The sequence below is a fragment of the Rhizobium sp. BK602 genome (assembly GCF_014195095.1).
Classification (GTDB): domain Bacteria; phylum Pseudomonadota; class Alphaproteobacteria; order Rhizobiales; family Rhizobiaceae; genus Rhizobium.
On sequence record NZ_JACIBC010000002.1, the window covers coordinates 225090 to 279156 of the forward strand.

Sequence of the window (54067 nt, forward strand, 5' to 3'; positions counted from 1 at the left end):
GGCCACCACCGCATAGTTCGGATGGTTGAGGAAACGGTATGGCCCTTTCGTCACCAGCGGCGCTCCCGGCAGTACGAGGATGCGCGTCGTCCAGCGTTCTTTCAGCGTCACGAGCACCCAGACACGCAGGCCCTGCAGCAGCATGAAGACGATGAGCCAGAAAGGATTGATTGATCGGCCGGCCGCCAGAAGCCAGAGGCCGATAAGCCACGCGGCGTGCATCGCCACCATATAGGGATAATGCCTCGGCGAAATCTCCCGGCCGCCGCGCGCCAGCAGGGCAGCGGTATTGCGCCTGGCATGGGCAAGTTCGGCGAGCCGCTGCAGGGTGACGAAGGCGAGAAGCGCGATCGACGGCCAAAGCATCAGGCGGCCCTCCTCAGCGTGACGCAGCTTGCCGAAAAGCCCGGACCCATGGCGATCAGCGCCGAGCGGTCCGGCAGGCCGCGAGCGATGGCGCGTTCCAGCACGAAAAGCACCGTCGGCGACGACATGTTGCCGTAGTCGGCGATCACCCCGCGCTCGATATCGAGCGAGCCCGGATCGAGGCCGAAGGCGGTCTCCAGTGCTTGCAGCACCTTGGCGCCGCCGGGATGGCAGATGAAGCGGTCGATATCCGATACGCTCAGTCCCGCACGCTCAAGAATGCCGGCGACAGCAGGCCTGATATTGGCTTCGGCGAAGGGCGGCAGCGATTGTTCCAGGATGATGCCGAAACCGGTGTCGTCGATCTTCCAGCCCATGATGCCGAGGCTCTCGGGAAAGAGATGTTCGCCCGTCGACTCGATCTCGGCCACTCCAGCTTGGCCTGCCCGCAGGACGCAGGCGGCCGCGCCGTCGCCGAACAGGGCGGTGGCGATGATGTTCGGCCGCGTCAGCTCGTCCAGCCGGAAGGCCAGCGAGCAGAGTTCGATGGCGATGAAAAGGATGACGGCGCCGGGACGGCTCTTGGCCATGCGCGCGGCGATGGCGAGACCGGAGACGCCAGCCGCACAGCCCAGCCCGAACAGCGGCACGCGCTCGATATCCGCGCGAAAGCCCATCTCGCCCGCCAGCCGCGCCTCGAGGCTCGGCGTCGTCATGCCTGTCGACGACGCGGTGACGATGCAGTCCACATCCGCCGCCGTGAGGCCGGCGCGTTGCAAGGCGTTGCTTGCGGTCGTCGTGAAGAGGCGGCTTGCAACCTCGGCATAGGCCTCCATGCGATCCTGCCAGCCATGCGGCTCCTCGAACCAGGACAGCGGACGGGCGACATGGCGCTTGCGGATGCCGGCGCTTTCGAAGACGCGGGCAAGATGGCTGAAATCGCGGAAGCGGTCGGAAAACAGGCGAGCTGCGGTTTCGGCGGCTTCCGCTTGATGGATGATGGTGTCGGGCGTGGCAACGGCCAGGCTGACAAGCTTGACAGTATCGGTCACTCGTTTCTCCTTGGCGACCCTCGGCGGGCACGCAGGAGGAAACACGCCACCACCGGCCCTTATTCGGACGTCAGCGGTCACGAAAGAGTGACGATGGCGCAGGTTCGGGCCCCAAGAAAAATATCTGGAGGCGCCGAATAAATTGAACGGATGGCGTGTTCTTCCCCTCGCAACGATCATCTTGCCAAGGAGACATCCCATGACGACCACCGCTTTCCGCCTGGCTTCCGTCGCGCTCAGCGCCGGCCTCACCCTCGGCGCTTTCGCCGTTCCCGCCTTTTCGGCCGGCGACGATTCCAGCACGACGCCGACCTGCAAGAAGGGCGAGATCTATGACCAGAAGACGAAGAAATGCGTGAAGCAGCAGGGCGCCAACATCACCGACGAAAACCGCGCCGACTATGCCTATTCGCTGGCCAAGAAGGATCACCGCTATGAAGAGGCGCTGGCCGTTCTCGACACCATGCAGAACCCGAACACCGCCGAAGCGCTGAACTATCGCGGCTATGTCACCCGCAAGCTCGGCCGCACCGACGAGGGCATTTCCTATTATCTGAGGTCCGTCTCCATGGACCCGAAATACTCGCTGGTGCGCGAATATCTCGGCGAAGCCTATGTCATCAAGGGCCGTCTCGACCTCGCCAGGGATCAGCTCGCCACGATCAAGACGCTCTGCGGCAATACGAGCTGCGAGGAATACCAGGACCTGAACGAAGCGATCCAGAACCCGTCGAGCCTCTGATCTCGGGGTGGCCGGCATGAGCCGACGAGCATGGGAAGGAGATCCGCATGCCGGTCGCCCGCTCTGCAAATTCCGCCTATAGTCGGACAGTATCGGAACCGCCGGCGGGGCCGGCGGTTCTGAGGGACGGAAATCTCGCGGAGGGTGCCATAGCGAGTGAAGAGGACATAAGGGCCGGCCTGTCGCAGCACCTGACGCGGCTGTGGCGCTATGCCGTGGTGCTGTCGCATCAGCGCGACGTGGCGGACGATCTGGTGCAGGCGACCTGCGTCCGGGCGCTGGAGCGTGCGCATCAATTCGCGGCCGGCACGCGGCTGGATCGCTGGCTGTTTTCGATCCTGCATTCGATCTGGCTGAACGAGATCCGCTCCCGCCGGGTGCGCATGGGCCAGGGCTTTGTCGATGCCGACGAGACGTTGGTTTTCGATGGTGCGCGTGAGACCGAGACGCATATCCTCGCCGGTCAGGTGCTGCGACAGGTGCAGGCGCTGCCCGAAGCGCAGCGGACCGCGGTGTTCCTCGCCTATGTCGAGGGACTGTCCTATCGCGAGGTAGCTGAGGTTCTGGATGTGCCGATCGGCACGGTGATGAGCCGGCTGGCGGCGGCGCGGGCGAAGCTTGCGGATGGCATGGGGCCGACGGACGGCGCAGGGCTTTCCGGCGGCGGGCGACTGGGGAATGGACATGAGTGAAGCGGATAAAGGATCAATGCCCTCGGACGAACAGCTCACTGCCTTCATCGATGGCGAGCTGGACATGGTCGAGCGCGACAGGATCGAAAGATTGATCGAAAGCGATGCCGGGGTGGCGGAGCGTTTCGATCGCCTGTCGCGCGGCAATCTGCCCTTCCGCGAGGCATTCGAGCCGCTGCTGGCCGCCGCCCCAGCGGCAAAGCTGGAGGCGATGCTGGCCGCCATCCCGTCCACCGAAACGCCGAAGAAAGCCGCGTCCGGCATCGGCCGGCGTGGCCTTCTGGGTGCGATTGCGGCCTGCCTGGTTGCTGGCATTGCCATCGATCGGGCGGTGATCGGCATCGGCCATCGCCTCGCCAAACCGGACGAGGGGAGCGAATGGCGTGCCGTGGTTGCGCAATATCTTTCGCTCTATACGCCGGATACGCTGAGCGGGCCGGCGGGTGACCGCGCGCAGCAGGCCGCACAATTGAGCGAGCTCGGCGCGAAAGTGGGGCTTGCTTTGACACCCGAAGCGGTTGCGCTCCCCGGTATCGATTTCAAGCGCGCCATATTGCTGACCTATGACGACAAGCCCCTGGCGCAGATCGCTTATCTCGATCCCGAGAGCGGGCCGATGGCGCTTTGCATCACCCCCTCCGACACTGGCGCTGCCGCTCCGGGCATGGAAAACCGCCGTGGCATGAATGTCGTCTACTGGTCGGATGCCACGCATGCCTTCATGCTGATCGGCCATTTGCCGATCGACCGGATGAAGGCCCTGGCGGACGACGTGCGGGGCCGGCTGACGGCCTGAGATCGCTATCGGCCCTTTGGCGAAAGCTGTTTATCGGCTCAAATACGCCATGCAGTCGGGATTGGATCAGCGCAACATGAACGCGCTGATCCCGGTGTTTCTTCTGACTATCGATCATCGATCGGAACGATCATGATGCCTATGCCATGCGCTGGCGCGGCAGCACGAGGTCGGAAACCCTGTAGATGTGAAACTCGCTTTGCGAGACGGCATCCAACCTTTTGAATTTTTCGACGAAGGCCGGATCGGAAAAGAATTCACCGACGTTGTTCTCGTCGCGGATAGCCTCGATGTTCACGACGGTCTTGCCATCCGTGCTTTTCGACAGGTTGCTCCAGAGAAACCCTTCCTTCCGTTCCGCGACATAGTGCACGACGTCCTGGATGATTTCGAATGCTTCCTCCTGCTTGCCGGCATGGGCATGGATGACGTTCACGACGAATACGGTGGGTTCGGGCGCGAATTGGAATTCGGCTTTTTGGGAATGGGTCACGCGATCTCCGTTCAAAAATATCCGGCGGAATTTGCCGGCGCCGTGAGAGTTAGGCCGCGACAGAGGCCGAAAAAATGGGCTACTGATCCGAAGATAACGGACATGGATGTCCGCAATGGGGTCTCGGATATGGACAATATCGCCGCGCTGAATGTGTTCGTGATCGCGGCCGAAACCCGCAGCTTCGTCCGCGCAGGCGAGATGCTCGGCGTTTCCTCGTCGGCTGTCGGCAAAACCATGGCACGGCTGGAGAAAAGGCTCGGCGTGCGCCTGTTTCACCGCAACACCCGAAACATCGCCATTACGGCCGAAGGCATCATGTTCCTGGAGCGTTGCAGGCGAATCTTCTCCGAGATCGAAGCGGCGGAACAGGAATTGTCGCAGACCATCGCCGCGCCGCGTGGCTGGCTGCGCGTGAGCCTGCCGCTCGCCGGCATGCTGTTCATGCCCACGATCACCAAATTCATGCGAGCCTTCCCGGACGTGATGATCGACCTCGATTTTACCGACCGGCTGGTCGATGTGATCGAAGAGGGGTTCGACGCGGTGGTGCGGACCGGCGACATGACCGACAGCCGCCTGATGGTCAGAACATTGGGGAAGTTTTCCCATCGTATTGTCGGATCGAAGGAATATTTCGCCCGCTTTGGAATTCCCGGAAAACCGGGAGACCTATCGGCACATCTATGTCTTCACCACAAATACCCGTCGACCGGCAAGCTGGAACGCTGGCCATTGCGGCATGATGCAGGGCCGGGCAAGCTGGAACTGCCTGTATCGTCGATGGCAAGCACGCTCGAACCGCTGATCGGCATGGCCGAGGCCGGGCTCGGCGTGGCTTGCCTGCCGCTCTTCACCATCGACAGGCAAATCACCGATGGCACGCTCGTCTCGGTTCTGGCAGATCATGTCGAGGATGTCGGTGAGTTTCGCATCCTGTGGCCGTCGAGCCGGCAATTGTCTCCAAAAATACAGGCCTTTGTCCAGTTCATGGCGGAGAATCTCTTCCGCCCCTGAAGCGCGCGTCTCCAGCCGGAGAGACGCTGATCCCAGTTGCGGCCGAATGGCGTAAAATCGCGCGATCCAAAAAGAATTTGGCGAAAACTGATCCTGCTGGTATTCTCCGCCCAACGAAAATCAAACGAGCGCCTGCAGCATGCCTTTCGGCCTTGCGCGGTGCGGTGGAAAAGATACGTGAGTGACCCCGACAGCGGCAAAGCGCCGCAGGCAGACGGGGCGTCGGTAGCAGAGCGCAGGAAGGGTAAATCCTCCCGGCGCGCGAAGCGTAAGCGTGGCGGCCACGGCCGCCCAAACGCTTATTCTGCGGAGGCCAGTCAGGCCGGCAAGTCCGGTCCGGCGGCGACACGCCCAGCAGATGATGAGGCCGGTTTTCCGGCCAAGAAGCGCAAGCGCCGCCGTCGTTCCCGCAATGGGGCAGCCGATGGCGTGCAGCAAGGATCCCCGCCACAGCAACCGCAGGCCGCCGCGCCGAATCAGCGTGCGGGGGGCGATCATGCCCATCCTTCATCGAGCAAGAGCGGCAAGAACCGGCGCAAGCATCGCAACAAGCGCGGCCTGCAAGGTCGGCCGCTGGTGCATGAGAAGACGGCGCAGATCGTCGCTCCGGCCGCCGTCAATGCCGCTCCCGACCGCGCGCCGCCGCGCAGAGATCACCATCCGGCAACGCCGCGCCGCGATGGCCCGGCGCCGCATTCGGCCGAGGCCGATTCCCGCCCGATGGACCTCTACGCGGCGCTCGATCTCGGCACCAACAATTGCCGCCTGCTGATCGCGCAGCCGACACGCCCGGGCCAATTCCGCGTCGTCGACGCCTTCTCCCGCATCGTTCGCCTTGGTGAGGGTCTCGGCGCCAGCGGTCGGCTGTCGGGTGATGCCATGGACCGCGCCGTCGAGGCGCTACGCATCTGCGCCGCCAAGTTGAAGACCCGCGAGATCCGCCGGATGCGGCTGATCGCGACCGAGGCTTGCCGCGCGGCCGAAAATGGCGAGTCGTTCCTTTCCCGCGTTACGGAAGAAACCGGCCTGCGGCTCGAAATCATCGACCGCGAGACCGAGGCAAGGCTCGCCGTTTCCGGCTGCTCTTCCCTGGTCGGCCCCGAGGCGCGCTCGGTGGTGCTCTTCGATATCGGCGGCGGTTCCTCGGAAATCGCCGTGATCCGCATCGGCGAGAACCGTTCCAGCCGGCTTGCCAATCACATCACCCATTGGACCTCGCTGCCGGTCGGCGTGGTGACGCTCTCGGAACGCCATGGCGGCCGCGATGTGACGCCGGAGCTGTTCGAAACCATGGTGTGTGAGGTGGCGGGCATGCTCGAGCGCTTCGATTGCCCGCCGGTGCAGCGGGCGGCGCGCGATAGCGGCGATTTCCACCTCATCGGCACATCAGGCACGGTGACGACGCTTGCCGGCGTCCATCTCGACCTGCCGCGCTATGATCGCCGCCGGGTGGATGGCGTCTGGCTGTCCGATGATGAGGTGTCGGCGATGCAGGCCAAGCTGCTGTCCTGGGATTTTGCCGGCCGTGCCGCCAATCCCTGCATCGGGCCGGACCGCGCCGACCTCGTGCTGGCGGGCTGCGCCATTCTGGAGGCGATCCGCCGCCGCTGGCCGAGCCCGCGCATGCGCGTTGCCGATCGCGGCCTGCGCGAGGGATTGTTGACCGATATGATGGCGGATGACGGTGTTTGGCGGCGGGGCCGCTCGCGCCGTGGCCACAGACCGAAGGATATGAAGGGGACGCAGGCATGAGCAAGCCAACGATCGCCGGCAACCGTACCGGCCGCAAGCTCGGCCAGCGCGTGAAGAAAAAGAAGCTGAAGGCCTCTTCGCGGCAATGGCTGCAGCGGCACATCAACGATCCCTATGTGCAGCGCGCGCAGCTTGAGGGCTATCGCGCCCGCGCCGCCTTCAAGCTGCTGGAGATCGATGAGAAACATCACATCCTGAAGGGTGCGCGCCGCATTATCGACCTCGGCGCCGCCCCGGGCAGCTGGTCGCAGATCGCCGCCAAGGTGACCGGCTCGACCGAAGAGGATATCCGCGTCGCCGCCATCGACTTTCTCGAAATGGCGCCGATTCCAGGCGTCGGCATCCTGCAGCTTGATTTCCTTGATCCGGATGCGCCGCAGCGGCTGATCGATGCCGTTGGCGGCACACCGGATCTCGTCATATCCGATATGGCGGCGCCGACGACGGGCCATCACCGCACCGATCACCTGCGGACCATGCATCTCTGCGAAGTCGCAGCCCATTTCGCCGTCGAAGTACTGGCCGAGGGTGGACATTTTCTCGCCAAGACCTTCCAGGGCGGTACCGAGCGCGACCTGCTGGCCCTGCTGAAACAGAATTTCCGCCAGGTGGTCCATGTCAAGCCAGGCGCTTCGCGGGCGGAATCGGTCGAGATGTTCCTGCTTGCAAAAGGCTTCAAGGGTCGCAAGACCGATGGTGATGCAACAGGCAAGACGGATGATGACGCAATAAGTGCTTGATCGGCCGTTGCTTTCGGCCGATGATGCAGCCCCATCGGCACTGCAGGCGGCGCATCTTGTCCATGCTTCTCTACGTCACTCTCGGTTCCAACGACATCCCGCGCGCCCGCGCGTTCTATGACGCGGTCCTGCCCATCCTCGGTTATCGGCGTCAGCGTGAATCGGATGAGGAAATCGGCTATGCCGCCGATGGCGACGTGCGCTGCCGGTTCTGGGTGGTCGTCCCCTACAACCACCGCGCCGCCACCGTCGGCAACGGCTCGATGGTCGCCCTGCATGCGGAAAGCCGCGCCGATGTCGACGCCTTTCATGCCGCCGCTCTCGCGCATGGCGGCACCGACGAGGGCCGGCCCGGACTGCGCTCTTTTCACGCCAATTTCTATGCGGCTTACGTGCGCGATCCCGACGGCAACAAGCTCAGCGCCGTCTGCGAGACGCCGGAATAGGCCCCACCTTCGTCCCGCCCCAACGGAAAGACGGTGAAACCTACTTCACCGCCGACTGCTGCGGCTGTGCCGCTGCCACGCGCTTCAGCCCGGCCTTGTGCCCGGAGACCATGGCGCCGGCGTTGCGATCCATGCGGATGAAGGGAATGGTGGCAAGCACGGTCAGGATCGAGATCGAGAAGAAGGCGATGTGGAAATCGCGGACCTGCAGTTCGGTGCCGCTGAAGAAGGTCGAGGTTTCGAGGATCATGGCGGCGACCGCCACGCCGAGCGCCATGCTGATCTGCTGCATGACCGAACTCATCGATGTCGCCTGGCTCGCCTGCTTGTCGCTGATATCGGCAAAGGCGAGCGCGTTGATGCCGGTGAAGAAGAAGGAGCGCGAGAAGCCGCCGATCAACAATACGCCGACGATGATGAGATGCGATGTCGAAGGCTCGAACAGGCCGGTGCAGATCGTCGTCAGGGTGGTGACGCCGGCGGCCGTCAGCAGGGCGGTCTTGAAGCCGACGGCGGTAAAGACCCTGCGGGCGATGAACTTGGTGGTGATCGCGCCGATGGCGCCGGCAAAGGTGATCAGGCCCGATTGAAACGGATTGAGGCCGAAGCCGAGCTGCAGCATCAGCGGCGTCAGGAACGGCATGGCGCCGATGCAAATGCGAAATAGCGTGCCGCCGGTGACGGAGGCACGGAAGGTGGCATTCTGCAACAGCGACAGGTCGAGGATCGGCGCCGGGTGGCGGCGCTCATGACCGATATAGAGGATGCCGCAGACAAAGCCGACGACGATGGCGGAGATGCCGATGGCCGGCGGCAGCGCCGGCAGGCTGATGACCGACATCCCGAACACGATGCCGGCGGCCGCAAACGAGGTCAGCAGGAAGCCGATGACATCGAGCTTCGGCGGCATGGTCGCCTCGACATCCGGCAGGAAGATCGACGACAGGATGACGCCGAGAATGCCGACCGGAACATTGATCAGGAAGATCCAGTGCCAGGAGGCATAGGTGGTGATGAAGCCGCCGAGCGGCGGACCGGCAAGCGGGCCGACGAGGGCGGGAATGGACAGGAGCGCCATGGCGGAGACGAGATCGCTCTTCTTCGTGGTGCGCACCAGCACCAGACGCCCGACCGGCGTCATCATCGACCCGCCGACGCCTTGCAGGAAGCGGGCGAAGACGAATTCCAGCAAGCCGCTCGAGACGGCACAGAGGATGGAGCCGACGATGAAGACGCAGATGGCGACACGGAAGATGTTCTTGGCGCCGAAACGATCCGCCATCCAGCCGCTGATCGGAATGAAGACGGCGAGCGACACCATGTAGGAGGTCAGCGCCAGTTTCAGCGTGATCGGGCCGACATGCAGATCCGCGGCGATCGCCGGCAGCGCCGTCGCGATCACGGTGGAATCCATCTGTTCCATGAAGAGGGCAACGGCAAGGATCAGCGGAACGATGCGGTTCATAGGCACATGCCTTGGTGGGTCGTCTTCGGGAAAGGGCCGCGACGGCGGCACCCGCTCTGTAGTCCTGCGCGCAGCCTCTGCCAATCGCCGATTCCACCCCGTGGCGGCAAGAGGATCACGTCTTCGTGATGCCGATTGCTGCCAGCCACGGTGCGGCGGGTTTGACATATGCTAAACGCATGTAAATGCTAAGCGCATAAAACATCGCTCGCTCTATTAGCGGATTTGCACCGGCATGTCATGACCAAAATGCCGACAGAAAGAGATTGCGTCCCGGTCCCTTGCCGCCGGTGGCGCCGACAGGCGCAGCTTACGCTGCCATCAGTGGAGACAATAAGATCATGAGTGCCGTTCTGCCGCCCGAAACCCATCGGTTCATGCTGGGCTCCTCTACCGTCACCGTCGTCAAGGACGGAGCGACCGTCCTGGACAATCCATGGGAAACCTTCGGATCGAACCAATCGCCGGACACGGTGCGCAAATTGCTGGAACAGAACTTCCTGCCGACGGAAAAGCTGGTGAACAGCTACGCCCCGGCCATCATCGACACCGGCTCGGATGTCATCGTCGTCGACACCGGGATCGGCGCGGCCGGACGTGCCCGCGGCCTCGGCCGTTTCCGCGAAGGGCTGAAGGCCGCCGGCTATACGCCGGAGCAGGTGACCGTCGTCGCCCTGACCCATCTGCATGGCGACCATGTCGGCGGGCTGCTGGAGGAGGGCGCACAGGCCTTCCCGAATGCCCGCTATGCCGTGGGTGAGATCGAATACGGCTTCTGGACCGACAGGGCCCGCGAGGGAACGCCGGCCGAAGCTGGCCACAAGACGGTGCTTGCCAATGTCGCGCCCTTTGCCGAGAAGATGACCTTCCTCAAGGAGGGCGACCAGATCGTCGGCGGCATGACCGCCATGCTCGCGCCCGGCCACACGCCCGGCCATCTCGTCTTCCATCTCGAATCGAACGGCAAGCAACTGGTCCTGACCGGCGATACCGCCAACCATTACATTCTCTCGCTCGGACGCCCAGACTGGGAGGTGCGCTTCGACTTCGACAAGGCCCAGGCCGCCAGAACCCGCCGCCGCATCTTCGACATGATCGCTGCCGACCGCATCCCCTTCCTCGGCTTCCACATGCCGTTCCCGGCGGTCGGCTTCGTGGAGAAGCAGGCAGAGGGTTTCCGCTATGTGCCGAAGACCTATCAATTCGATCTGTGAGGACGAGCCGGCAGAGGCAGGTCGGGCCTTGAGAAGCCGATCACAGGGCTGACCTTCGGCCAAGAATATACAATGATTTCTGTCGTAAAGGTCCGTGGTTCACGCTGGGTTTTTCGTGAGCGAGTTTTACGACAGAATCGCCTCTTGCATCCAATCGCTGATAACTTGTCGCCGAATTCAGGAACCTCGAGAAAGCGCCGCACCTGGTTGGAAAGCGTCCGGCCGTGCCGCGAGATGCTCGGTCACGAAATCCACAAAAGCCCGGACCTTCGGGGAGAGTTGGCGATTGGACGGCCAGACGAGCGACAATGAGCCAAATGCGACCATGTGTGCGGTCAGCACAGGAACAAGCAATCCCGCGTGGATATGTGCCGCCGCTACATAGATCGGCAGGTGGGCGATCCCCAAGCCGTCCAAGGCAGCCCGCACGCCCGCGTCCGTATTGTTGAAGGCCAGGCTTCTGGGCAACATCAGCTTTTCGTTCGGGGGAGCAAAGGCCCAGGGCGCCAGCCTGCCGCTCGTGGGATATTTGAAATGGATGCAGGCATGTATGGCGAGATCGGCCGGCGTCGCCGGAAAAGCATGGCGATCGAAATAGGCAGGGCTTGCGCAAACAACAAAATGCTGCTCCCCGAGATGTCGGGCAATCAGACGGGTATCGGCGAGTTCGCCGCTGCGAATGGCTATGTCCAAGCCTTCCGTCACCAGATCGGTAACACGATCCTCAAAGTCGATATCCAACTCGATCTCGGGGTAGCGTGCAACGAAGGCCGGCAGCATGGGCATCAAGAGATGATGACCGACGATGTGCGGAACGCTGATGCGCAGGCGCCCTCTCGGGCGCTTCCGGCTTTCTATCAGACTGGCCTCTGCATCTTCGAGGTCGTCGATGATGCGCTTGCAGCGTTCGTAGAAGGCCGAACCTTCCTCCGTCAGGCTGATGTTCCGCGTTGTCCGGTTGAACAACCTGACGCCGAGCCTCGCCTCAAGGCGTGCGATGGCCTTGCCGATGGCCGATGGCGAAAGGCCAGCGACGCGAGCCGCCGCCACATAGCTGCGTTGTTCGGCCGCATGAACGAAGGCGGCAAGACTGCTGAAGCTATCCATAGCGACACCAATTAAAGACATATTGTCCTTAATGAAAGTCCATTTCCCGTAATTGATCAATATTCGGGACCGGATATCGTTTCTCCCGCAGGAAGCCCAGCCCTCATCCTGCTTCCCTTCAGCCGGAGATACACATGAAGTTGGTCAGGAAAGAACCGCGGTCGGCAGGAGCCAATTCATCGCTCGCTGTGCTGCTAACAGGCAATTTTGTCACCATCCTCGATCTTTTCATCGTCAATGTGGCGCTGCCGAATATTCAACGGGACTTGCACGCTACGAACGCCGAGTTGCAGATGATCATGGTGGCTTACAGCGTCTCCTATGGCGCAATGCTGCTCAATGGCGCCCGTTTGGGCGATCTTTATGGCCGGCGGCGGATGTTTCTCTCCGGCATGGCCATCTTTGCGGTGGCATCCCTGTTGTGCGGCATTGCCTCGTCGCCCTGGAGCCTCATTGCCTCGCGTGCATTGCAGGGGATCGGCGCAGCGCTGCTCATGCCGCAGGTCTATGCGTCGCTGCGATTGCTGTTCGATGGGGACAAGCGCCGGTGGGCGTTTGGCGTGATGGGAGGCGTGCAAGGTGCCGCCGGTGTCGCCTCGCAAGTGCTCGGCGGTGGTTTGATGGCACTCGATATTGGCGGCCTCGGCTGGCGCCTGATCTTTTTCGTCAACCTGCCGGTCGCTGCCTACGCCATCATTGCCGGGAAGTGGTTCATCGTTGAAACCAGGGAAACCGTATCGGCGAGGCTCGACATGATGGGAGCATTCCTGGGGGCCGCCGCCCTCACGGCAATCCTCTTGCCGGCGATGATGGGTCGAGAGCAGCACTGGCCATGGTGGACGATCATCGGCCTGTTGTCGTCCGTGCCTTTGCTCACGGCCTTCATCGCGCATGAAAACCGCTTGAGGCAGCGTGGCGGCGCCCCGATTGTCGATCCCTCGCTGTTCAGGAATGACGGTTTCGCCTTCGGTATGGTGGCGTCGTTTCTGTTTTTCTCCGCGATCAGCTCTTTCTCGCTGTCGCTGACGATCTTTTTGCAGGTCGGCCTTGGCTGGGCTCCTTTGCAGGCGGCCATGCTGTTTCTGCCCTCTACGATTGCTTTCTTCGCCGGCTCCCTGGTGTCGGCCTTCCTGGCGAAGCGGACGGGGCATCAGGCGCCGATCTTCGGCATGGGCATCTTCGGCTTAGGCTTGCTGATCGCCGTTGCTGACGGCCTTTTCGGCGGAGAGACATCGGCCTTGACGATCTCGGTGGTGATGCAAGGGTTTGGGCAGGGAATTATCATTCCGCTTTTGCTCAACATGGTTCTGAGCACGGTCGCCAATTCGGAAGCCGGGATGGCGTCCGGCGTCTTCAGCACCATACAGACGGCGGGTTCGGCCTTCGGCCTGACGATCGTCGGCATCATCTTGTTCGGCATGATTGACGAAAGCGGCGTGGCAATAAATTCCGCAGCTCCAGCCGCCGGTGGCTACGGGGCGGCATTCGCAGTCGCGACGCTTTATAATGTGGCCGCCGTCGCTCTGAGCCTTGTTCTCTTCCGCGCATTGCATGGGCGGGAGAGATCGCATGCATAGGCCGAAACTCGCGTTATTTCGAAAACCCCGACCACGGCGTCGATCTCGGCGCCGTGGTCGATCCCGCATCGAAGCCAGGGATTGGCATATCTGCCCCGCGCTTTTTGCTATTCCCTTCCTGTCATAGACGTGTTACCAGCCCTCGCCAACTTCCAAGCAACACTTGCAAGATCGCCCGGTGGATGATTCGTTCCGGAGCCGTCCTGCTTTTCACAGACGAAGGAATTGGCAATGGCACGCATTATTGAAACGTCAACCGGGTTGGATGCCCTAACTTTCGACGACGTGCTCCTGCAGCCGGGACACTCCGAGGTCATGCCCGGCCAGACGAATATCGCCACCCGCATCGCCCAGGATATCGAGCTCAACCTGCCGATCATGTCGGCCGCCATGGACACGGTGACGGAAAGCCGTCTCGCCATCGCCATGGCCCAGGCCGGCGGTCTCGGCGTTATCCACCGCAATCTGACGCCGGTGCAGCAGGCCGAAGAGGTCCGCCAGGTCAAGAAGTTCGAAAGCGGCATGGTGGTCAATCCGGTCACGATCGGCCCCGACGCCACGCTCGCCGAAGCACTGGCCCTGATGAAGGCGCACGGCATTTCCGGCATTCCCGTCGTCGAGAAGTCGCACCGTCTGGTCGGCATCCTCACCAACCGCGATGTCCGCTTCGCCTCCGATCCCCAGCAGAAGATCTACGAGCTGATGACTCGTGAAAATCTGGTCACGGTCAAGGACGGTGTGCAGCAGCAGGAAGCCAAGCGCCTGCTGCATCAGCACCGCATCGAGAAGCTGCTGGTCACCGACGGCGAAGGCCGTCTCGTCGGCCTCATCACCGTCAAGGACATCGAGAAGTCGCAGCTCAACCCGAACGCCTCGAAGGATGCGCAGGGCCGCCTTCGCGCCGCCGCCGCCATCAGCGTCGGCGATGATGGCTTCGAGCGCGCCGAGCGCCTGATCGAGGCCGGCGTCGACCTTCTGGTCGTCGATACCGCCCACGGCCATTCGCAGCGCGTCCTCGATGCCGTCACCCGCGTCAAGAAGCTCACCAACTCGGTTCGCATCATGGCCGGCAACGTCGCCACCTATGACGGCACGCGGGCGCTGATCGATGCCGGCGCCGACGCCGTCAAGGTCGGTATCGGCCCCGGCTCCATCTGCACGACCCGTATCGTCGCCGGTGTCGGCGTGCCGCAGCTCGCCGCCATCATGTCAGCGGTGCAGGCCGCGCAGGACCAGAACATTCCGGTCATCGCCGACGGCGGCATCAAGTTCTCCGGCGATCTGGCCAAGGCAATCGCCGCCGGCGCCTCCGCCGCCATGGTCGGCTCGCTGCTCGCCGGCACGGATGAAAGCCCGGGCGAGGTCTATCTGTACCAGGGCCGCTCCTTCAAGGCCTATCGCGGCATGGGCTCCGTCGGTGCCATGGCGCGCGGCTCGGCCGATCGCTACTTCCAGGCGGAAGTCCGCGACACGCTGAAGCTGGTGCCGGAAGGCATCGAAGGCCAGGTGCCCTACAAGGGTCCCGTCTCGGGCGTGCTGCATCAGCTCGCCGGCGGCCTCAAGGCGGCCATGGGCTATGTCGGCGGCGCCGATCTCAAGGATTTCCAGGAGCGCGCCACCTTCGTACGCATCTCCGGCGCCGGTCTGCGAGAAAGCCATGCCCATGATGTCACCATCACGCGCGAGAGCCCGAACTATCCCGGCGCCGGCGTCTGATCGATGCGCGGCGACGCCAAAGGCGATGTCAGGTCCCTGCAAGGCCTGACGGCGGTTCTCGCCGCCCTGTCCCTGGCGCTCTTCGCCTGGATTTATGCCGGTTTCGTCACGGCCTTCCGCAATGCGGCGGCGGGCCAGGAGATGCTGGATGCGCGCATTGGCGGCTATGAGCGGGACGATGTCGTCGCCATGCTGCGCTATCTCAGGGATCATCCCGATCCGGCCGCAATCCTGCGTGCCATGTATCTCGGGCCGGAGCTGGTCTTCCCGCTGGTTCTTGCCGGCCTGCTGTTCTGCCTGCTCGCGCTGCTCCGGCCGGGCGGCAGCTTTTTCGGCCGGACGATCGGACCGGTGACGGTCGCTGTGATCTTTTTCCTGCCGGTCGTTTACGGCATCATGGATTATGCCGAGAATATCGCCGGCCTGATCCTCTATCCGCCGGCCACACCCTCCGATGCGACCGTGGAGACGCTTGCGGGTCTGCTGCCCATCATCGTGCGGCTGAAATTCCTGTCACTGGTGGTGACCATCATTCTGCTGGCTCGCTTCGCGATTCTTCGCTACCTGTCTCCCGACGGCCCGCGGCCGTCCTGAGCGGGGCGTTTCCGCTCGCAAATCGGAAAGGAATCGGCGGCGTGACCGGCTATGAAATGTTGTGGCCCATGGCGGCCCATGCGGGGCTTGTCTACATCCTCTATGCGTTGCTGGGCTGGCGGCGCAGGACGCTGGTCAAGACGGGCGAAATCCGGCAGTCGCAGTTTCGCGCGAACCATGCCGCCGACGAGCCGGCGGCAAGCCTTGTGGTGCGCAACAGCATCGCCAATCAGTTCGAGCTGCCCGTCCTGTTCTATGCCTGCTCTATCGCGTTGTTCATCACCCAGGCGGATAATCTGCCGGCGGTGATCCTGGCCTGGATTTTCGTCGCCACGCGCTATGCTCATGCTTTCGTACATGTCACCAGCAACAATCTGCGCTACCGCAGCCCGCTCTTTGCGCTCGGCTATATCGTCCTTGCCGGCATGTGGGCATGGCTGGTCATCTGGATGGCGGTCACGCAGGCCATGCCCGCCTAGGACGCCGCGCGTTCATCCGAACAGGCAAAGGGCATTCCGGAATTATCACAAGAAAATTTGGGGTTTCCCCCCATGGGTGCATTCAGTATGTCTATGCGGACTAGCGTACCCGCGCCTCCGGGTGTCGCTTCGAGCATACTGAAACGGTACATGCATGAACCCGGAGAAACCAACCCGCGTCGAGTTCCGCAAGCGGCCCAAACAGGAACGCAGCATCCAGCGCGTCGATGTCATTCTGACCGCCGCCGCGCAGCTCATTGCCGATAAGGGTGTCAGCGGCATGAAGATGACGGAAATCGCCGCCGTGGCCGGCGTGCCGATCGGTTCCGTCTATCAATATTTCCCTGAAAAGGCGGCGATCGTCACGGCCCTGTTCGACCGCCACGCCGTCCTCGTCCAGCAGAAGACGAAAGAGGTCTTCGCCACGGTGACGTCGCTCGACCATGCCCTCGATCTCATCTGCGGCACCATCGACTGGTATTATCGCGAATTCCGTAGCGACCCGACCTATATGGGCGTCTGGCTCGGTACGGAAATGGATACGGACCTGCTGAGGCTCAATATCGAGCACAGCAATCGCGTCGCCGAGATATTCCTCAAGGGTATCGAGCCCTTCCTTCCCCCCGGCACCGCAATCGACCTGCCGGCCCGCGCCCAGCTCTTCAGCCATCTGATCGGCGCATCGGTCCGCCTTGCCATCATGAGCGACAAGGCGCTGGCCACCCGCATGCTGCACGAATGGAAGCTGGTGATCCGTGCGACGCTGTTTGCGGATGGGAGGCAATAGGCAGTAGGCAATAGGAAAGGGGATGGAGAGGCTTGACCGGCCACGCACCCGGAGTTTCCTCTACTGCCTACTGCCTACTGCCTACTGCCTACTGCCTACTGCCTACTGCCTACTGCCTACTGCCTACTGCCTACTGCCTACTGCCTACTGCCTACTATTCTCACCAGCCCGGCAAGATATGCCCGGCGCGCAGGCGCGGCGTGTAGCGGGTGAAGGTTTTCACCTCGCCGTCGAGATCGTCGTCGACGGCCGCCGGGGTGATATTGTCCAGACAGGCGGAGATATGGGCGGTGATGGCGTTCATCAGCGAGGTGGACAGGCCTGGCCGCTTCATGATGCCGATCTGCACCGGCGGCAGCGGCGGGAAGCCGTCGGCCTGGGTCAGCACTTTCATGCCGGTGCGCAGCGCCGATTCCGGCATGACCGAAACCGCCATGCCGGCCAGCACGGCGGCGGCGACAACGGTGCAGGACCAGCTGGTGAACAGGACCTGGTAGTCGCGGCCGCCCGCATCGAGCGCCGAACAGGCGAGCTGCCGCCACGGGCAGTCGCGCCGCCCGACGGCGAGCGGAATGGGAGCGTCGTCGCGCAGCGGATGGTTGGCCGAACCGACCCAGCAGAGCGGTTCGGTCCGCACCACATCCGACATCCGCTCGCGCGGATTATGCGTGACCAGCGCGATATCGAGCTCGCCGCGATGCATGCGTTCGGCAAGATCGACCGAGGGTTCGCAGACGATATAGAGCTCGACATTCGGATGCGTCTTGGCGAAGCGGCCGATGATTTCGGGCATGTAGCGGTCGGCATAATCGTCGGGCGTGCCGATGCGCAGCGTGCCCTCCAGCCTGTTGTCGTCGAAGGCAGCGATCGCCTCGTTGTTGAGGCGGATGATGCGGCGGGCGTAATTCAGCAGCTTGTCGCCTTCCGCCGTCAACCGGTTGCCGCGGCCGTCCTTGATGAAAAGCTGCTTGCCGACGCGCTCTTCCAGCCGGCGCATCTGCATGGAAACCGCCGACTGCGTCTTGAATACGCGATCGGCGGCCTTGGTGAAGCTGCCGGAATCCACGATGGCGATGAAGGTCTGCAACTGATCGATATCAAGCGGCGCGGACATGATCTCACCTATAAAAGAGTTTGATGCTTATCATTAGAAACATTCGTTGGACTGATCAATAGGTGTTTGGCATCTTCCTAATGCAATTCAGCATACCAATGAGACAGAATTCCCTGTCGAACTCCTCCCGGCCTCCACCCCTTTCCCGCACTGCCGGGAAGGGGTTCGGCCAGCGTGTGCCTGAAGGAAAGGACCAAGGAAATGCGCACGACAGATCGGACACTTCAACTCGGCCATGCAATGCCGTCGCTGCCTTTGACGGTACGCCTGACGCTTGCTTTCGAAAAAGTGGCATCCGCCTGGCGCGCAATCCGCAACCGACGCGAAATCAATTATCTGCATGAGCTGAACGACAGCCAATTGATGGATATCGGCCTGACGCGCCAGGAGCTGAGGTCGGCGCTGACCACCTCGACCTTCTTCGAGGACCCGTCCTGCCATCTGACCACCTCCGCCCGTCGGCGCACGCGCTTTCCGAGTTTCAACGCCTTGCGCGGTTGAAACCGGCCTATCGTTTCCCCGCAGGGTGATAGCCAATAAGCCCTGCCTCTTTCCCGGTGTCCGGCCCTGTGCCGACACCGGGTTTTTTCTTTTGGACGGCTATCTTCGGCAAAAAGACGCTCGGCAAATTGCCTTGTGTTTCGAATGCCTTATCTTATGGCTAAGCGAAGATGCGAGGACGATGGTGATGGCGACGGTAATCCTCTTTCATTCCGTTTACGGGTTGCGTTCTCTCGAGAACGAGGCGGTGGAGCGCTTGCAGGCGGCCGGACACAAGGCTTTCGCGCCTGACCTTTATGACGGCTGGACCGCCAGTTCGGTCGAGGAAGGGTTCCGGTTGCGGGACGAGGTCGGCTGGCAGACCATCTGCGAACGGGCCGAATGGGCTATGGCCGGCTTGCCTCCTTCGACCGTCCTTGGCGGGTTCTCCATGGGTGCGGCCGTTGCGGCAAGCGTCTGGCCGAAGCGGCCGCAGACGGCCGGCATCCTCTTCCTGCATGGTATCGCCGGGATTGCCGACAACGCCCGCAAGGGCTTGCCCCTGCAGCTTCATCTCGCCGATCCCGATCCGTTCGAATCGGCGGCGGAGGTTGCCGCCTGGCGCTCGGCCGTCGAGCGATCCGGGATTGCGGCGGATATTTTCACCTATCCGGGCCCCGGCCACCTTTATACCGATGCCAGCCTGCCGGATTACGATGCCAAGGCGGCGGATCTGACATGGAGCCGCGTGCTCGCCTTTCTCGACGCTGTCGAGGCTTGACCTTGAACTGAGGGCGCATGTCGCCTAGTCTACGCGCTATTCGTCATTCCAACAGGATGTGTGCCGCAATGGATTCCAACCCGATCGCAACGCCGTTCAGCCTTGCCACCGGGGACATCCATATCCATGCCTGCATCCATCATCCTTTCCAATCTTTCGTGGTCCACGCCTGACGGCCGGCCGCTTTTTTCCAATCTCGACCTGAGCTTCGGTCCGGAGCGTATCGGCCTTGTCGGCCGTAACGGCGTCGGCAAGACGACGCTCTTGAAGCTGATTGTCGGCGAGATCCAACCCCAGTCCGGCGCCATAGCCTTCGGCGGCAGTTTCGGCATGTTGCGCCAGAGCGTTCAGGTGAAGCCCGGCGAAACGATCGCCGACCTCTTCGATGTCACCGAGGCGCTGGCCGTTCTTCGTCGCGCCGAAGCGGGCGAGGCGACGGCCGAGGAGCTGGCGGCGGCGGATTGGATGCTGGAGGCACGCATCGCCTCCGCTCTTGCCCGCGCCGGTCTGAACGCGGAGTCTCGCACCCGCCTGGCGGCCCTGTCGGGCGGGCAACGCACCCGCGCCGGCCTCTCCGCCTTGATCTTCAGGGAGCCCGATTTTCTCATCCTCGACGAGCCGACCAACAATCTCGACCGCGACGGTCGGCACGCCGTGGGCGAGCTGCTCGCAGGCTGGCGGGGCGGTGCGATCGTCGTCAGCCATGACCGTGAATTGCTGGATAGGATGGACGCCATCGTCGAGCTGACGTCGCTCCGCGCCACGCGCTATGGCGGCAATTGGAGCCATTACCGCGAGCGCAAGGCGCTCGAGCTCGCGGCCGCCGAACACGATCTTGCCGATGCCGAAAAGCGTGTGGCCGAGGTTGCCCGCGCCGCGCAGGCGGCGGTGGAGCGGCAGGCGCGGAAAGATCGAGTGGGCAAGAAGAAGGCCGCCAAGGGTGGCACTCCCCGCATCCTTCTCGGCGGAATGAAGGAACGGAGCGAGATGACGAGCGGCGACAATACCCGTCTGGCCGAACGCCAGCGCGCGGAGGCGCGCGATGATGCTGCAGCCGCGCGCCGCCGGATCGAAATTCTCCAGCCCCTGTCCGTCAAGCTTCCCGCAACCGGATTGCCGGCCAGCAAGACCGTCCTGAAGATCGGCGGCGTGACCGCCGGCTATCGGCCGGAGCAGCCGATCATCCGAGATCTGTCATTCGACATCACGGGTCCGGAGCGGATCGCCGTCACCGGCCCGAACGGCTCGGGCAAGACGACACTGCTGGCGCTGATATCGGGAACTCTGACGCCCTGGACGGGAACGGTGCGCCTCGTGGCAACCTTTTCCATGCTCGACCAGCGGGTAAGCCTTCTCGACCCGGCACTGTCGATCCGCGACAATTTCCGGCGGATCAATCCGCTAGCGGACGAAAACGCCTGCCGCGCCGCTCTTGCCCGCTTCATGTTCCGGGCGGATGCGGCGCTTCAGCGGGTGTCCACCTTGAGCGGCGGACAATTGCTGCGCGCCGGCCTCGCCTGCGTCCTCGGCGGCCCGACGCCGCCTTCGCTGCTGATCCTCGACGAGCCGACCAACCATCTCGACATCGATTCCATCGCGGCCGTCGAGGCCGGCTTGCGCGCCTATGACGGCGCGCTTCTGGTCGTCAGCCATGACGAGGTTTTTCTGGAGGGAATCGGGATTTCACGACGATTGGAATTGCCGGCCTGGCGGACCGCTGACCGTGCAGACGAACGAAGGGACGATCTGGATATAGGAAGGTAAGGCTGCTCAATCGATCTGCCATGACGCAGGCCAATCATCGAAGCTTTCGATCGGCACAGTGTCACACAGCAGCGTATACAGGGGCTCTGCGGGAAAATCGTTCAATCGGATAACCAGCGGCCCCTCGCATTCGCATGGATCGGTGGCCGTATAGACGAATTCCGCATCATCCGTTTTCTTCCAGCGAAGGCTGCGTTGCAGAAAGGACGTTGTGATCATTTCCTTCACCGTGGGAAGGGGCAGGGCGGCGGAGCCGGTCTTCCCGTCTATTTCGGCGCGGGCTTACCGTCGGCCTTCGTATAGCTGTCGAAGATCGCTTCCATGTTCTTCTGATAGTTCTTCTGCACTTCCAACCCACTGTCGAACATGGCGTTGAGCATCTCGGTATAGGCGGCCATGTCCACACCGGGAATGTCCACGCCGGGGATGGCGGGCTTGGCCTTGGGTTCTTCCTTCGGCGGCTCCGGCGTGCCGGGGACGTTGCGCATCATCTCCTGAAACGCCTTGGCGAAGGGATTGTCGAGGAAGGGATTGGAGGCGGCGGTGTTTTTCTTCTGTTCGGCGGGCTGCGCGCCGAACATCAGTTCCATCGCCTGGGTGAAGGGATTGTCGAAAATGCTCGCCTGCGGCGTCGGCTGCTGCTTCGGCGCGAAGCCGATGGTCTGCAGCCAGTTCTGCATCATCTCGCCCATCGCCGTGTTGAGGAAGGGATTGGCCATCGGGGGCATCTGACCGCTGGTCTCCTTGAACAGGCCGCCCATCAGCGTGTTGGCCATCACGGGCAGCATGCGCTTGTAGATCTCCTGGCCGATGCCGGTCATCTGCGCGGCCTGCGCGGCCACGGCACGCGATACCTCCTTGGAGCCGAACAGGCGTTCCAGCACGCTATTGCCATCGGCAATGCCCTGCGGCGTGAAGGCCTTGTTCATGTCCTCGAAATATTTGGCATAGCTGCCGGAGGTGATGTCCTGCATCACGCCCATGAAGTTATAGGGGTCGGTCGCGCTGCGCTTGAAGCCGGAGGAAAAGGCGGGCATCAGCGCCGCCATCGCCTTGGTCGCCTGTTCCTGCGCGAGGTTGAACTGCTTGGCCATCGCTTCGGTGGCTGCGCCGTTCTGCGCCTGCATCATCATCTCGAAGAGTGGCAGCATCGAAGTTCCTTTCCCCGCTATGTGGCCGCCCCGGAATCAGGAGACGACGGTTCTAGCAGTATAGCGGGAAAAAAGAGGGCGCATACCGGTTTCTGCCGGCGGCTGGCCCCGGCAATTCGGCGGCAAACCGGCAAATCAGTATTGATATTCCTCGAAGATCGGCTCGACCGACTGGTTCCAGCGGCCGTGATAGAGCATCAGCAGATCGTCGGAGAGCGTGCCCTTCTTGGCCAGCACCTCATCGAGCGGCGCGAGGAAGACGCTTTCGTCCTGGCCGTCGCCGTTCAGCCGGGCGCGGCTCTTCAAGCCGCTGCGGGAGATGCCGATGACTTCGCGGGCGACATCGAAGAGGCCATGACCCTTGATGGCGGCCTTGAGCCCTTGCACAGGCACGACGTCGCGCAGCGCGTTGACCTCTTCGAAAGTCCAGTCCCTGGTCAGCTCGTCGGCGGCCGCCAATGCGGCATCGTCATAGAGCAGGCCGACCCAGAAGGCCGGCAAGGCACAGATGCGCCGCCAGGGGCCGCCGTCGGCGCCGCGCATTTCCAGGAAGCGCTTGAGGCGCACGTCGGGGAAGAGGGTGGAGAGATGGTTGGTCCAGTCGCCCATGGTCGGTTCCCACTCCGCGATCTCGCCCTTCAGCGCGCCGTTCATGAACTGGCGGAAGGTGACATGGGTGCAATCATGATAGCGACCGTCGCGGACGACGAAATACATCGGAACGTCGAGCGCCCATTTGACATAGTCCTCAAAACCGAAATCGTCGCGGAAGGTGAAGTCGAGCAGGCCGCCGCGCTGGTTGTCGGTATCGCGCCAGATCTCGCCGCGCCAGGAGGAGAGGCCGTTCGGCTTGCCCTCGGTGAAGGGCGAGGAGGCGAAGAGCGCGGTTGCCAGCGACTGCAGCTTCATCGACACCCGCATCTTGCGGCGCATATCCTCTTCCGAGGAAAAGTCGAGGTTCACCTGGATGGTGCAGGTACGGTACATCATGTCGAGGCCCTCGGTGCCGACCTTCGGCATGTAACGGCTCATGATGTCGTAACGCGATTTCGGCATGCGCGGCGTCTCGGCCAGCGTCCATTTCGGGCTGCCGCCGATGCCGAGGAAGCCGATGCCCATCGGCTCGGCGATGTCCCGCAGCGTCGCCAGGTGCTGGTTGGATTCCTTGCAGGTCTGGTGAATGGTTTCGAGCGGCGCGCCCGAAAGTTCGAACTGGCCGCCTGGCTCGATGGAGATCGCGCCCATGCCGGTCGGCTCGGCGAGCCCGATGATGTTGCCGCGGTCCAGGATCGGCTCCCAGCCGCTCTTTTTCTGCAGGCCGTTCAGAAGCGCGGAAATGCTGGCTTCGCCGGCATAGGGCACGGGGCTGTTGTCGGCGCGGAAGAACACGAATTTCTCGTGCTCCGTGCCGATGCGGAATTGCTCCTTCGGCTTGTTGCCGGCGGCCAGATAGGCCGTCATGTCCGAGACCGAGGAGAGCGGAGTCTGGTCGGTGGTATCGCGCGCCATGGTATTACCTTGATCTCGGAAACAAGCCCGCGCAAGCCACGGGCCGATTGGAAGGGTGATTGCAGCGGATTGACGTACGGTGCAAGTGAATTTCTTTCAAGAGCCGTTCAAAAAAATAGGATCTTGTATCTCGGGGGTGCCTCGCGATGGTGCCATCCGGCGGTGCACTTGCACAAGCGTTCAAGACGGCTCGCCATTCCCGTGGATAGTTTTGCTTCGACAGTCAAAAAGCGGAGCATATCAATGTTCGATGAAATGGGTCTTCGTCCCATCTTGACGCTGCTCCTGGCGTCGCTGGTGATCATGGGCACTCCTGGCCCGTCGACGATCAGCGCGACGGCGGTGGGCGCGGCCTATGGTTTCCGACGATCGCTTGGCTACGTGTCCGGCCTCATCGCCGGCACGGTTGCTGTACTCCTGGCCGTGGCGGCGGGCGTCGTCGCTTTTCTGCTGTCCGTGCCACATGGCGCGCTCGTGCTGACAGTGGTTTCGGCAGCCTATATCCTCTATCTCGCTGTCAAGATTGCTAAGGCACCACCGCTGGCGCCCCGTGACGATCAGGTCGTCGCTCCCGCGTTTTTTGGCGGCCTCCTGCTGGCGATCGCCAATCCGAAAGCCTATCTGGCGATTGCGGCCGTCTTCGCCGGTGTCAGCCTGTTTCAGGATCGGCGGCTCGATGCGACGGTCAAGATCGCACTGCTGACGGGAATGATCGTCGCCATCCATATGATATGGCTTCTTGTCGGTGCCGCGCTCTCGCGCTTCCTTCAGTATCCGACCATTTCGCGGGCGGTGAATATCTCTCTGGCCACCCTGCTGATCGTTGCCACGGTATTTGCCGTAGTTGGCTGATGGCCTGCTTATGGCACCTCAGGAGAACGACGGGTCTCTGCCGACCAACTGGGGCCAGCCTGCGATCTGGACCGTTCGTCGCGAGTCCTGGCGCCTCAAGAACCGCTCTTAGAGCGAAGGCCGAAGATGTTCGTCCCTCGCGCTCGGCCCACCCCTTTTATAAACCCGGTCAGCATCGGGCAGGCCAAGCGCTAATCTACATCATAGCGGAAGAGAAAATTGGACAAGTAAATGCGGCTCACTTGTTCATGTCTTCGACCACCCAGCGGAAAAATAAAACGACGATGGCAGCAAACAGTAACAACGGCATTATCTTGGGCAAATCAAGCATATCATGGCTCTCTAATTTTACATCTGCATCATGCAGACGAGTCATAACAATCACAGAAATATTAATGAAATTCTGCCGCCACTTTTAGAAAACTATACAGTTAAAGTGTATCTAATGCATAAATTACTGAAGATGTTTCGTATTGGCGCATGATAATATTAATAGGTTTATCTGGAGGTATCCGAAGGATGAGGAGGGACTGGTCGACAACGCTCTGAAAGATCTGAGGCTGTTCGAGGTGTATGCTTGCTGTATTTGATGTGGCGGCGGTGCGAAGCCATTTCGATTGATAGAATTGCATCGCCGATCGGCCGGTGATCATCGTCGCACAGCTTCAAGCCTGCCCAAAAGGAATATGGCTCGATCCGCGCCATCTGGTATCCGCTCGGCAGAAACAAATCGCTCATCGCAGCCTCTTGTCGGAGGCCGTGAATTACCGTTGATTCAAATGACCAGGAGCCTAGTTCCAATCCCCGATCGCCGCCTGAATGACCGCCATCGCCGCCACCACCGCCGTGTCGGCGCGCAAGATGCGTGGGCCGAGCGGGATGGCGGTGACGAAATCGAGACCGCGCAGCAGCGCGCGCTCTTCCTCCGAGAACCCGCCCTCCGGACCGACCAGCAGCGCCAGCTGCTTTTCTGCGACATCACGCAGCAGCGGCAGCGGGTTCTGTCCGGCATCGCCCTCGTCGCAATAGATGATGCGGCGCTCCCTTGGCCAGCGCGCCAGCAGGTCGGTGAGCTTCACCGGCTCGGCCACCTCTGGAATGCCGAGGATGCCGCATTGTTCGGCCGCCTCGACGACATTGGCTCTCACCTTGTCGAGATTGGTGATCTTGCCCTGCACATGCTGCGTCATGACCGGCTGCAGCAGGCCGGCGCCCATCTCGACCGCTTTCTGCACGAGATAATCGAGCCGCCCGACCTTCAGCGGCGCGAAGAGATAGTGGAGATCGGAAGGGGCGGGCTGTGGCCGCGTCTCTTCGACCGGTGTCATCAGGATGCGCTTGCGCGATGGAAAGGAGAGGCGCGCCTTCCACTCGCCGTCGCGGCCGTTGAAGATCAGCAGCTCCGCGCCGTCCTCCATGCGCAGCACGTTGGCGAGATAGTTGAACTGATCCTGATCGGCCTCGATGCCGGCATCTGCCTTGATATCCGAAACCACGAACAGCCGCTGCATGCGGAAATTGGCGCGCATGGGTACTCCCTTGGAGCAATTCGAGGAAAAGTGCGCAGCGGTTTTCCGTCCGGAATTGCGTAAAAGCAAAGAGATGGAACAGTGCCGCGATCCCATGGAACGCGGAACCGTTCTAGATGAAGAGCGCGACCATAGCCCAATATACGGTGGCCGCAAGCAGGGCTGAGACAGGGACGGTGATGGCCCAGGCGGCGATGATGGTCATGAAATGGGAGCGGCGCACGAGACGGCGGCGATGGACTTCGTCTGGATTGTGCACGTTGGCGTTGGCCGCTTCGCCGTCGGTGATTCCCGCCGCTTCCGCTTTCATTCGCATATAGGCCAGCCGGCGCTTCGAGTGGCTGGTATACCATTCACGGAAGAAGCCGACACCGAAGACCGAACCGACGGCGATATGGGTGGAGCTGACCGGAAAACCGAACCAGGCGGCGACGATGACGGTGAGGGCCGCCGACAGCGCCACGCAATAGGCGCGCATCGGGTTGAGCTTGGTGATCTGCTCGCCGACCAGGCGGATCAGGCGCGGACCGTAGAGCAGGATACCGACGGAAATGCCGCAGCCGCCGATCATCACCACCCAGAAGGGCGCGTTATGGCCCTCGGCACCGGCGACCACGTTCAGCGAACCGCCCAGGCTGACGCTGCGGACGATCGCCGCCAGCGGGCCGATGGCGTTGGCGACATCGTTGGCGCCATGCGCGAAGGACATCAGCGCCGCCGAACAGATCAGCGGCAGGCGGAAAAGCTTGCGCAACGCGCTGTTCTTGTTTTCCAGTCCGACCGACTGGGCCGCCACCAGCGGTCGCGCGGCGGCCCAGGCCAGAAGACCGACCGCGACGCCGATCATGATGTTCAGGGCGGCGGATACCGTGCCTTTCGGCGTGAGCTGCAGGATGAGATAGGCGGCAAAAGCCCCGGCCATCAGGCCGATGAGAATGGGGATCCAGTATCTGGCCGCCGCGATCTTGTCGTCGCGATAGATGATGAAGGTCTTGATGAAGAACAGGATGCTGACGGCGATGATGCCGCCGAGAAAGGGCGTGACGACCCAACCGACGGAGATGGCCGCCAATATGTGCCAGTTGACCATCTGCGGCCCGAGCGCAGCTGCACCCGCCCCGACAACCGCGCCGACAATGGCATGGGTCGTCGAAACCGGCGCCTTCAGCCAGGTGGCGAAATTGATCCAGAGCGCCGCCGACAGGAGCGCCGCCATCATCAGCCAGGCAAGCTTGTCATTGCTGATGACGCGGTCGGTGTCGATGATATGCGTCGAAATGGTCCTGATGACGGGTCCCCCGGCGATCGTGGCACCGAGGATTTCGAAAATCGCCGCCATGACCAGCGCTTGCGTCATGGTGATGGCGCGGGCGCCGACCGCGGCGCCGACATTGTTGGCGACGTCCTTGGCGCCGATATTCATGGCCATGTAGCCGGCCAGCGCCGCGGCGGCGATGACCAGCGTCGCGCCCGGACGGTCCAGCACGTAGATGCCGGTGAAGAACATGACGAGGCCGAGGAAGATCAGGCCGAGACCGGGAGCGATCAGTCGCTTCGTGACATGATTTGCCGCGTCCTCGACATAGGTGAATTTGTCGAGATCCTTGTCGAGTGTCGGTTTTGTCGGTATCGCCGGTCGGTCTTCGGGCATGCCATTCTCTGAATCGAAACGCGTAGTTTTACGCAGTGCCGTCAGTCGGGCAATGCCCGGCGGCCGGTCCAGCGCAATTTGTCGGAGTTATTAGCAGCTTACTTTGACTGCGCCATGGCGATGCTGGCCGTCATCCGTGCCTGGAAGGCAAGGATGAGGTCGCGCAGCTCCGGCTCGCGGACCCGCTTGACCGCCTCGTTGCAGGAGACCCACTCGATCGAGCGCTCGCCCTTTTCCTTGAAGTTTTTGGCAAGGCTGCTGACATCAAGCGCATAAACCTGCACCCGGCAAGGCACCTGGATGCCATCCTTCAGCACCTTGTCGTAGCTGAAAGCGCCTAATGGCTCGGTTTCCACGGTCCCATGCACGCCGGCTTCTTCGTAAGCTTCGCGGGCCGCCACTTCATGCGACAGCTTGCCCGGCATCGGCCAGCCCTTGGGAATGACCCAGCGCCCGGTGTCGCGGCTGGTCAACAGCAGAACTTCCAGCTCGCCCGTCTTCTTCCTCATCCGATAGCAGAGCGCGGCATATTGCTGTCGCGGCGGGCGCCGAAACATGAGCTGCACGTCATTTGCGATACGGCTGAGGATGGCCAAGAGTCGGGTCACCTTTAGAGGGCTATAGTTGAGAATCTGTTCTATATTAGCATTGTGTGGAAAAATTGTGCATTCGATATGAACCCATATGGTATTTCCTCACACCTTTATTGAGTCGTCTATAGGTAAAAATGCGAGGAGTCGGCTTCTGATATTCGCCAGTGATTATGCTGTCCGCGACATTATAGGCGACTCATATGCCGCAGATGGCGCAATTGCTCCCAAGCTCTTCCTATCGAACTGGAACGCAGGCTAATTTCCCGTCATGCCCGATCACCCCTCATCGCAACGTCTTCCGCCGATGAACGCGCTTCGTGCCTTCGATGCCGTTGCTCGTCGCGGCAGCATATTGCAGGCGGCGAGCGAACTCGGCGTCGTGCGCGGCGCCGTCCGTCAACAGCTTGCCGTGCTGGAGGGTCATTTCGGCGTCGCCTTGTTCCGGCGCGATGGCCGCCGTCTGGTGCTGACGGAGAAGGGTAGGGCATTTGCCGATTCCGTCGGCATTGCTTTTGGCATTCTGGCTCGAGCTTCCGCGGCGCTCACCGCCGGCGATCGCCGCAGCATCCGCCTCGGCGTGCCGTCCGCTTTCGCCATCTGGTGGCTGATGCCGCGCGTCGGCGATTTGCAGGCCGCACTCCCCGACATCGACATAGATATCATTCCCATGACGACGGTCGAACCGCTCGCCCGCCATCCCGATCTCGATGCGGTGATCATGGGCGGCGAGTATCGGCCGGCGCCCGATATTGCCGCCATTCGCTTCATGGAAGACGAGTTCGGCCCGGTGGCGACGCCGCAGCTCGTGATGCGCCTTGGTCTTGCCGCCGGTGTGGAGGCGTTGGCGGGCGCTATGGTCCTCACCAGCCGTTCGGCTCCGCGTCTTTGGGATGACTGGTTCGCCGAGAGCGGCAGGGTGCCCGTCCGTTTTTCCCGCAGCCGGGAATTCGAAGATCTGCTTCTGGCCGTCGGCGCGGCTCGCTCCGGGGTCGGCGTTGCCATCGCTCCACGTACGGCGATTGACGAGGACATCGGGCGCGGTGCGCTGACGGCACCCTATGGCTTCATCCGAAGGCCGGCGGGATATAGTCTCTGCATGCGCAGCAGCGACGCGAAGGATGCGGCCCTTGCAAGGCTGGCCGAATGGCTGCTTCGGAGCGGCGGCGCCTGACGATCCGCTGCCCATCTGGGGCGAGGATCAAGGCGCCGATGGCAGATTTTCTGCCCTGTCGCTCATTCCTATGTCCATCGACAGAACCCCATGTTGGGTGAGAGATCGCCGCTGAACGGAAATCGCCGTCAGGAGCGTATCATGGACCAGCCTGCCTCTCTTTCCCGTATTGACTGGGTTGCCCGCAGTTGCCGCCTGCTTGCCGCCACGGCAGCGGAATTTCGCGAGACACAGCCCTTTGCCGGCTTGACGATCGGCACCGGCATCCATCTCGAGCCGAAGACGGTGGCGTTGCTGATGACGCTGCGTGCTGGCGGCGCCAGCCTCGTCTGTACCGGCAACCTCAACAGCACCCAGCCCGAAACCGTCGATTATCTGCGCGCGCGGGGCATCACCGTCTTTGCCACGCAGACCACGAATGCCGACGAGCACGGCGCCAGCCTGGATGCCATTCTTGCGCAGAAGCCGGACCTGTTGCTCGACAATGGCGGCGATCTCTTCGCACGCGCCGCCGAGCGGCCCTATGCCGGGCTCCTGGGCGGCACGGAGGAGACGACATCCGGCCGAACGCGTCTATTGCCCCTTCGCAGCAAGCTCAATCTGCCGGTTCTCGTCATCAACGATAGCCCGATCAAGCAATTCGCGGAAAATCGGCATGCCGTCGGCCAGAGCCTGTTCGAGAGCTATCTGCGTTTCACCAATCGCTCGACCAATGGCAAACGGGTTACCGTCTTCGGCTACGGCGCCTGCGGCAAGGGAACGGCCGCCTGTTTCCGCAACGCCCATGCCTGCGTCAGCGTGATCGATATCGACCCGGTGACGGCGCTGGAAGCCCATCTCGATGGCTTTGTCACGCCGTTGCGCGAAGAGGCGATCCGTTCCGCCGATATCCTGATAACCGTCACCGGCCATCCCGCGATCATCACCGCGGCGGATCTGCCGCTGATAAAGGACGGCACGATCCTGATGAATGGCGGGCATTTCCCGCATGAGATCGATGTGGAAGCGATCCGCGACAGCGCCGACATTGCCGGCATCGATCGCTATGAAGCCGAGCATATCGAGACTGTCCGCCTGCGAGATGGCCGCGCTTTCCATATCCTTGGCGCTGGCCACATGGCCAACCTTGCCGGCCCGCGACCGCTCGGCAACACGGTCGAATCCATGGATCTCGGCTTTGCGTTGCAGGCCCGCTGCCTGGAACGCGTGGCAAGGGGCGGTCTCGGCAGGGAATCCTGTGTCGTCCCCGTGCCGGCGGATATCGATGCCATGGTGGCCGCGACCTATCTCGACCTGGCGCGATAGCGCCCCGATGAATCAGGTCTCAACCAGCGCCTGCGGCAGCAGCCGGTCGTAGAGCGCGGCCATCTCGTCGCCGAAGCAGCAGAAGATGATTTCGTCGAACGCGCCGCCTTTGCTGTCCGTGACGGCGGTGCGGATGGCGATCGCTGCTGCCGGCTCGGCGGGAAAGCGGTAGATGCCGGTGGAGATGGCCGGAAAGGCGATGGTTCTGAGGCCGCGCTCCCTGGCGAGGCCCAGGCTGTTGCGATAGCAGCTCTCCAGCAGCGCTTCCTCATCATGCCCGCCGCCGTTCCAGACCGGGCCGACCGTGTGGATCACATGCCTTGCCGGCAGGCGGTATCCCCCGGTGATCTTTGCCTGCCCGGTCCTGCAGCCATGCAGCATCCGGCATTCCGCCACGAGGTCCGGCCCGGCAGCGCGGTGGATGGCGCCATCGACACCGCCGCCGCCAAGCAGGCTGCTGTTCGCCGCGTTGACGATGGCGTCGACCGAAAGCCGGGTGATATCGCCAAGCATGACGGTGAAGCGCGTAGTCGTGTCGGAAGACAGATCGGAGCGGATGGTTTCAAGGGCGGGCATGAGGCTGATCTCCTGGAGCTTGGGCGGGGTGCCCCTATCGCTCCCAATAGGGCACAGGCCCATAAAGTTCCGCCAGGAAGTCGATGAAGACGCGCACTTTCGCCGGCAGGAACTGCCGGCTGGGATAGACCGCCGAGAGCGTGACATTATGCGAGCCCTCATAGGCCGGCAGTACCTGCACCAGACGGCCGTCCCGCAGCTCCGGGCCGATGTCCCAGGTGGAGCGCAGCGCGATACCGAGGCCCGCGATCACGGCCTCGCGGATCACTTCGCTCGAATTGGTGATCAGCTTGCCTTCCGGCCGCAAGGTCAGTGCACCCTTCGGTCCCTCCAGCCGCCAAGGATCGTGATTGTGCGCGGGCAGGCAGACATGGCGGCGCAGATCGTCGATATCCCTAGGCATACCATGGGTGGCGACATAGGCGGGCGAGGCGCAGAGCAACCGGCGCACTGGCGCCAGTCGTCGGGCAACGAGACTGGAATCGGTCAGTTCCGCGATACGGATGGCAAGATCGTAGCCGCCGCCGACGATATCCGTGAATTCGTCGCTCAGGACCAGATTGATCGCAAGATCCGGATGCGCCTGCATGAAGGTCTTCAGATGTGGGGCGATATGCAGGCGGCCGAAGGAGGTCGGAGCGGAGATTCTCAGCGTCCCCTGCATCTGTGCCGAGCGGCCGGCAATATAGGCTTCCGCCTCTTCCAGCCCGGCGAGGATGGCGAGCACCCGGTCGTAGAAGCCCTGGCCGGCTTCCGTCAGCGATATCTGCCGCGTCGTGCGCTGCAGGAGCCGGGTGCCGAGCCTGTCCTCCAGCCGCTTGATGCGTTTGGAAATGACGGCCGGCGAGAAGCCGAGGGCGCGGCCGGCAAGCGACATGCTGCCCGTCGCGACGACGCTGGCGAAGATTTCGAGATCCCCGAGATTGGTCATGGCGTGAGATTTATTCCTGTTCAGACATAAATGCTTATCATTTGCGCCGATTTCGGGAAAGTCGTAAGCGTGATATGGCGATAAAACAGGCCGTATCCCGATTTGGATGCGGGAGGAGGATGCTCATGGCCGATGCCATTTCATTTCTGGCGCCGCGTGCGGATGTGCTTGCCCGCCGCAGCGAGATCGTTGCCGATCTCGCCGATCTCCTTGCTCCGGAATGCCTGATCCATGAGCCGCGCGAACTGATGCCCTTTGAGACGGATGCCTTCGTTTCCTATCGCCGCATGCCGCTCGCCGTCGCCCTGCCGCGCTCGACGGCGGAGGTCGCCGCCGTCATGAGATACTGTCACCGCTATGGCATTCCCGTCGTGCCGCGCGGTGCCGGCACTTCGCTTTCCGGCGGTGCTATCCCGCAGGAGGATGCGGTCGTGCTCGGCCTTTCCAAGATGAACCGCATCCTGGACATCGATTTCGCCAACCGCGCCGCCACCGTACAGGCTGGCGTCACCAATCTGAACATCTCCGAAAGCGTCTCGGCGGATGGTTTCTTCTATGCGCCCGATCCGAGCTCACAGCTTGCCTGCACCATCGGCGGCAATATCGGCATGAATTCCGGCGGCGCCCATTGCCTGAAATACGGCGTCACCACCAACAACCTGCTCGGCGTCAAGCTGGTCCTGACCGACGGCACCGTGATCGAGCTCGGCGGCAAGGCGCTGGATGCGGCGGGCTATGATCTCCTCGGTCTCGTCTGCGGCTCGGAAGGCCAGCTCGGCATCGTCACCGAGGCAACGGTGCGGCTGATCGCCAAGCCGGAGGGCGCGCGGCCGGTGCTGTTCGGTTTCGACACGTCGGAGGAGGCCGGCGCCTGCGTGGCCGACGTCATCGCCGCCGGCATCGTTCCCGTCGCCATCGAATTCATGGACAAGCAGGCGATCGAGATCTGCGAGGCCTTCGCCCAGGCCGGTTATCCCCTCGATGTCGGCGCGCTGCTCATCGTCGAAGTGGAGGGGTCGGACGCGGAGATGGACGACATGCTGAAAAGCATCGTCGCGATCGCCCGCGATCACAAGGTCAAGACCGTGCGCGAATGCCAGTCGGCAACCGAGGCGGCATTGATCTGGAAGGGCCGTAAATCCGCCTTCGGCGCCACCGGCCGCATCGCCGATTATATCTGCATGGACGGCACCGTGCCGCTCAGCCAGCTCTCCTATGTGCTGCAGAAAACCTCCGAGATCGTCGACCGCTACGGCCTGCGCGTCGCCAACGTCTTCCATGCCGGTGACGGCAACATGCATCCGCTGATCCTGTTCAATGCCAACGATCCCGAGGATGCCGCAAGGGCGGAAGCGGCGGGCAACGATATCCTGCGGCTCTGCGTCGATGCCGGCGGCTGCCTGACCGGCGAACACGGCGTCGGCATCGAGAAGCGCGACCTGATGCGTCACCAATATGCCGAGGCCGATCTCGCCCAGATGATGGCGGTGCGCGCCGCCTTCGATCCCGGCTGGATATTGAACCCATCCAAGGTCTTCCCGCTCGATGGGCGTGACGCCGCATGAGCGAATTTTTGCCGAAGACCGAGGACGAGGCGGCCGCCCTCATTCGTGACCATGCGGCCCGTGGCGCGGCTCTGTCGATCGTCGGCGGCAATACGCGCGCGGGCTTCGGCAATGCCGTGGACGCCGAGGCGACCTTGTCCTCGCGTGGGCTTGCCGGGATCGTCGCCTATAATCCCGGCGAGATGGTGATGACCGTGCGCGCCGGGACGCCGGTTGCCGAGATCGAGGCGGCGCTTGCCGAAAACGGCCAGATGATGGCTTTCGAGCCGATGGACCACCGGCCGCTGATGGCAACGACGGGCGAGCCGACCATCGGCGGCGTCTTTGCCGCCAATGTCTCCGGCCCGCGCCGCTTCGTCAGCGGTGCCGCCCGCGACAGCCTGCTCGGTGTCCGCTTCGTCAACGGCAAAGGCGAGATCGTCAAGGCCGGCGGGCGGGTGATGAAGAACGTCACCGGCCTCGATCTGGTGAAGCTGATGGCCGGCTCGCACGGCACGCTCGGCCTCTTGACCGAAGTCACCTTCCGGGTGCCGCCGCGGCCGAAGACGGAGGAGACGATCGTGCTCTCCGGCCGCAACGATGCCGAGGCGGCGAATGCCATGGCGGCGGCGATGGCGCTGCCGGTCGAGGTGTCGGGTGCCGCGCATCTGCCGTTGACCGTCGCCTGGACCTTTCTGGACGGCGGCCTGCCGGAAGGGGAGGCGACCGTGCTGCGCATCGAGGGCCTTGCAGGCTCGGTCGCCGCAAGGGCCGAAAAACTCGCCGCCGCCATGAGCCGGCTTGGTCCGGTGACCCGGCTTGCCGAGGCGGAGAGCCGGCGGCTCTGGCGCGAGATCCGCGATGTGAAACCCTATGCGGACGGCACGATGCGCCCGGTCTGGCGCGTTTCCGTTGCCCCGAGCAGCGGCCATCAGCTCGTCGCCGCCCTTCGTCTCGAAGCCGGCGTCGATGCCTATTACGACTGGCAGGGCGGTCTCGTCTGGATGCGCATGGAGGCGGAACCGGAAGGCGATCTCGTCCGCCGCTATGTCCATGCCCTTGGCGGCGGCCATGCCACCCTGCTGCGCGCGCCGCCCGCCGCCCGCGCGACGACGTCGGCGTTCCAACCGCAGCCTGAGGCTGTGGCCTTGCTGTCGGCGCGCGTGAAGGAAAAGTTCGATCCCTCGGGGATTTTGAATCCGGGTAAGATGGCGTGATGAGGAAAACTGCCTGATGCAAACCAACTTCACCCTTGCCCAGCTTGCCGATCCGCATGTGGCCGAATCCGAGGCGATCCTGCGCAAATGCGTGCATTGCGGCTTCTGCACCGCCACTTGTCCGACCTATGTGACGCTTGGCAACGAACTCGACAGTCCGCGTGGGCGGATCTATCTGATCAAGGACATGCTGGAGAACGGCCGTGCCGCCGACGAGGAGGTGGTGACGCATATCGACCGCTGTCTATCCTGCCTCGCCTGTGTGACCACCTGTCCCTCCGGCGTCGACTACATGCATCTGATCGACCATGCTCGCGCCCACGTCGAGCAGACCTACAGGCGGCCGTTCCTCGACCGCTGGACGCGCAACATGCTGGCGGCGGTTCTGCCCTATCCCGGCCGCTTCCGGCTGGCGCTCAACCTCGCGCGCCTGGCCCGGCCGTTCAAGGGGCCGATGCAGCGCTTTGCGGCGCTGAAGCCTTTCGCGGCCATGCTCGATCTTGCGCCGCGCTCCATCCCGGCACCGTCGCCTTTCGCCAGGCCCGGCACTCATCTGCCTGAGGCGGCACGGCGCGGGCGGGTGGCGATCCTGACGGGCTGCGCCCAGCCGGTGCTCGATCCGGGGATCAACGAGGCGACCATCCGGCTGCTGACCCGCCTGGGCATTGAAGTGGTGGTGCCGCAGGGCGAGGTCTGCTGCGGTTCGCTGGTGCATCATATGGGCCGCGAGGAGCAGGCTTTGGCGAGCGTGCGCGCCAATGTCGATGTCTGGATGCGCGAGTTGGAGGCCGGCGGGCTTGATGCGATCATCGTCACCACATCCGGCTGCGGCACGACGATCAAGGATTACGGGCACAAGCTGCGGCTCGACCCGGCCTATGCGGAGAAGGCGGCGAGGATCTCCGTTTTGGCCAAGGACATCACGGAATATCTCGCCGGTCTCGACCTGCCCTCGCACATGCCGCGCGGCGTGACCGTCGCCTATCATTCCGCCTGTTCACTGCAGCATGGCCAGAAGATCACCCTGGCGCCGAAGCAGTTGCTGAAGGCGGCGGGCTTCACCGTCCGCGAGCCGGCGGAAGGCCATCTCTGCTGCGGCTCGGCCGGCACCTACAATATGATGCAGTCGGAAATATCCACCGAACTGAAGGCGCGTAAGGTGAAAAACCTTGAGGCGACGAAGGCGGATGTCATCGCAACGGGCAATATCGGCTGCATCACGCAGATCGCGACGGGAACGGGCATACCCATCCTGCACACGGTCGAATTGCTGGACTGGGCCTATGGCGGCGAGGTGCCGGCGAAGCTCAAGGGGCTGGCGCCGGCGGTCTAATGCGACGACGACGGCCGATGTGTCTTCCATTCCAGCTCGAAGATGTCGGCGCCGATGGATGTCAGGCTGATCCGGTCCTGCCCTTCCTCGAAGAAGGTACCGTCGAGCAGGCCGGCAACACCGTCATAGAACGAACCTTCAACCAGACTGGTGATGCTGGTCGACTTGTATTTTTGCCCGGAAAAATCGGCAACGGACATGCATTGCCGGCGCCCGTCGGCGAACACGTCGATCAGCCGGGGAACGACGCCCGCGTCGTCCACCTCATAGTAGATCATGACGGGTTCATCGTTTTCCGGATGAATCCAGTCGCATCGGTAATAGGAAAGGTTCATGCGCTGTTGCTTAGCACAAGAACCCCCGCGCCGGAACCGGTTCGGGGGAATGAGTGTCTCGACCGCATTGTTCAGAAGTTGAACGACACGCCGAAATTGATGGCGTGGGTGAAGACCTTGGTCTTCAGCGTGTCGCCGCTGTCGATCGAGACATTGTCGACGAAGTTGTAGTTGCCCTTGTATTCGACGAACGTCGACCAGTGCTGGCTGAACTGGTAGCTGACGCCGGCCTGGGCCTGAAGCGAGGCGCCGCCGAACTGGTAGTCGAAGGTACGGCCGGAGTCACGGGTGACTTCGACATGCGGCACGTTGATGCCGGCGCCGAGGCCGACATAGGGCGTCCATTTGCGGCCGGGGTCCTGGAAACGATAGAGCGCGTTCAGCGTCAGCATGTTGAGGCCGTCGGTGAATTCGAAATGCGACCAGCCGGGCGTATTGTCGAGATTGCCGTAGACCTTGGCATGGCTGTAATCGAGCGAGATACCCCAGTTCGACTTGTCGAACTCATCCAGCCACCAGATGCCGCGAAAGCCGAAATAGGGCGGCATCTTGAAGGATTTGCCCGACCAGTCGGGATCGAAATTGGCGCCGTCCGACGTCTTCACGTTGCTGCCGGTCGCGCCCTGGACGCCACCGTAAGCCGAAAACTGCATTTCCGCCGAGGCCGAGTCGGCAGCAAAGACAAAAGCTGAAAGCGCGAGCGCGGCGACAGCCGGCTGTTTGATGCGAAATGCACGACGCATATGAAGCCCCCGGATGCGAATGCCGCCATCTAAGCGTGCTTCTGTGACAGTTCTATTGCGGCGCGCTGTGGCTAGGATCGGCTTAGGCGGGAAAACTGACATCAGGCTGAACGGAAAGGCCCGTTTCGCCGGCCTCCCGAGCGATAGGCGCGGGGCTGTTACACCTCGGCAACAGTTGGGTCGCGGAGCTGGACATGGCAAGGGCCGGCTGCTGCCACGCGGCACCAGCCGGCCCTTGGCCGATCACATCATCGATTGTCAGCCGCCGAACATCGTCCGCAGCAGATCGATGCCGCGGTCCTCGTAGCTGACCTCGCCCTGTTTGTTGCCGGGGCCGACGACGATGACCTTGGTGCCGATCGGAACCCGGTCATAAAGATCGGTGACGTCCTTGTTCATCATGCGGATGCAGCCGGACGACATGTTGAGGCCGATGCTCCAGGGCTGGTTGGTGCCATGGATGCGGAATGCCGTGTCGCTGCCGCCACGATAGAGATACATGGCGCGCGCACCGAGCGGATTGTCCTCGCCGCCTTCCTGATAGGCGGGAAGCTTGTGGCCCTTCTTGGCTTCGCGAGCGATCATTTCCGGCGGCGGCGTCCAGCCAGGCCATTCCGCCTTGCGGCCGACCTTGACGACGCCCGACCAGCCGAAGCCGTCGCGCCCCACGCCGATGCCGTAGCGCCGCGCCCGGTTGTCGCCCTCGACGAGATAGAGATACTTGTTGTTGGTATCGACGATGATCGTGCCCGGAGCCTCGTTGGTCCGCAGCCGCACCATGCGCCGCTGAAACTGCGGCTTGACCTGCCCTTGCGGCTGGGTCGACACGCGGATCATGTCGCTGCGCGCAGCCGGCGCGGCATAGGGCGCTGGAGCGCTGAAGGCCGCGGCATCCGAGGCCGCCGTGAGACACGAAACGGCAATGGCCGCCGCCGCGACGACCGGTAGTATTGATTTCATCCGTCATTCCCCTCTCAATTTACCCGCGAAGAACCTAGCGAAACGGGCGCGGGGATCAAGATCAAATTGCGAGGGAGAAAGATCGCGCCGTCCGGGCGCGGATCTATTCTCGCGCCGGAGGCAACGTTACTGTCCTGCCATGCAGTATCGCCGCCGCGCCCGAAATCTCGGACACGGCGATCCCTGCGGTTTACATCACGATGACGCGCGTCCCGACGTTGACCCGGTTGTAGAGGTCGATGACGTCTTCGTTGCGCAGGCGGATACAGCCGGAGGATACGGCGCTGCCGATGCTCCAGGGGGCATTGGTGCCGTGGATGCGGTAGAGGGTCGAGCCGAGATACATGGCGCGGGCGCCGAGCGGATTGGCCTCGCCGCCGTCCATGCGCGCCGGCAGGTAATGACCTTTTGCCGCTTCGCGCGCCACCATCTCGCGCGGCGGCGTCCAGTCCGGCCATTCCTGCTTGCGGGTGATGGTGTGGGCGCCGGCCCATTCGAAGCCCGGCTTGCCGACGCCGACGCCGTAGCGCCGCGCCTGGCCGCCGTCCATCACCAGGTAGAGGAAGCGGTTGTTGGTGTCGATGACGATGGTGCCCGGCTTTTCCTTGGTCTGGTAATCCACCACCTGCGGCAGGAACTGCGGATCGAGCTGACCACGGATGGCGGGATATTGCGGCCGCACGACGGCGACTTGCTGAACCGCCGGGCGAGCGAACAGGCCGCGCGGCTGGACGACCCGGCGCACCTGCGGATTGACCGCCTGTCGCTGCGCCGGGCGGACCGGATAGACCGTCGGCTGCACGCTCGCACCGCCGAGCTGCATCACCCAGGGCGCGGTGAGGTCGGGACTGACGATCACCGGCGGGCGCGATTGATAGCGATCATTGGCAAAGGCATCGGCGGCGAGCAGGCTGAGAGCGCCCGCCAATAAAATACATTGTTTCATCATCGGACAAACTCTCTACAAATGGGCCGAGGATGGGCGTAATCGCGCCCGGTCACGACTATGGTGACACTTGCGCGCCAGCGAATGGTAAACGTCCATTCATCAAAATGCCGCGAAATCGATAAACCTTTGTCAGGGTTACCATTTGGTTTGGAAAGATGGTTTGCGGGCGGTTAATCCGGAAAAGGCCAATGCCAATCCGGAATCGGAATGCGCGGCGCGCGAAATGCCGTTAGGGTTTTAAGCGTTTGATTGATCTGCTTTTATCCGATAGAGCAACTGCAGGAAAAGTGCACAGCGGTTTTCCGTCCGGAGTTGCGTAAAATAATGCGCTAGTTGCTTTACCGGTTTCCGGGGCATGCTCTGAAGTGGGAGACGAATCGCAAAAATGGCCGAAACGGGCATCATCACCGGCGAGGATGGCAAGGACCGCTGCTTCTGGCACGGCAATTTGCCGGAATATCAGCGCTATCATGACGCGGAATGGGGCCGCCCGGTCGTCGACGACATCCGCTTGTTCGAGAAGATCTGCCTCGAGGGCTTCCAGTCCGGCCTCTCCTGGCTGACGATCCTGCGCAAGCGAGAGAATTTCCGCGCCGCTTTTGCTGGTTTCGATTTCGAGAAAGTCGCGGTTTTCGGCGAGGCCGACATAGAGCGCTGCCTCGCCGATGCCGGCATCATTCGCCATCGCGGCAAGATCGTTTCCACCATCAACAATGCCCGCCGTGCCATCGAACTGCGTGACGAATTCGGCTCGCTCGCCCGCTATTTCTGGAACCACGAGCCGGCACCGTCCGAGCGTCCGGCCGTTTTCGACTATGCGCATCTTCGCGCCAACCCGACGACGCCCGCCTCCGTGCGCATTTCGAAAGACTTGAAGAAGCGCGGCTGGACCTTTGTCGGCCCGACCACGGTCTACGCCTTCATGCAGGCCATGGGCCTCGTCAACGATCACATCGAAGGCTGCTATTGCCGGAAAGAGGTGGAGGCGATGCGCAGCGCATTGGTGCGGCCATGAGGGGCGCGTTTCTGTCCCTTTGCCTGCTCGGCCTGGTGTTGGGCGGCGCTCAGGCTGTTCATGCGCAGGATAGCGAGCAGCAGCTTCAGTATCCGCAGCTCGACCGAGGCGAGACCGTGGAGAAGCTCGGCTTCCCGGCCGTGCTGGAGAAGCTGACGGGCTGGACGAAGTTCGGCAAGGGCAAGGTCTACACGCTGCCGCTGAAGAAGGGCCAGCATGTCCGCGTCACCTTCAGTTCGAAGAGCAAATACGCCTATATGGCGATCTTCGACCTGTCCTCGACGGACGACGAATCCTTCTTCGGCACCGACGAGGACGGCATGACCGCCGATGTCACCGTCAACGAGGACACGACCTGGCTGATCAAGCCCTATTATTCCCGCGTCACCCGCCGGCGCGGTCTCGGCGCGCCCTATGAAATCCTGATCGACCCCAATCCGCCGGCGACGCAGCAGAGCCAGCCGGCCGATAGCGGGCCGATGCTGTTCCCGCCGCGATCCAAGCAGGGACAGTAGAAGGCCTTCAGCCCAGCCCCTCGATCACGCCTTGCAGCTCGCCGAGATGGTCGATCTTGCGAAAGCGCGGCGCTTCCGAAGGCTCTTCGACATGTTCGAACGCCCAGGTGAGCGCGTGCGGCACAAAGACGCCATAGCTGCCGGCGGCGATTGCCGGCACGATGTCGGATTTCAGGGAATTGCCGACCATCATCGCCCGCTCCGGCCCATCGCCGACCTTGGAGAAGATGCGACGATAGGTGGATGCATTCTTGTCGGAGACGATCTCGATGGCGTCGAAAAGATCGCCGAGGCCGGATTGCGCCAGCTTGCGTTCCTGGTCGAAGAGGTCGCCCTTGGTGATCAGCACCAGCAGATAATGCCCCGTCAGCCCTTCGAGGGTTTCGCGCACATGCGGCAGCGTTTCCACGGGATGGGAAAGCAGGTCGCGGCCGATATCGAGAATCTGCGCGATCACCGCCGCCGGCACCGCGCCTTCGGTAATCTCGATCGCGGTCTCGATCATCGAGAGGGTGAAGCCTTTGATGCCGAAGCCGTAATGGCTGAGGTTACGCTTCTCGGCTTCCAGCAGGCGCGCCGAAATATGGCTGCTATCGGCGTGGTCGGCGAGCAGTCCGGTGAACTGGTGCTCGGTCAGCCGGTAGAATTGCTCGTTCTGCCAGAGCGTGTCGTCGGCATCGAAACCGATCGTCGTCAGTGGGCGTTGCATCATTGCCATGGTCGTCCCTGCGCATTGTCCGGGTGCCGGAGTCTATCTCCGGCTGCAACGGAGGCAAGAGCGAAGCGGCGGTAACCGCATCGTGATCGGTGCCGGGTCTCGCGTTGAAATCGCATTCCGGTGCATTATGTCGATGTTGTCTCGATCGCGACGGTCCCCCAGGGATCGTTCCTCGCAGACCGTCTTTCGACCTCTCCAGGGCAGCGTGCGGGTGCCGCTGTCATGCCGAGGCCAATATAGCCAAGAGATAAGAACTCACCGTCCGGATGTCTTCCGGCGGATCACAAGGGAATTTCTCAGATGCGTTACAATCAGCTCGGCAATACCGGCCTGTTCGTTTCCGAACTCTGCCTGGGGACCATGACCTTCGGCGAGGCCGATCCGAACAGCATGTGGGGCGCCATCGCCGATGTCGACCAGGCGCTGGCCGACAAGATCGTCGGCAGCTCGCTCGCCGCCGGGGTCAATTTCATCGACACCGCCGATGTCTACTCCCAGGGCAATTCCGAAAGGCTGCTCGGCCAGGCGCTGAAGAATCTCGGCGTGCCGCGCAAGGATGTGGTCATCGCCACCAAGGTCTACGGCGTCATGGGCGACAAGCCGAACGATCGCGGCGCCTCGCGCGGCCATATCATGGACTCGGTGGAGGCGAGCCTCGAGCGGCTGCAGACCGACCATATCGATCTCTACCAGATCCACGCCACGGATACCGTTACGCCGATCGAAGAGACGCTGCGGGCGCTCGACGATCTCGTTTCGCGCGGGCTGGTGCGCTATGTCGGCGTCTCCAACTGGCAGGCTTGGCGCATCGCCAAGGCGCTCGGCATTTGCGAGCGCCGCGGCTTTGCCCGTTTCGAGACGGTGCAGGCCTATTATTCCATCGCCGGCCGCGATCTCGAGCGCGAGATCGTGCCGCTGATGACCGAGGAGAAGCTCGGCCTCATGGTCTGGTCGCCGCTTGCCGGTGGCTTGCTGTCCGGCAAATACGGTCCGGGCGCGCCCGGCAATGGCGAGGGACGCCGCGCCAGTTTCGATTTCCCGCCCGTCGACAAGGACCGCGCCTGGGCCTGCGTCGCCGCCATGCGCGAAGTGGCCGGGAAGCACGGCGCCAGCGTCGCGACGGTCGCGCTTGCCTGGGTTCTCGCCAAACCCTTCGTCACCAGCATCATCATCGGCGCCAAGCGTCTCGATCAGCTCGACCAGAACCTCGCCGCCGTCAAGCTGACGCTCGATGCCGAGGATCTGGCCAAGCTGGACGAGGTCAGCGCGCTGCCCGCCGAATATCCGGGCTGGATGCTGACGCGCCAGGGGGCGGCCCGCCGTCCGCAGCCCTTCGAGCCGAAGGCCTGAGTCTGGGAAAGGAGTGCCGCCGCCTCTCATGAGGGCGGCGGCTGTCCGTCAAAGCTCGATGACGATCTTGCCGAAGGCGCCGCGGTCGAGATGATCGAAGGCGGCCGGCACCTCGGAAAAGGCGTAACGGTGGTCGATGACAGGCTTCAGGCCGATCCGGTCGACGGCACGGACGAAATCCTCCAGTGCACGGCGATGGCCGACGGAGATGCCCTGAATGACGGGGGATTTCAGCAAAACCGGTCCGGCAGGCCCCGATAGGTCAAATCCTTCCAGCACGCCGATAACCGAGATCCGGCCATGCACGGCCACCGCCTTCAGCGACTGGCCAAGATGTGGGCCGCCGGCGATTTCGAAGATATGGTCGATGCCGCGATCATGGGTGAGGCGGTAGACTTCCTCCACCCAATCGGTTGTATTGCGGTCGATGCCGTGGCGGGCGCCAAGCGCCTTTGCCCGTGCCAGCTTTTCGGGGCCGGAGGACGTCACGAAGACGTCGGCACCTTGCGCCGCCGCAATCTGCAACCCGAACATCGATACCCCGCCGGTTCCCTGCACGAGCACGGTGTCGCCCGGCTTGATCTTGCCGCGTTCCACCAGCGCGAACCAGGCCGTCAGGCCAGCGCAGGGCAAGGTGCTCGCCTCGCCGTCACCGATGCTTGTCGGCGCGGCGACGAACCAGTCTGCGGGGAAGGCGACATATTCGGCAAGCACGCCGGGGTAAAAGCCGCCAAGCGACTGATAAGGCGGATTGCGCGCATTGCCGGGCGGCTTGTCGTCGATCCAGCCGGGGTGGAAGGTGGAGATGACCCGGTCGCCGGGCGCAAACCGCGTGACCCCTTCGCCGACGGCTTCGACGATGCCTGCCATGTCGGAAGCGGGTACGAAGGGAAACCGGACGGGCAGGCCCATGCCGGTTTCCCGCATCAGCTTGTCGCGATAGTTCAGCGAAACCGCCGTGGTCCGCACCAGGATTTCGCCGGGCGCAGGCGAGGGGACTTCGGCCTCGGTGAGGCTGAGAGGGGCATTGACGCCGAAAGTGTCCAATGTCCAGCGCCGCATGGTCTTCGTCATAGTGATCTCCTGCGAGAAGTTGAAAGCACTGAGGTCACTATATCGTTGCATAATGGTCGCCAGTGGCGATATGATTTCCACTGACTGGTTCCTTATGGGAAGCAATAGCCGTGAACGACGTGCTCAATGGTATTCCCGAATTTGTGGAGGCGGTGGAAGCCGGTGGTTTCTCGGCGGCGGCGGCTCGCATGAACCTGTCGCGCTCGGCGGTCGGCAAGACGATCGCCAAGCTCGAAAAGCGCCTGAGCGTACGCCTCTTTCACCGCACGACCCGCATGCAGAGCCTGACGGAAGAGGGGCAGGCCTTCTACGAACGCTGCCGCCGGGCGCTGGACGAGATACAATCGGGCGAGGCGATGCTGGAATCGGGCAAGCGTGAGGTGGCGGGACGCTTACGCATCTCCATGCCGGTGCTCTTCGGCCGCCGCTGCGTCTCGCCCTTGCTGATGGAACTGGCGCGCGAACACCCGAATCTCGAACTCGATCTTTCCTTCAGCGACCGGATCGTGGATCTGATCGACGAGGGGTTCGATCTCGCCATTCGCAACGGTCCGCTCCCCGACGCGCCGGGACTGGTGACCCGGCGGGTCGCCCGCCACCGCATGGTGGTCTGCGCTTCGCCCGCCTATCTCGCAAGGCGCGGAACGCCGCGGGCCATTGCGGACCTGCATGAGCACGATCTCATTGCCTATGCGCGCGCGGGCGAGGCGAAGATCTGGGTCTTCCCGCAGGCCGATGGCGCCGATATCGAATATATGCCGAAGACACGGCTGCGGTTCGACGATCTCGAAGCAATGGCCGATGCCGCGGCGGCGGGAATGGGGGCGGCCTGGCTGCCCTGCTGGCTGATACGAGACCAGGTCCATGCCGGCAGGCTTGCGCCGGTGCTGACCGATCTGTCCGGCCTCACCTTCCACGCCTATGCCGTCTGGCCGCAAACGCCGCACCTGCCGCTCAAGACCCGAGCGGTCATCGATCTGCTCGCGGCCCGGCTTCCGCAGGTCGTGGAGTGACGGAAGGAACGGGCTACGCTGGCGGCATCAGGCGCGCGCCGTCCGCGAATACGCGGTTCCACAGCAGGATCTGCACGGATTTTCGAAGGCCGGCCGACCAGAACGGGTCTGCCTTTACGAGGCGCTCGACCTCGGCCGGATCGCGCGCCTCCACCAGCCACAGGCCGCCGGCGAAAGCTTCGCCTTCCCGGCTGAGCGGTCCCGCCACTTTAATGGCATCGGCGTTCGCCTGCAGGAAGTCGAAGTGACGTTCGAGATAATCCTGTCGGATGGCGGCTGCATGATCCCGATCATCTTCGAATAGAACTGCGAATAGCGACATTGCTCCCTCCTTGTTGGACTTTGGGAGCGTATGGCTGCAAGATTGTGATTGCATGCGGTAAATCTGCCGAGGAAAGCTGCAAAAATGCAGGACATGGATTGGAACGATTTGCGCTATCTTCTCGCACTTGCGCGGGAAGGGACCCTTGCCGCGGCTGGCAGAGAGTTGAAGGCCGACGCCACCACGGTCGGCCGGCGTTTGCGGCGATTGGAAGAACGGTTGGGTGCCGCGCTTTTCCAGCGGGATCTCGGCGGCACAATGACGCCGACGCCGGCGGGGGAGATTGCGATCGCGCGGGCCGAGGCGATCGAGGCCGAAGTGGCAGCTCTTTCCGGAGCGCTGGAGGCCAGCGATACCACCGCACTCGGCAAGGTGCGCCTGACGGCCGCGCCATCGATCGTGAGCCGCCTGCTGATCCCGGCCGCGGCCCGGCTTTTGTCCGACCATCCCCGCCTGCAATTGGAGCTTATCAGCGAGGCGCGCAACCTCAATCTGACCCGGCGCGAGGCCGACATGGCGATTCGTCTTGCAAGGCCCGCCGACATCGCCAGCGCCAAGGTCGTGGCGCGAAGGATCACGACACTGGACTATGCGATCTACGCAGCGGCCGAAAAACAAGACCGGGCGGAAAGGCTACCCTGGCTGATCTACGAGGACGGGATGATGCATCTGCCGCATGCCCGCTGGATCGCCGCGCAGGCGGAAAAATCCGGCACCGGTAGCGCTCTTGCCGTCAACGATGCGGAAGCCTTGATTCAGGCCGCGCTTGCCGGATTGGGCCGGGCGCTGCTGCCGAGGGTCCTGGCCGAGCGCGTCGAGGGCCTCTGCCGCGTCAAGACCGATGACGGGACGCTTCCCGCGCGGGAGGTGTGGCTGCTGACCCATGCCGAGCTTCGCCCGCTCACCCGGATTCGCATTGTCTCGCAATGGTTGGACCGGGTCTTTCATCCTCCGCGGCCTGCGGCCTGAAAACAAAGAGAGGCGGCACGAATGCCGCCTCCGCCGTTGCTGAGCGATGCTTATTTGCCGTGCTTTTTCAGCCAGGCGTTCATATTCTTGATCTCGGCCTCCTGTGCCGTGATCACTGCTTCGGCCAGTTTGCGCAATTCCGGGTCCTTGCCGTATTTGAGCTCGATCCTGGCCATGTCGATGGCACCCTGGTGATGCGGGATCATGCCGCGGACGAAATCCGCGTCGGCGTCGCCGCTATAGCTGATCATCATATCCTTGTGCATCTTGTCCATGGCGTCGTTGAACGCCTTGCTGGAGGCGCCCTGGTCGCCCATCGGCTTGCTCATGTCCATGGTGTGCGCGTCCTCGGCAAGCGCGGGCATGGAGAGCGACAGCGCCAGCGCGCCGGCGAGCAGGATGGATCTGGAAATAGACATATAAGTTCCTTCCGTTTCTGAACGGTATCTGAGGTTCTGGCGAGAGATCGCGTCGCCAGTGGGGATGAAGTCAGATGCGTCTCAGGCGAAACGGGGAGGGGGTGCCGTCGGCGCGGGACGGGAATCGGTCAGCCGTTGTCCGTGGGTGGGCGCCGGATAGGAAAAAGCGGGCGCGGCGTTACCGGCCGCCGCAAGGGCAGGAGCGACCGCAAGGCAGGCCGCGCAGGAGGGCACGTGTGCCATGCCGCCGGCGCACGGATTGTCGGGCGTCTTGTCTGGGATCACCTTATTGGCATGCATGGTCATCGAACCATGATCCATGCCGGTCATCGCATCCGGCATGCTCGCTCCGGCGGTAACAATCGGCATCGCCGTTGCGGAATCGCAGATGGGACAGTTCGCCAGCGCCGGCATGGCACCGTAGAACAGCCAGGCAATCAGCATTGTCAGAGTGGCGAAGAAGCGCATGAAGCCGAAGATAGGGTGAAGTAAGTCATATGCCAACAGGTCGCCGTTATTATTATTTTTGAAATTAGAGAACATGCTGTCAACGGTAGATGTCTCGACGATTCCCGATTTCGATCACCAATATGACCAGTCGGCTATCCTGCAGATCACAGATGATCCGGTAGTCACCAACCCGATAGCGCCAGTAATTTCCTAATCGGGCACCTTGCAGAGCATCGCCGACCTGGCGGGGATCATGCAGGCTTGGAAGGCGCTCCTCAAGGAAACTTCTTATTCTCTTGCGCGTCTTGGGATCGAGTTTCTCGACAAATTTGCGAGCGGAGCGGGCATACTCAATTGTCCAGACCACGCCAGAACTCCTCGGAGCCTATGATCTCGTCTTCACCGCTCTTGATCCGTTCCATGGCTCGCTCGGCCAGATACAAATCTTCCAGATCGTCCAAATGCGCCTCGATGGCCTGGCGAATATAGAAAGTGGCGGTGCGGCCGGTCCGTTCGGCCAGAGCCTGCAGGCGCTGGTAGGTCTCATCCGGCAAACGAATGGCTGTCTGCTTGCTCATCGCGAGGGTCCTAAAGGAATTGGGATGCGTGTATCCCAAATATAAATGGTCCTTGCCCAACTGTCATCGGCTGTTTGTCAGTTTTGTCAAATGACAACATACAATCCTTGCCGCATCTCGCCCAATCCGCTAGTTAACCGCCACTGTTCCCGTACCGGATTATCCTGCAAATGAGCGACAAACAGAAGAAACCGCAAAAGCTCAAGGCCCGCCTGCCGCGTGGCTTTGTCGATCGTTCGGCAAGCGACATTCGCGCCGTCAACGAAATGACCGCAAAGATCCGGGCTGTCTATGAGCATTATGGCTTCGATCCCGTCGAAACACCGCTGTTCGAATATACCGATGCGCTGGGCAAGTTCCTGCCCGACAGCGACCGGCCGAACGAGGGCGTGTTCTCGCTGCAGGACGACGATGAGCAGTGGATGTCGCTGCGCTACGACCTGACCGCGCCGCTCGCCCGTCATGTCGCCGAGAATTTCAACGAGATCCAGCTGCCCTACCGCACCTATCGCGCCGGCTATGTCTTCCGCAACGAGAAGCCAGGTCCCGGCCGTTTCCGTCAGTTCATGCAGTTCGATGCCGACACGGTCGGTGCGCCCGGCGTGCAGGCGGACGCCGAAATGTGCATGATGATGTCCGACACGCTGGAAGCGCTCGGTATCAAGCGCGGCGACTATGTTGTCCGTGTCAACAACCGCAAGGTTCTTGACGGCGTGCTCGAAGCGATCGGCCTCGGTGGCGATGACAAGGCCGGCCAGCGCCTGAACGTGCTGCGGGCCATCGACAAGCTCGACAAGTTCGGTCCGGAAGGGGTCGCACTGCTGCTTGGTCCCGGCCGCAAGGACGAGTCCGGCGATTTCACCAAGGGTGCCGGGCTGAATGCGGAGCAGATCGAAAAGGTGCTCTTCTTCGTCGGCATCAAGGATTATGCCGAAAGCGCGGCGCAACTCGCCGAGCTGGTCGCCGGCACGTCCAAGGGTGGCGAGGGCGTCGAGGAGCTGAACCTGATCGGCAGCCTCGTCACCAGCGCCGGCTATCAGGCCGACCGCATCAAGATCGATCCGTCCGTGGTTCGCGGCCTCGAATATTATACCGGCCCGGTCTACGAGGCCGAACTCACCTTCGACGTCACCAACGAGAAGGGCGAAAAGGTCGTCTTCGGCTCGGTCGGTGGCGGCGGCCGCTATGACGGGCTCGTGTCGCGCTTCATGGGTCAACCCGTACCTGCCACCGGCTTCTCCATCGGCGTGTCGCGCCTGATGACGGCCTTGAAGAACCTCGGCAAGCTCGGCCAGGACGAGGTGATCGAGCCCGTACTCGTCACCGTCATGGATGGTGATGTCGAGGCCATGGGCCGCTACCAGCGCTTCACGCAGCAATTGCGCGCCGCCGGCATTCGCGCCGAGATGTTCCAGGGCAACTGGAAGAAGTTCGGCAACCAGCTGAAATATGCCGATCGCCGCGGCTGCCCGATCGCCATCATCCAGGGCGGCGACGAGCGCGCGCAGGGCGTGGTCCAGCTCAAGGATCTGATCGAGGGCAAGCGTCTCTCCGGCGAGATCGAGGACAATGCCAGCTGGCGCGAGGCGCGTGTGGCGCAGGAGACCGTGCCGGAGGCCGATCTGGTGGCCAAGGTGCAGGCGATTCTGGTGGCACAGGCGGAAGATCGCAAGAGGGCGAGTGGCGATGTCTGAGTGCGTCGGCCAATCTCGCTTTCACCTTCTCCCCGCTGGGGAGACGGGGAGGGTAGCGCTATGCCGCTGATCAACCTCCCGGATTTTGCCGACGATCTTCTGGCCGAGTTCATCGCTCGCAAGACGGATCGGGTGGACACGCCGATCATCCAGCCGGCCGAGCCCTTTCTGGACATGGCCGGCGAGGATCTTCGCCGCCGTATCTTCATGACCGAGAGCGAGACCGGCGCCAGCCTCTGCCTGCGCCCGGAATTCACCATTCCGGTCTGTCTGCGCCATATCGAGACCGCGACGGGTACGCCGAAGCGCTACTCCTATCTCGGCGAGATCTTTCGGCAGCGCCGCGAAGGCGGCAATGAATTCTATCAGGCTGGGATCGAGGATCTCGGCGATCGCGATATCGCCAGCGCCGATGCCCGCGCCATCGGCGATGCCATCGGCATTCTCAACTGCGTCGTGCCGGGCAGGGTGCTGTCGGTGACGCTCGGCGATCAGGCCGTCTTCGAAGCGGTCGTGCAGGCGCTTGGCCTGCCATCCGGCTGGCAGAAGCGGCTGATCCATGCCTTCGGCAACATGATGCAGCTCGAAACCCTGCTGGCTCGGCTTGCCAGCCCGCAGCCGGTGACCGGGCTCGATCCGCATGTGCTCGATTTCCTGACGCGTGGCGACGAGCAGGGGCTGGTCCAGCATATCGACGCCACCATGAAGGCAACCGGCTATTCCACCAACGCCAGTCGTTCGCCGCAGGAGATCGCCCGCCGCCTCCGCGAAAAGCTTGTCCTGTCGGAAACCCGCCTCGACGATGCGGCTTTCCATGTGCTGGAGGAGTTCCTGTCGCTGAGTCTGCCGCTTGCCGACGCTTCCTCGGCGCTGGCCGGCTTTGCCGATGCCGCCGGGCTGACGCTCGGGGCCGCGCTGGAGCGTTTCGACGCTCGTGTCGCGGCGCTCGCCAATGCCGGCGTCGATGCCTCGAAGATCGATTATCGCGCCGCCTTCGGCCGCCCGCTCGACTATTATACCGGTCTCGTCTTCGAAGTGACGGTGGAGGGGTCGACGGCGGTTCTTGCCGGCGGCGGCCGCTTCGACCGGCTGCTGACGCTGCTTGGCGCGAAGGACCATATTCCGGCCGTCGGCTTCGCGCTTTGGCTTGACCGTATCGAGACCGCGAGGGCAGCCCGATGACCATCACCATTGCGCTCCCCTCCAAGGGCCGGATGAAGGAGGATTGCTCGGCGATCTTCGAGCGTGCCGGCATGCCCATCGTCGCCGTCGGCAACGACCGCTCCTATCGCGGCCGCGTCGAGGGTTGGGACGATGTCGAAGTGGCATTCCTCTCGGCATCGGAAATTTCGCGCGAGATCGGCAATGGCAGCGTCGATTTCGGCGTCACCGGCGAGGATCTGGTGCGCGAAGGCATGGCGGAGGCCGACCGCCGCGTCGAATTCTGCGCCCGCCTCGGCTTCGGCCACGCCGATGTCGTGGTCGCCGTGCCGGATATCTGGCTCGACATCGATACGATGGCCGATCTTGGCGACGTCGCCGCAGATTTCCGCGCCCGTCACGGCCGCAGGCTGACGGTCGCCACCAAATACTGGCGGCTGACGCAGCAGTTCTTCTCCAGCCAGCACGGCATCCAGCTCTACCGCATCGTCGAGAGCCTCGGCGCCACCGAAGGCGCGCCCGCCGCCGGGTCGGCCGATATCATCGTCGATATCACCTCGACCGGCTCGACGCTGAAGGCGAACCATCTGAAGATCCTTTCGGATGGCACCATTCTGCGCTCGGAAGCCTGCCTGGTTCGTGCCCGCAAGGAGAGCCATGAAGGCAATCCGATGGTCCAGCGCATCATCGCTGCGGTGCAGAATGCGGGAGCAAGGAGCGACGACACTTGACGGAAGAGGCGGTTGCTTTTCTGCTCACTCCCGGCTGACGCACCGGAGGTTTCCGGAGATGCTGCGCGATGGCCTTCACGCCTCCCTGACGTTTTCATAGCCAGCCGCCTTCGCTGTCTTCACCAGCTTTCGGTCGAAGGTGACGAAGCCCTCGCAATGCGCCGATCGGCTGAGATGCAGGGCGTCGGCAAAATCCATCCCTTTTTCGGCCAGATCGAGCGCCGCCGCGACAAGGGCGGCGTCTTCTACCGTTACGGTGGGAAGGCCACCGAAAGCTTTCAGCGCGTCGGCCACATCGGTCGGACGAAAGCCATATGTGCTGCGCAGCACCCATTCGACTTCCAGAACAACGGTAGCGGCAACGAAGACGGCCTCGCCGTCAATGATTCTACGAGCATGGAGAGATTGTTCGGGATGATCGCCGGTCAGATAGCGGACAATCAGATTGGTATCAATCGCGATCATGGCGGCGCCGGGCTTCGGCCAGCACACCGGCCTCCATGTCTTCCAGGGACTTCGGCTCGCCTTTGAAGGGCAGTAGTCCGAATACCTCGTCCGGCCGCGTCGTCGCGAAGGCCGGCGCCCGCTTTAACAGCACGCCGTCCGCGGTTTCCTCGACGATCAGCCGCGTACCGGCATCCCATTCCCGCCGCTGGCGTATGGCTTTCGGCAGGATGACCTGCCCCTTGGTCGAGACGGTGGTGATGATCTGTTCGGCATTCGCCATCAGCCTGATTTCCCTGAAGCAGGTCTCGCAAAAATGTGCGGCGGTTTTGCGCCAACGACATCCGCAACATCAAAGACCTAAAGCGCGAGAAGCGAATCCGAAGGATCGTGACGCGCGTTAGTGTAAGACGGAAGTAAGATAGCCGCGATTGTCTCACGCTTCAAGGCAGAACCTCGCTCCATCGATATCGACACGAAAAAGCCCGCCGTGGAAACGGCGGGCTCGGTCTTGGACTGATATCGAGGATCAGGCTGCTGCATAGGCGCCGCGGCGCGCGTCGAGCGAGTAGACGCCCGGGCCGTTGGTGGCGAGCATGATGTAGGCGCCGGCCAGCGTGATGTTCTTCAGGAAGTTGACGAAGTTCAGGCTGTTGATCCAGCCGTTGGCGGCGGCCGGGAAGTCCGGAACGTTGACGGTCGGCAGGTGGAAGACGATGCCGGTGAAGACGCAGAAGGCGGCGAGCAGCCAGCCGACGATGCGGATCTGGAAGCCGATCAGAACGCAGACGCCGGTGATGAATTCGAATGCGCCGGCAAGATAGGTGAGCAGCGTGGCGGCGGGCATGCCGGCGCCGGCGATCATGCCTGCGGTGCCTGCCGGGTCGCTCAGCTTGCCGAAGCCGGCAAAGATGAACATGAAGGCGAGCAGGACGCGCGCCACAAGGATGATGACGTTGTTGGTATTGGACATGACAGTCTCCAGTAGGGCGGTCGGCGCCGTGAGTGACAATTTCTGAAGACCGTTATTCGCGATTTCGAGCAGATTGAAAAGATAAACAACTGCGCACGATTAGTTCACAATCATTGAACAATCGCCCGCAATCGATCCCTTCCCATCCAGTGCATATCGGCTATGGTGGCGCGAATTCATTTGCCAAATCACGATTTTCGGAAGGAACCCCCGATGGCCGACCTCTCCTCGTTTCCGATCACCAAGCGCTGGCCAGCCAGCAATCCGGACATCATCCAGCTCTATTCGCTGCCGACACCGAACGGCGTCAAGGTTTCGATCGCGCTGGAGGAACTGGAACTTCCCTATGAGCCGCATCTGATTTCCTTCGGCACCAACGACCAGAAATCGCCGGAATTCGTCTCGCTCAATCCGAACGGCCGCATTCCGGCGATCATCGATCCCAACGGTCCGGACGGCAAGCCGATCGGCCTGTTCGAATCCGGCGCCATTCTTGTCTATCTCGCCGAAAAGACCGGCAGGCTCATTCCAGCCGACGCAGCCGGGCGCTACGAGACGCTGCAATGGGTCTTCTTCCAGATGGGCGGCATCGGCCCGATGTTCGGGCAGTTCGGCCATTTCTTCAAATTCGCCGCCGACAAGGTCGCCAACAATTCCTATCCGGTGGAGCGCTATCGCGACGAGGCCAAGCGCCTGCTCGGCGTCTTGGAAGACCGTTTGAGGGGCCGTCAGTGGATCATGGGCGATGAATATACGATTGCCGATATCGCCACCTTCCCCTGGGTCCGCGGCGTCGATGTCTTCTATGGCGGCCGCGATGTCCTGGAACTCGCAAGCTTCCCTTCGGTCATGGACTGGGTCGAGCGCGCAACCGCCCGCCCGGCGAGCCAGCGTGGGCTGAATATTCCGAAGCGCGATTGATCGGCTTCACCTTCGTCGGGGGCAGGTCAGGCATATCCGCCGTGCCGCACTTATGTGCCTGGCCCCTCGCCAACAGCGACCTACTGCCGGTTCGCCAACTGGCTCCCCGGTTCCATCTTGAAGCGGGGAAACAGGAAGACGCCGACCATGCTGCCGGCATGGTTGCCTTCCGTGCTGATCGACTCTCCGACACAGAA

At 62.7% G+C, this 54067-nt stretch carries 60 protein-coding genes (2 of these 60 only partly in view); 31 read left to right on the top strand and 29 right to left on the bottom strand.

The features are described 5' to 3' along the window. Nucleotides 1–366, bottom strand: the 5' portion of a protein-coding gene (locus FHX11_RS06475) for an isoprenylcysteine carboxylmethyltransferase family protein (protein ID WP_184356246.1). The gene continues 132 nt to the left of window position 1, outside the view; only the first 366 of its 498 coding nucleotides appear in the window; it begins with the start codon at nucleotides 364–366; its stop codon lies beyond the left edge, outside the window. Next, on the bottom strand, nucleotides 366–1418 hold the full coding sequence (locus FHX11_RS06480; RefSeq protein ID WP_184356248.1) for a type III polyketide synthase: 1053 nt from the start codon (nucleotides 1416–1418) through the stop codon (nucleotides 366–368). The genes FHX11_RS06475 and FHX11_RS06480 overlap by 1 nt, the downstream gene beginning before the upstream one ends. A gap of 199 nt (nucleotides 1419–1617) precedes the next feature. On the opposite strand from FHX11_RS06480, the gene FHX11_RS06485 reads away from it, so the two are divergent. Genes FHX11_RS06485 through FHX11_RS06495 form a run of 3 tightly spaced genes read left to right on the top strand, consistent with a single transcriptional unit; the run spans nucleotide 1618 to nucleotide 3648 of the window. Continuing rightward, nucleotides 1618–2160, top strand: coding sequence for a hypothetical protein (locus FHX11_RS06485; RefSeq protein ID WP_184356250.1), 543 nt, complete (start codon nucleotides 1618–1620; stop codon nucleotides 2158–2160). Between the two features lie 47 nt (nucleotides 2161–2207). After that, nucleotides 2208–2852 (top strand): RNA polymerase sigma factor, encoded by a 645-nt coding sequence (locus FHX11_RS06490; RefSeq protein WP_184356252.1) that lies wholly within the window; start codon nucleotides 2208–2210, stop codon nucleotides 2850–2852. A gap of 16 nt (nucleotides 2853–2868) precedes the next feature. Next, nucleotides 2869–3648 carry an anti-sigma factor gene (locus tag FHX11_RS06495; protein WP_184356254.1) on the top strand — a complete coding sequence of 260 codons (780 nt, stop codon included), beginning with the start codon at nucleotides 2869–2871 and terminating at the stop codon, nucleotides 3646–3648. A gap of 139 nt (nucleotides 3649–3787) precedes the next feature. Here the strand turns inward: FHX11_RS06495 and FHX11_RS06500 are convergent, their stop codons facing one another. After that, the gene (locus FHX11_RS06500) at nucleotides 3788–4141 is read right to left on the bottom strand and encodes an antibiotic biosynthesis monooxygenase (RefSeq protein WP_184356256.1); all 354 of its coding nucleotides are present in this window, start codon (nucleotides 4139–4141) and stop codon (nucleotides 3788–3790) included. 129 nt (nucleotides 4142–4270) lie between these two features. Here FHX11_RS06500 and FHX11_RS06505 point away from each other — a divergent pair, with 129 nt between their 5' ends. The 4 genes from FHX11_RS06505 (at nucleotide 4271) to FHX11_RS06520 (ending at nucleotide 8096) form a co-directional block, all read left to right on the top strand. After that, complete coding sequence (locus FHX11_RS06505; RefSeq protein ID WP_184357501.1) at nucleotides 4271–5158, top strand: LysR family transcriptional regulator; 888 nt, start codon at nucleotides 4271–4273, stop codon at nucleotides 5156–5158. A gap of 177 nt (nucleotides 5159–5335) precedes the next feature. Continuing rightward, nucleotides 5336–6910, top strand: a complete 1575-nt coding sequence (locus tag FHX11_RS06510) for a Ppx/GppA phosphatase family protein (protein ID WP_184356258.1) — start codon at nucleotides 5336–5338, stop codon at nucleotides 6908–6910. Further along, entirely contained in the window at nucleotides 6907–7650 is a 744-nt protein-coding gene (locus FHX11_RS06515) for an RlmE family RNA methyltransferase (RefSeq protein WP_184356259.1), read from the top strand. The genes FHX11_RS06510 and FHX11_RS06515 overlap by 4 nt, the downstream gene beginning before the upstream one ends. Nucleotides 7651–7712: 62 nt before the next feature. Then, complete coding sequence (locus tag FHX11_RS06520) at nucleotides 7713–8096, top strand: VOC family protein (RefSeq protein WP_184357502.1); 384 nt, start codon at nucleotides 7713–7715, stop codon at nucleotides 8094–8096. A 40-nt stretch (nucleotides 8097–8136) separates the two neighbouring features. Here the strand turns inward: FHX11_RS06520 and FHX11_RS06525 are convergent, their stop codons facing one another. After that, a complete protein-coding gene (locus tag FHX11_RS06525) occupies nucleotides 8137–9561 on the bottom strand; it encodes a DHA2 family efflux MFS transporter permease subunit (protein WP_184356261.1) in 1425 nt (474 codons plus the stop codon). Between the two features lie 341 nt (nucleotides 9562–9902). Here FHX11_RS06525 and FHX11_RS06530 point away from each other — a divergent pair, with 341 nt between their 5' ends. After that, nucleotides 9903–10775 (top strand): MBL fold metallo-hydrolase, encoded by an 873-nt coding sequence (locus FHX11_RS06530; protein ID WP_184356263.1) that lies wholly within the window; start codon nucleotides 9903–9905, stop codon nucleotides 10773–10775. 177 nt (nucleotides 10776–10952) lie between these two features. Here FHX11_RS06530 and FHX11_RS06535 read toward each other — a convergent pair whose 3' ends face one another. Then, nucleotides 10953–11882 (bottom strand): LysR family transcriptional regulator, encoded by a 930-nt coding sequence (locus FHX11_RS06535; RefSeq protein ID WP_184357503.1) that lies wholly within the window; start codon nucleotides 11880–11882, stop codon nucleotides 10953–10955. Between the two features lie 134 nt (nucleotides 11883–12016). Here FHX11_RS06535 and FHX11_RS06540 point away from each other — a divergent pair, with 134 nt between their 5' ends. The 5 genes from FHX11_RS06540 (at nucleotide 12017) to FHX11_RS06560 (ending at nucleotide 17035) form a co-directional block, all read left to right on the top strand. Beyond that, a complete protein-coding gene (locus FHX11_RS06540) occupies nucleotides 12017–13459 on the top strand; it encodes an MFS transporter (protein ID WP_184356265.1) in 1443 nt (480 codons plus the stop codon). Nucleotides 13460–13690: 231 nt separating this feature from the next. Continuing rightward, entirely contained in the window at nucleotides 13691–15175 is a 1485-nt protein-coding gene (gene guaB, locus FHX11_RS06545) for an IMP dehydrogenase (protein WP_184356267.1), read from the top strand. Nucleotides 15176–15178: 3 nt separating this feature from the next. After that, nucleotides 15179–15769, top strand: coding sequence for a hypothetical protein (locus FHX11_RS06550; RefSeq protein ID WP_184356269.1), 591 nt, complete (start codon nucleotides 15179–15181; stop codon nucleotides 15767–15769). Nucleotides 15770–15810: 41 nt separating this feature from the next. Then, the gene (locus FHX11_RS06555) at nucleotides 15811–16248 is read left to right on the top strand and encodes an MAPEG family protein (protein WP_184356271.1); all 438 of its coding nucleotides are present in this window, start codon (nucleotides 15811–15813) and stop codon (nucleotides 16246–16248) included. Between the two features lie 154 nt (nucleotides 16249–16402). Continuing rightward, entirely contained in the window at nucleotides 16403–17035 is a 633-nt protein-coding gene (locus FHX11_RS06560; protein ID WP_184356273.1) for a TetR/AcrR family transcriptional regulator, read from the top strand. 160 nt (nucleotides 17036–17195) lie between these two features. Here the strand turns inward: FHX11_RS06560 and FHX11_RS06565 are convergent, their stop codons facing one another. Next, complete coding sequence (locus tag FHX11_RS06565; protein ID WP_184356275.1) at nucleotides 17196–18149, bottom strand: LysR substrate-binding domain-containing protein; 954 nt, start codon at nucleotides 18147–18149, stop codon at nucleotides 17196–17198. A 201-nt stretch (nucleotides 18150–18350) separates the two neighbouring features. Here FHX11_RS06565 and FHX11_RS06570 point away from each other — a divergent pair, with 201 nt between their 5' ends. The 3 genes from FHX11_RS06570 (at nucleotide 18351) to FHX11_RS06580 (ending at nucleotide 21174) form a co-directional block, all read left to right on the top strand. Further along, nucleotides 18351–18650, top strand: coding sequence for a DUF1127 domain-containing protein (locus FHX11_RS06570; RefSeq protein ID WP_184356277.1), 300 nt, complete (start codon nucleotides 18351–18353; stop codon nucleotides 18648–18650). A gap of 187 nt (nucleotides 18651–18837) precedes the next feature. Next, entirely contained in the window at nucleotides 18838–19410 is a 573-nt protein-coding gene (locus FHX11_RS06575) for a dienelactone hydrolase family protein (RefSeq protein ID WP_184356278.1), read from the top strand. Nucleotides 19411–19536: 126 nt separating this feature from the next. Continuing rightward, entirely contained in the window at nucleotides 19537–21174 is a 1638-nt protein-coding gene (locus tag FHX11_RS06580) for an ABC-F family ATP-binding cassette domain-containing protein (RefSeq protein ID WP_184356280.1), read from the top strand. 6 nt (nucleotides 21175–21180) lie between these two features. Here FHX11_RS06580 and FHX11_RS06585 read toward each other — a convergent pair whose 3' ends face one another. From FHX11_RS06585 to FHX11_RS06595, 3 genes are all read right to left on the bottom strand, one after another. Next, nucleotides 21181–21393, bottom strand: coding sequence for a hypothetical protein (locus FHX11_RS06585; protein WP_184356282.1), 213 nt, complete (start codon nucleotides 21391–21393; stop codon nucleotides 21181–21183). 47 nt (nucleotides 21394–21440) lie between these two features. After that, nucleotides 21441–22325, bottom strand: a complete 885-nt coding sequence (locus tag FHX11_RS06590; RefSeq protein ID WP_184356284.1) for a DUF937 domain-containing protein — start codon at nucleotides 22323–22325, stop codon at nucleotides 21441–21443. 135 nt (nucleotides 22326–22460) lie between these two features. Continuing rightward, a complete protein-coding gene (locus FHX11_RS06595; RefSeq protein ID WP_184356286.1) occupies nucleotides 22461–23834 on the bottom strand; it encodes a glutamate--cysteine ligase in 1374 nt (457 codons plus the stop codon). A gap of 243 nt (nucleotides 23835–24077) precedes the next feature. Here FHX11_RS06595 and FHX11_RS06600 point away from each other — a divergent pair, with 243 nt between their 5' ends. After that, complete coding sequence (locus FHX11_RS06600; RefSeq protein WP_184356287.1) at nucleotides 24078–24686, top strand: LysE family translocator; 609 nt, start codon at nucleotides 24078–24080, stop codon at nucleotides 24684–24686. A 791-nt stretch (nucleotides 24687–25477) separates the two neighbouring features. Here the strand turns inward: FHX11_RS06600 and FHX11_RS06605 are convergent. From FHX11_RS06605 to FHX11_RS06615, 3 genes are all read right to left on the bottom strand, one after another. Then, the gene (locus tag FHX11_RS06605) at nucleotides 25478–26215 is read right to left on the bottom strand and encodes a 16S rRNA (uracil(1498)-N(3))-methyltransferase (RefSeq protein ID WP_184356289.1); all 738 of its coding nucleotides are present in this window, start codon (nucleotides 26213–26215) and stop codon (nucleotides 25478–25480) included. Nucleotides 26216–26327: 112 nt separating this feature from the next. Beyond that, nucleotides 26328–27866, bottom strand: a complete 1539-nt coding sequence (locus FHX11_RS06610; RefSeq protein WP_184356291.1) for an inorganic phosphate transporter — start codon at nucleotides 27864–27866, stop codon at nucleotides 26328–26330. 98 nt (nucleotides 27867–27964) lie between these two features. Then, nucleotides 27965–28462, bottom strand: coding sequence for an NUDIX hydrolase (locus FHX11_RS06615; RefSeq protein ID WP_184356293.1), 498 nt, complete (start codon nucleotides 28460–28462; stop codon nucleotides 27965–27967). A gap of 301 nt (nucleotides 28463–28763) precedes the next feature. Between FHX11_RS06615 and FHX11_RS06620 the strand changes: the two genes are divergently transcribed. Further along, nucleotides 28764–29630, top strand: a complete 867-nt coding sequence (locus tag FHX11_RS06620) for a LysR substrate-binding domain-containing protein (RefSeq protein ID WP_246780910.1) — start codon at nucleotides 28764–28766, stop codon at nucleotides 29628–29630. Between the two features lie 141 nt (nucleotides 29631–29771). Further along, entirely contained in the window at nucleotides 29772–30935 is a 1164-nt protein-coding gene (locus FHX11_RS06625) for an adenosylhomocysteinase (protein WP_184356297.1), read from the top strand. Nucleotides 30936–30947: 12 nt separating this feature from the next. Here FHX11_RS06625 and FHX11_RS06630 read toward each other — a convergent pair whose 3' ends face one another. Then, nucleotides 30948–31511 (bottom strand): O-acetyl-ADP-ribose deacetylase, encoded by a 564-nt coding sequence (locus FHX11_RS06630; protein ID WP_184356299.1) that lies wholly within the window; start codon nucleotides 31509–31511, stop codon nucleotides 30948–30950. A 34-nt stretch (nucleotides 31512–31545) separates the two neighbouring features. Beyond that, nucleotides 31546–32442, bottom strand: coding sequence for a LysR family transcriptional regulator (locus FHX11_RS06635; RefSeq protein WP_184356301.1), 897 nt, complete (start codon nucleotides 32440–32442; stop codon nucleotides 31546–31548). 125 nt (nucleotides 32443–32567) lie between these two features. On the opposite strand from FHX11_RS06635, the gene FHX11_RS06640 reads away from it, so the two are divergent. Genes FHX11_RS06640 through glcF form a run of 3 tightly spaced genes read left to right on the top strand, consistent with a single transcriptional unit; the run spans nucleotide 32568 to nucleotide 36536 of the window. Continuing rightward, a complete protein-coding gene (locus tag FHX11_RS06640) occupies nucleotides 32568–34007 on the top strand; it encodes an FAD-linked oxidase C-terminal domain-containing protein (protein WP_184356303.1) in 1440 nt (479 codons plus the stop codon). Next, nucleotides 34004–35203 (top strand): glycolate oxidase subunit GlcE, encoded by a 1200-nt coding sequence (gene glcE, locus FHX11_RS06645; protein WP_184356305.1) that lies wholly within the window; start codon nucleotides 34004–34006, stop codon nucleotides 35201–35203. The genes FHX11_RS06640 and glcE overlap by 4 nt, the downstream gene beginning before the upstream one ends. Before the next feature lie 16 nt (nucleotides 35204–35219). Then, nucleotides 35220–36536 carry a glycolate oxidase subunit GlcF gene (glcF, locus tag FHX11_RS06650; RefSeq protein ID WP_184356307.1) on the top strand — a complete coding sequence of 439 codons (1317 nt, stop codon included), beginning with the start codon at nucleotides 35220–35222 and terminating at the stop codon, nucleotides 36534–36536. On the opposite strand, the gene FHX11_RS06655 is transcribed toward glcF, so the two are convergent. The 4 genes from FHX11_RS06655 to FHX11_RS06670 all read right to left on the bottom strand — a co-directional run bounded on the left by FHX11_RS06655 (nucleotide 36533) and on the right by FHX11_RS06670 (nucleotide 39523). Then, nucleotides 36533–36871 (bottom strand): hypothetical protein, encoded by a 339-nt coding sequence (locus FHX11_RS06655; protein WP_184356309.1) that lies wholly within the window; start codon nucleotides 36869–36871, stop codon nucleotides 36533–36535. The two genes, glcF and FHX11_RS06655, sit on opposite strands and share 4 nt — an antisense overlap. Nucleotides 36872–36942: 71 nt before the next feature. Next, nucleotides 36943–37614 carry a porin family protein gene (locus FHX11_RS06660; protein WP_184356311.1) on the bottom strand — a complete coding sequence of 224 codons (672 nt, stop codon included), beginning with the start codon at nucleotides 37612–37614 and terminating at the stop codon, nucleotides 36943–36945. A 258-nt stretch (nucleotides 37615–37872) separates the two neighbouring features. Beyond that, on the bottom strand, nucleotides 37873–38574 hold the full coding sequence (locus FHX11_RS06665) for a L,D-transpeptidase (protein ID WP_184356313.1): 702 nt from the start codon (nucleotides 38572–38574) through the stop codon (nucleotides 37873–37875). A 190-nt stretch (nucleotides 38575–38764) separates the two neighbouring features. Beyond that, nucleotides 38765–39523, bottom strand: a complete 759-nt coding sequence (locus FHX11_RS06670) for a L,D-transpeptidase (RefSeq protein ID WP_184356315.1) — start codon at nucleotides 39521–39523, stop codon at nucleotides 38765–38767. 385 nt (nucleotides 39524–39908) lie between these two features. Between FHX11_RS06670 and FHX11_RS06675 the strand changes: the two genes are divergently transcribed. Continuing rightward, nucleotides 39909–40538 (top strand): DNA-3-methyladenine glycosylase I, encoded by a 630-nt coding sequence (locus FHX11_RS06675; RefSeq protein ID WP_184356317.1) that lies wholly within the window; start codon nucleotides 39909–39911, stop codon nucleotides 40536–40538. Next, the gene (locus FHX11_RS06680) at nucleotides 40535–41053 is read left to right on the top strand and encodes a hypothetical protein (protein WP_246780911.1); all 519 of its coding nucleotides are present in this window, start codon (nucleotides 40535–40537) and stop codon (nucleotides 41051–41053) included. The genes FHX11_RS06675 and FHX11_RS06680 overlap by 4 nt, the downstream gene beginning before the upstream one ends. Nucleotides 41054–41060: 7 nt before the next feature. Here FHX11_RS06680 and FHX11_RS06685 read toward each other — a convergent pair whose 3' ends face one another. Beyond that, the gene (locus tag FHX11_RS06685; RefSeq protein ID WP_184356319.1) at nucleotides 41061–41765 is read right to left on the bottom strand and encodes an HAD family hydrolase; all 705 of its coding nucleotides are present in this window, start codon (nucleotides 41763–41765) and stop codon (nucleotides 41061–41063) included. 306 nt (nucleotides 41766–42071) lie between these two features. Here FHX11_RS06685 and FHX11_RS06690 point away from each other — a divergent pair, with 306 nt between their 5' ends. Continuing rightward, complete coding sequence (locus FHX11_RS06690) at nucleotides 42072–43121, top strand: aldo/keto reductase (protein ID WP_184356321.1); 1050 nt, start codon at nucleotides 42072–42074, stop codon at nucleotides 43119–43121. Nucleotides 43122–43169: 48 nt separating this feature from the next. On the opposite strand, the gene FHX11_RS06695 is transcribed toward FHX11_RS06690, so the two are convergent. Further along, nucleotides 43170–44195 (bottom strand): NAD(P)-dependent alcohol dehydrogenase, encoded by a 1026-nt coding sequence (locus FHX11_RS06695; protein ID WP_184356323.1) that lies wholly within the window; start codon nucleotides 44193–44195, stop codon nucleotides 43170–43172. 110 nt (nucleotides 44196–44305) lie between these two features. Here FHX11_RS06695 and FHX11_RS06700 point away from each other — a divergent pair, with 110 nt between their 5' ends. After that, entirely contained in the window at nucleotides 44306–45208 is a 903-nt protein-coding gene (locus FHX11_RS06700; RefSeq protein ID WP_184356325.1) for a LysR family transcriptional regulator, read from the top strand. A 13-nt stretch (nucleotides 45209–45221) separates the two neighbouring features. Here the strand turns inward: FHX11_RS06700 and FHX11_RS06705 are convergent, their stop codons facing one another. Continuing rightward, nucleotides 45222–45530 (bottom strand): YciI family protein, encoded by a 309-nt coding sequence (locus FHX11_RS06705; protein ID WP_184356327.1) that lies wholly within the window; start codon nucleotides 45528–45530, stop codon nucleotides 45222–45224. Nucleotides 45531–45614: 84 nt separating this feature from the next. Between FHX11_RS06705 and FHX11_RS06710 the strand changes: the two genes are divergently transcribed. Continuing rightward, nucleotides 45615–46499 carry a LysR family transcriptional regulator gene (locus FHX11_RS06710; protein ID WP_246780912.1) on the top strand — a complete coding sequence of 295 codons (885 nt, stop codon included), beginning with the start codon at nucleotides 45615–45617 and terminating at the stop codon, nucleotides 46497–46499. A gap of 50 nt (nucleotides 46500–46549) precedes the next feature. Here FHX11_RS06710 and FHX11_RS06715 read toward each other — a convergent pair whose 3' ends face one another. From FHX11_RS06715 to FHX11_RS06730, 4 genes are all read right to left on the bottom strand, one after another. Further along, entirely contained in the window at nucleotides 46550–46918 is a 369-nt protein-coding gene (locus tag FHX11_RS06715; protein WP_184356329.1) for a DUF305 domain-containing protein, read from the bottom strand. A gap of 81 nt (nucleotides 46919–46999) precedes the next feature. Then, the gene (locus FHX11_RS06720; RefSeq protein ID WP_246780913.1) at nucleotides 47000–47461 is read right to left on the bottom strand and encodes a hypothetical protein; all 462 of its coding nucleotides are present in this window, start codon (nucleotides 47459–47461) and stop codon (nucleotides 47000–47002) included. A gap of 4 nt (nucleotides 47462–47465) precedes the next feature. Beyond that, on the bottom strand, nucleotides 47466–47735 hold the full coding sequence (locus FHX11_RS06725; protein WP_184356331.1) for a type II toxin-antitoxin system RelE/ParE family toxin: 270 nt from the start codon (nucleotides 47733–47735) through the stop codon (nucleotides 47466–47468). Beyond that, on the bottom strand, nucleotides 47719–47946 hold the full coding sequence (locus FHX11_RS06730; RefSeq protein ID WP_184356333.1) for a TraY domain-containing protein: 228 nt from the start codon (nucleotides 47944–47946) through the stop codon (nucleotides 47719–47721). The genes FHX11_RS06725 and FHX11_RS06730 overlap by 17 nt, the downstream gene beginning before the upstream one ends. Before the next feature lie 170 nt (nucleotides 47947–48116). Between FHX11_RS06730 and hisS the strand changes: the two genes are divergently transcribed. Genes hisS through hisG form a run of 3 tightly spaced genes read left to right on the top strand, consistent with a single transcriptional unit; the run spans nucleotide 48117 to nucleotide 51532 of the window. Continuing rightward, nucleotides 48117–49640 (top strand): histidine--tRNA ligase, encoded by a 1524-nt coding sequence (gene hisS, locus FHX11_RS06735; protein ID WP_184356335.1) that lies wholly within the window; start codon nucleotides 48117–48119, stop codon nucleotides 49638–49640. Between the two features lie 60 nt (nucleotides 49641–49700). Further along, the gene (locus tag FHX11_RS06740; protein WP_184356337.1) at nucleotides 49701–50822 is read left to right on the top strand and encodes an ATP phosphoribosyltransferase regulatory subunit; all 1122 of its coding nucleotides are present in this window, start codon (nucleotides 49701–49703) and stop codon (nucleotides 50820–50822) included. Further along, complete coding sequence (hisG, locus tag FHX11_RS06745) at nucleotides 50819–51532, top strand: ATP phosphoribosyltransferase (RefSeq protein WP_184356339.1); 714 nt, start codon at nucleotides 50819–50821, stop codon at nucleotides 51530–51532. Before FHX11_RS06740 ends, hisG begins: the two co-directional genes overlap by 4 nt. Nucleotides 51533–51607: 75 nt before the next feature. Here the strand turns inward: hisG and FHX11_RS06750 are convergent, their stop codons facing one another. From FHX11_RS06750 to FHX11_RS06760, 3 genes are all read right to left on the bottom strand, one after another. Further along, nucleotides 51608–51997 carry a type II toxin-antitoxin system VapC family toxin gene (locus FHX11_RS06750; RefSeq protein ID WP_184356341.1) on the bottom strand — a complete coding sequence of 130 codons (390 nt, stop codon included), beginning with the start codon at nucleotides 51995–51997 and terminating at the stop codon, nucleotides 51608–51610. Further along, entirely contained in the window at nucleotides 51984–52259 is a 276-nt protein-coding gene (locus FHX11_RS06755; RefSeq protein WP_184356343.1) for an AbrB/MazE/SpoVT family DNA-binding domain-containing protein, read from the bottom strand. Before FHX11_RS06755 ends, FHX11_RS06750 begins: the two co-directional genes overlap by 14 nt. 246 nt (nucleotides 52260–52505) lie before the next feature. Then, the gene (locus FHX11_RS06760) at nucleotides 52506–52949 is read right to left on the bottom strand and encodes a DoxX family protein (protein ID WP_184356345.1); all 444 of its coding nucleotides are present in this window, start codon (nucleotides 52947–52949) and stop codon (nucleotides 52506–52508) included. 213 nt (nucleotides 52950–53162) lie between these two features. On the opposite strand from FHX11_RS06760, the gene FHX11_RS06765 reads away from it, so the two are divergent. Continuing rightward, a complete protein-coding gene (locus FHX11_RS06765) occupies nucleotides 53163–53870 on the top strand; it encodes a glutathione S-transferase C-terminal domain-containing protein (protein WP_184356347.1) in 708 nt (235 codons plus the stop codon). A gap of 80 nt (nucleotides 53871–53950) precedes the next feature. Here the strand turns inward: FHX11_RS06765 and FHX11_RS06770 are convergent, their stop codons facing one another. Then, nucleotides 53951–54067: the 3' end of a hypothetical protein gene (locus FHX11_RS06770; protein ID WP_246780914.1), read on the bottom strand. 330 nt of this gene lie beyond the right edge of the window; only the last 117 of its 447 coding nucleotides appear in the window; its start codon lies beyond the right edge, outside the window; it ends in the stop codon at nucleotides 53951–53953.

What these genes read in the sequence shown, in the direction of transcription:
- FHX11_RS06485 (WP_184356250.1), top strand. Translation starts at nt 1,618, where the DNA reads ATGACGACCACCGCTTTCCGCCTGGCTTCCGTCGCGCTCAGCGCCGGC.
- FHX11_RS06490 (WP_184356252.1), top strand. Translation starts at nt 2,208, where the DNA reads ATGCCGGTCGCCCGCTCTGCAAATTCCGCCTATAGTCGGACAGTATCG.
- FHX11_RS06495 (WP_184356254.1), top strand. Translation starts at nt 2,869, where the DNA reads ATGCCCTCGGACGAACAGCTCACTGCCTTCATCGATGGCGAGCTGGAC.
- FHX11_RS06505 (WP_184357501.1), top strand. Translation starts at nt 4,271, where the DNA reads ATGGACAATATCGCCGCGCTGAATGTGTTCGTGATCGCGGCCGAAACC.
- FHX11_RS06515 (WP_184356259.1), top strand. Translation starts at nt 6,907, where the DNA reads ATGAGCAAGCCAACGATCGCCGGCAACCGTACCGGCCGCAAGCTCGGC.
- FHX11_RS06520 (WP_184357502.1), top strand. Translation starts at nt 7,713, where the DNA reads ATGCTTCTCTACGTCACTCTCGGTTCCAACGACATCCCGCGCGCCCGC.
- FHX11_RS06525 (WP_184356261.1), bottom strand. Translation starts at nt 9,561, where the DNA reads ATGAACCGCATCGTTCCGCTGATCCTTGCCGTTGCCCTCTTCATGGAA.
- FHX11_RS06530 (WP_184356263.1), top strand. Translation starts at nt 9,903, where the DNA reads ATGAGTGCCGTTCTGCCGCCCGAAACCCATCGGTTCATGCTGGGCTCC.
- FHX11_RS06535 (WP_184357503.1), bottom strand. Translation starts at nt 11,882, where the DNA reads ATGGATAGCTTCAGCAGTCTTGCCGCCTTCGTTCATGCGGCCGAACAA.
- FHX11_RS06540 (WP_184356265.1), top strand. Translation starts at nt 12,017, where the DNA reads ATGAAGTTGGTCAGGAAAGAACCGCGGTCGGCAGGAGCCAATTCATCG.
- guaB (WP_184356267.1), top strand. Translation starts at nt 13,691, where the DNA reads ATGGCACGCATTATTGAAACGTCAACCGGGTTGGATGCCCTAACTTTC.
- FHX11_RS06550 (WP_184356269.1), top strand. Translation starts at nt 15,179, where the DNA reads ATGCGCGGCGACGCCAAAGGCGATGTCAGGTCCCTGCAAGGCCTGACG.
- FHX11_RS06560 (WP_184356273.1), top strand. Translation starts at nt 16,403, where the DNA reads ATGAACCCGGAGAAACCAACCCGCGTCGAGTTCCGCAAGCGGCCCAAA.
- FHX11_RS06565 (WP_184356275.1), bottom strand. Translation starts at nt 18,149, where the DNA reads ATGTCCGCGCCGCTTGATATCGATCAGTTGCAGACCTTCATCGCCATC.
- FHX11_RS06570 (WP_184356277.1), top strand. Translation starts at nt 18,351, where the DNA reads ATGCGCACGACAGATCGGACACTTCAACTCGGCCATGCAATGCCGTCG.
- FHX11_RS06575 (WP_184356278.1), top strand. Translation starts at nt 18,838, where the DNA reads ATGGCGACGGTAATCCTCTTTCATTCCGTTTACGGGTTGCGTTCTCTC.
- FHX11_RS06580 (WP_184356280.1), top strand. Translation starts at nt 19,537, where the DNA reads ATGCCTGCATCCATCATCCTTTCCAATCTTTCGTGGTCCACGCCTGAC.
- FHX11_RS06585 (WP_184356282.1), bottom strand. Translation starts at nt 21,393, where the DNA reads ATGATCACAACGTCCTTTCTGCAACGCAGCCTTCGCTGGAAGAAAACG.
- FHX11_RS06590 (WP_184356284.1), bottom strand. Translation starts at nt 22,325, where the DNA reads ATGCTGCCACTCTTCGAGATGATGATGCAGGCGCAGAACGGCGCAGCC.
- FHX11_RS06595 (WP_184356286.1), bottom strand. Translation starts at nt 23,834, where the DNA reads ATGGCGCGCGATACCACCGACCAGACTCCGCTCTCCTCGGTCTCGGAC.
- FHX11_RS06600 (WP_184356287.1), top strand. Translation starts at nt 24,078, where the DNA reads ATGTTCGATGAAATGGGTCTTCGTCCCATCTTGACGCTGCTCCTGGCG.
- FHX11_RS06605 (WP_184356289.1), bottom strand. Translation starts at nt 26,215, where the DNA reads ATGCGCGCCAATTTCCGCATGCAGCGGCTGTTCGTGGTTTCGGATATC.
- FHX11_RS06610 (WP_184356291.1), bottom strand. Translation starts at nt 27,866, where the DNA reads ATGCCCGAAGACCGACCGGCGATACCGACAAAACCGACACTCGACAAG.
- FHX11_RS06620 (WP_246780910.1), top strand. Translation starts at nt 28,764, where the DNA reads ATGAACGCGCTTCGTGCCTTCGATGCCGTTGCTCGTCGCGGCAGCATA.
- FHX11_RS06625 (WP_184356297.1), top strand. Translation starts at nt 29,772, where the DNA reads ATGGACCAGCCTGCCTCTCTTTCCCGTATTGACTGGGTTGCCCGCAGT.
- FHX11_RS06630 (WP_184356299.1), bottom strand. Translation starts at nt 31,511, where the DNA reads ATGCCCGCCCTTGAAACCATCCGCTCCGATCTGTCTTCCGACACGACT.
- FHX11_RS06635 (WP_184356301.1), bottom strand. Translation starts at nt 32,442, where the DNA reads ATGACCAATCTCGGGGATCTCGAAATCTTCGCCAGCGTCGTCGCGACG.
- FHX11_RS06640 (WP_184356303.1), top strand. Translation starts at nt 32,568, where the DNA reads ATGGCCGATGCCATTTCATTTCTGGCGCCGCGTGCGGATGTGCTTGCC.
- glcE (WP_184356305.1), top strand. Translation starts at nt 34,004, where the DNA reads ATGAGCGAATTTTTGCCGAAGACCGAGGACGAGGCGGCCGCCCTCATT.
- glcF (WP_184356307.1), top strand. Translation starts at nt 35,220, where the DNA reads ATGCAAACCAACTTCACCCTTGCCCAGCTTGCCGATCCGCATGTGGCC.
- FHX11_RS06655 (WP_184356309.1), bottom strand. Translation starts at nt 36,871, where the DNA reads ATGAACCTTTCCTATTACCGATGCGACTGGATTCATCCGGAAAACGAT.
- FHX11_RS06660 (WP_184356311.1), bottom strand. Translation starts at nt 37,614, where the DNA reads ATGCGTCGTGCATTTCGCATCAAACAGCCGGCTGTCGCCGCGCTCGCG.
- FHX11_RS06665 (WP_184356313.1), bottom strand. Translation starts at nt 38,574, where the DNA reads ATGAAATCAATACTACCGGTCGTCGCGGCGGCGGCCATTGCCGTTTCG.
- FHX11_RS06670 (WP_184356315.1), bottom strand. Translation starts at nt 39,523, where the DNA reads ATGATGAAACAATGTATTTTATTGGCGGGCGCTCTCAGCCTGCTCGCC.
- FHX11_RS06675 (WP_184356317.1), top strand. Translation starts at nt 39,909, where the DNA reads ATGGCCGAAACGGGCATCATCACCGGCGAGGATGGCAAGGACCGCTGC.
- FHX11_RS06680 (WP_246780911.1), top strand. Translation starts at nt 40,535, where the DNA reads ATGAGGGGCGCGTTTCTGTCCCTTTGCCTGCTCGGCCTGGTGTTGGGC.
- FHX11_RS06685 (WP_184356319.1), bottom strand. Translation starts at nt 41,765, where the DNA reads ATGATGCAACGCCCACTGACGACGATCGGTTTCGATGCCGACGACACG.
- FHX11_RS06690 (WP_184356321.1), top strand. Translation starts at nt 42,072, where the DNA reads ATGCGTTACAATCAGCTCGGCAATACCGGCCTGTTCGTTTCCGAACTC.
- FHX11_RS06695 (WP_184356323.1), bottom strand. Translation starts at nt 44,195, where the DNA reads ATGACGAAGACCATGCGGCGCTGGACATTGGACACTTTCGGCGTCAAT.
- FHX11_RS06705 (WP_184356327.1), bottom strand. Translation starts at nt 45,530, where the DNA reads ATGTCGCTATTCGCAGTTCTATTCGAAGATGATCGGGATCATGCAGCC.
- FHX11_RS06710 (WP_246780912.1), top strand. Translation starts at nt 45,615, where the DNA reads ATGCAGGACATGGATTGGAACGATTTGCGCTATCTTCTCGCACTTGCG.
- FHX11_RS06715 (WP_184356329.1), bottom strand. Translation starts at nt 46,918, where the DNA reads ATGTCTATTTCCAGATCCATCCTGCTCGCCGGCGCGCTGGCGCTGTCG.
- FHX11_RS06720 (WP_246780913.1), bottom strand. Translation starts at nt 47,461, where the DNA reads ATGTTCTCTAATTTCAAAAATAATAATAACGGCGACCTGTTGGCATAT.
- FHX11_RS06730 (WP_184356333.1), bottom strand. Translation starts at nt 47,946, where the DNA reads ATGAGCAAGCAGACAGCCATTCGTTTGCCGGATGAGACCTACCAGCGC.
- hisS (WP_184356335.1), top strand. Translation starts at nt 48,117, where the DNA reads ATGAGCGACAAACAGAAGAAACCGCAAAAGCTCAAGGCCCGCCTGCCG.
- FHX11_RS06740 (WP_184356337.1), top strand. Translation starts at nt 49,701, where the DNA reads ATGCCGCTGATCAACCTCCCGGATTTTGCCGACGATCTTCTGGCCGAG.
- hisG (WP_184356339.1), top strand. Translation starts at nt 50,819, where the DNA reads ATGACCATCACCATTGCGCTCCCCTCCAAGGGCCGGATGAAGGAGGAT.
- FHX11_RS06750 (WP_184356341.1), bottom strand. Translation starts at nt 51,997, where the DNA reads ATGATCGCGATTGATACCAATCTGATTGTCCGCTATCTGACCGGCGAT.
- FHX11_RS06755 (WP_184356343.1), bottom strand. Translation starts at nt 52,259, where the DNA reads ATGGCGAATGCCGAACAGATCATCACCACCGTCTCGACCAAGGGGCAG.
- FHX11_RS06760 (WP_184356345.1), bottom strand. Translation starts at nt 52,949, where the DNA reads ATGTCCAATACCAACAACGTCATCATCCTTGTGGCGCGCGTCCTGCTC.
- FHX11_RS06765 (WP_184356347.1), top strand. Translation starts at nt 53,163, where the DNA reads ATGGCCGACCTCTCCTCGTTTCCGATCACCAAGCGCTGGCCAGCCAGC.